At 70.9% G+C, this 42,512-nt stretch carries 42 protein-coding genes and 2 pseudogenes; 17 read left to right on the top strand and 27 right to left on the bottom strand.

Translation table 11 applies throughout. The annotated features are described in order from the left end of the window. The 8 genes from prs to lgt all read right to left on the bottom strand — a co-directional run. Positions 1-426, bottom strand: a 426-nt coding sequence (gene prs, locus VLI41_RS16090; RefSeq protein ID WP_325269101.1) for a ribose-phosphate diphosphokinase, incomplete at its 3' end; no start/stop codon positions are given. Between the two features lie 85 nt (positions 427-511). Then, positions 512-2,770, bottom strand: coding sequence for a xanthine dehydrogenase family protein molybdopterin-binding subunit (locus VLI41_RS16085; protein ID WP_325269100.1), 2,259 nt, complete (start codon positions 2,768-2,770; stop codon positions 512-514). 1 nt (position 2,771) lies between these two features. After that, positions 2,772-3,785, bottom strand: coding sequence for a xanthine dehydrogenase family protein subunit M (locus VLI41_RS16080; RefSeq protein ID WP_325269099.1), 1,014 nt, complete (start codon positions 3,783-3,785; stop codon positions 2,772-2,774). 4 nt (positions 3,786-3,789) lie between these two features. Beyond that, a complete protein-coding gene (locus VLI41_RS16075; RefSeq protein WP_325269098.1) occupies positions 3,790-4,299 on the bottom strand; it encodes a (2Fe-2S)-binding protein in 510 nt (169 codons plus the stop codon). Between the two features lie 182 nt (positions 4,300-4,481). Beyond that, positions 4,482-6,551 (bottom strand): M13 family metallopeptidase, encoded by a 2,070-nt coding sequence (locus tag VLI41_RS16070; protein ID WP_325269097.1) that lies wholly within the window; start codon positions 6,549-6,551, stop codon positions 4,482-4,484. A 56-nt stretch (positions 6,552-6,607) separates the two neighbouring features. Continuing rightward, on the bottom strand, positions 6,608-7,375 hold the full coding sequence (pgeF, locus tag VLI41_RS16065) for a peptidoglycan editing factor PgeF (RefSeq protein ID WP_325269096.1): 768 nt from the start codon (positions 7,373-7,375) through the stop codon (positions 6,608-6,610). Between the two features lie 6 nt (positions 7,376-7,381). Further along, complete coding sequence (locus tag VLI41_RS16060; RefSeq protein ID WP_325269095.1) at positions 7,382-8,437, bottom strand: class I SAM-dependent methyltransferase; 1,056 nt, start codon at positions 8,435-8,437, stop codon at positions 7,382-7,384. Further along, positions 8,424-9,311, bottom strand: a complete 888-nt coding sequence (gene lgt / locus VLI41_RS16055) for a prolipoprotein diacylglyceryl transferase (protein WP_325269094.1) — start codon at positions 9,309-9,311, stop codon at positions 8,424-8,426. The genes VLI41_RS16060 and lgt overlap by 14 nt, the downstream gene beginning before the upstream one ends. A 121-nt stretch (positions 9,312-9,432) precedes the next feature. Between lgt and VLI41_RS16050 the strand changes: the two genes are divergently transcribed. The 3 genes from VLI41_RS16050 (at position 9,433) to proC (ending at position 11,258) form a co-directional block, all read left to right on the top strand. After that, on the top strand, positions 9,433-9,690 hold the full coding sequence (locus VLI41_RS16050; RefSeq protein WP_325269105.1) for an accessory factor UbiK family protein: 258 nt from the start codon (positions 9,433-9,435) through the stop codon (positions 9,688-9,690). A 144-nt stretch (positions 9,691-9,834) separates the two neighbouring features. Then, positions 9,835-10,338, top strand: coding sequence for a YbjN domain-containing protein (locus VLI41_RS16045; RefSeq protein WP_325269093.1), 504 nt, complete (start codon positions 9,835-9,837; stop codon positions 10,336-10,338). Positions 10,339-10,463: 125 nt separating this feature from the next. Beyond that, positions 10,464-11,258: a pyrroline-5-carboxylate reductase gene (gene proC, locus VLI41_RS16040; RefSeq protein WP_325269104.1), complete on the top strand. Its 795-nt coding sequence runs from the start codon at positions 10,464-10,466 to the stop codon at positions 11,256-11,258. Here the strand turns inward: proC and VLI41_RS16035 are convergent. From VLI41_RS16035 to VLI41_RS16025, 3 genes are read right to left on the bottom strand one after another with little or no spacing between them, the layout of a single operon-like run. Continuing rightward, complete coding sequence (locus VLI41_RS16035) at positions 11,255-11,707, bottom strand: DUF2147 domain-containing protein (protein ID WP_325269092.1); 453 nt, start codon at positions 11,705-11,707, stop codon at positions 11,255-11,257. The genes proC and VLI41_RS16035 overlap by 4 nt on opposite strands. 5 nt (positions 11,708-11,712) lie before the next feature. Further along, positions 11,713-13,074 (bottom strand): ATP-binding protein, encoded by a 1,362-nt coding sequence (locus VLI41_RS16030; protein ID WP_325269091.1) that lies wholly within the window; start codon positions 13,072-13,074, stop codon positions 11,713-11,715. After that, on the bottom strand, positions 13,074-13,781 hold the full coding sequence (locus VLI41_RS16025; protein ID WP_325269090.1) for a response regulator transcription factor: 708 nt from the start codon (positions 13,779-13,781) through the stop codon (positions 13,074-13,076). Before VLI41_RS16025 ends, VLI41_RS16030 begins: the two co-directional genes overlap by 1 nt. 83 nt (positions 13,782-13,864) lie before the next feature. Here VLI41_RS16025 and VLI41_RS16020 point away from each other — a divergent pair, with 83 nt between their 5' ends. Then, positions 13,865-14,752 carry a branched-chain amino acid aminotransferase gene (locus VLI41_RS16020; protein ID WP_325269089.1) on the top strand — a complete coding sequence of 296 codons (888 nt, stop codon included), beginning with the start codon at positions 13,865-13,867 and terminating at the stop codon, positions 14,750-14,752. Between the two features lie 4 nt (positions 14,753-14,756). Here the strand turns inward: VLI41_RS16020 and VLI41_RS16015 are convergent, their stop codons facing one another. The 4 genes from VLI41_RS16015 to VLI41_RS16000 all read right to left on the bottom strand — a co-directional run bounded on the left by VLI41_RS16015 (position 14,757) and on the right by VLI41_RS16000 (position 17,035). Further along, on the bottom strand, positions 14,757-15,449 hold the full coding sequence (locus tag VLI41_RS16015; RefSeq protein WP_325269088.1) for an isoprenylcysteine carboxylmethyltransferase family protein: 693 nt from the start codon (positions 15,447-15,449) through the stop codon (positions 14,757-14,759). Positions 15,450-15,457: 8 nt separating this feature from the next. Then, complete coding sequence (locus tag VLI41_RS16010; protein WP_325269087.1) at positions 15,458-15,754, bottom strand: hypothetical protein; 297 nt, start codon at positions 15,752-15,754, stop codon at positions 15,458-15,460. Between the two features lie 176 nt (positions 15,755-15,930). Next, entirely contained in the window at positions 15,931-16,296 is a 366-nt protein-coding gene (gene folB / locus VLI41_RS16005; RefSeq protein ID WP_325269086.1) for a dihydroneopterin aldolase, read from the bottom strand. Positions 16,297-16,300: 4 nt separating this feature from the next. Beyond that, positions 16,301-17,035 (bottom strand): SDR family oxidoreductase, encoded by a 735-nt coding sequence (locus VLI41_RS16000; RefSeq protein ID WP_325269085.1) that lies wholly within the window; start codon positions 17,033-17,035, stop codon positions 16,301-16,303. A 223-nt stretch (positions 17,036-17,258) separates the two neighbouring features. Between VLI41_RS16000 and VLI41_RS15995 the strand changes: the two genes are divergently transcribed. The 3 genes from VLI41_RS15995 (at position 17,259) to VLI41_RS15985 (ending at position 21,191) form a co-directional block, all read left to right on the top strand. Beyond that, a complete protein-coding gene (locus VLI41_RS15995) occupies positions 17,259-18,191 on the top strand; it encodes an SMP-30/gluconolactonase/LRE family protein (RefSeq protein ID WP_325269084.1) in 933 nt (310 codons plus the stop codon). 456 nt (positions 18,192-18,647) lie between these two features. Then, entirely contained in the window at positions 18,648-20,084 is a 1,437-nt protein-coding gene (locus VLI41_RS15990; protein WP_325269083.1) for an aldehyde dehydrogenase family protein, read from the top strand. 165 nt (positions 20,085-20,249) lie between these two features. After that, positions 20,250-21,191, top strand: a complete 942-nt coding sequence (locus tag VLI41_RS15985) for an alpha/beta hydrolase (protein WP_325269082.1) — start codon at positions 20,250-20,252, stop codon at positions 21,189-21,191. Here the strand turns inward: VLI41_RS15985 and VLI41_RS15980 are convergent, their stop codons facing one another. The 4 genes from VLI41_RS15980 to VLI41_RS15965 all read right to left on the bottom strand — a co-directional run bounded on the left by VLI41_RS15980 (position 21,192) and on the right by VLI41_RS15965 (position 25,311). Next, positions 21,192-22,430 (bottom strand): MFS transporter, encoded by a 1,239-nt coding sequence (locus tag VLI41_RS15980; RefSeq protein ID WP_325269081.1) that lies wholly within the window; start codon positions 22,428-22,430, stop codon positions 21,192-21,194. 98 nt (positions 22,431-22,528) lie between these two features. Further along, complete coding sequence (infC, locus tag VLI41_RS15975; protein WP_325269103.1) at positions 22,529-23,050, bottom strand: translation initiation factor IF-3; 522 nt, start codon at positions 23,048-23,050, stop codon at positions 22,529-22,531. Between the two features lie 108 nt (positions 23,051-23,158). Beyond that, positions 23,159-24,148: a glycosyltransferase family 9 protein gene (locus VLI41_RS15970; RefSeq protein ID WP_325269080.1), complete on the bottom strand. Its 990-nt coding sequence runs from the start codon at positions 24,146-24,148 to the stop codon at positions 23,159-23,161. Beyond that, positions 24,148-25,311 carry a glycosyltransferase family 4 protein gene (locus tag VLI41_RS15965; protein ID WP_325269079.1) on the bottom strand — a complete coding sequence of 388 codons (1,164 nt, stop codon included), beginning with the start codon at positions 25,309-25,311 and terminating at the stop codon, positions 24,148-24,150. Before VLI41_RS15965 ends, VLI41_RS15970 begins: the two co-directional genes overlap by 1 nt. 80 nt (positions 25,312-25,391) lie before the next feature. Here VLI41_RS15965 and VLI41_RS15960 point away from each other — a divergent pair, with 80 nt between their 5' ends. Next, positions 25,392-26,135: an alpha/beta hydrolase gene (locus VLI41_RS15960; RefSeq protein ID WP_325269078.1), complete on the top strand. Its 744-nt coding sequence runs from the start codon at positions 25,392-25,394 to the stop codon at positions 26,133-26,135. Between the two features lie 7 nt (positions 26,136-26,142). Here VLI41_RS15960 and VLI41_RS15955 read toward each other — a convergent pair whose 3' ends face one another. From VLI41_RS15955 to VLI41_RS15945, 3 genes are all read right to left on the bottom strand, one after another. Further along, a complete protein-coding gene (locus VLI41_RS15955) occupies positions 26,143-26,997 on the bottom strand; it encodes an NAD-dependent epimerase/dehydratase family protein (protein ID WP_325269102.1) in 855 nt (284 codons plus the stop codon). Positions 26,998-27,007: 10 nt separating this feature from the next. Continuing rightward, a complete protein-coding gene (locus tag VLI41_RS15950) occupies positions 27,008-28,222 on the bottom strand; it encodes an NAD-dependent epimerase/dehydratase family protein (RefSeq protein ID WP_325269077.1) in 1,215 nt (404 codons plus the stop codon). Positions 28,223-28,309: 87 nt separating this feature from the next. Then, positions 28,310-29,179 (bottom strand): UTP--glucose-1-phosphate uridylyltransferase, encoded by an 870-nt coding sequence (locus VLI41_RS15945; RefSeq protein ID WP_325269076.1) that lies wholly within the window; start codon positions 29,177-29,179, stop codon positions 28,310-28,312. Between the two features lie 228 nt (positions 29,180-29,407). Between VLI41_RS15945 and VLI41_RS15940 the strand changes: the two genes are divergently transcribed. Next, positions 29,408-29,686 (top strand): hypothetical protein, encoded by a 279-nt coding sequence (locus VLI41_RS15940; protein WP_325269075.1) that lies wholly within the window; start codon positions 29,408-29,410, stop codon positions 29,684-29,686. Between the two features lie 74 nt (positions 29,687-29,760). Here VLI41_RS15940 and VLI41_RS15935 read toward each other — a convergent pair whose 3' ends face one another. Next, complete coding sequence (locus VLI41_RS15935) at positions 29,761-30,519, bottom strand: retropepsin-like aspartic protease family protein (protein WP_325269074.1); 759 nt, start codon at positions 30,517-30,519, stop codon at positions 29,761-29,763. A 51-nt stretch (positions 30,520-30,570) separates the two neighbouring features. Continuing rightward, entirely contained in the window at positions 30,571-32,385 is a 1,815-nt protein-coding gene (gene glmS, locus VLI41_RS15930; protein ID WP_325269073.1) for a glutamine--fructose-6-phosphate transaminase (isomerizing), read from the bottom strand. A 117-nt stretch (positions 32,386-32,502) separates the two neighbouring features. On the opposite strand from glmS, the gene glmM reads away from it, so the two are divergent. The 6 genes and pseudogenes from glmM (at position 32,503) to VLI41_RS15905 (ending at position 36,519) form a co-directional block, all read left to right on the top strand. Beyond that, on the top strand, positions 32,503-33,855 hold the full coding sequence (gene glmM / locus VLI41_RS15925; RefSeq protein WP_325269072.1) for a phosphoglucosamine mutase: 1,353 nt from the start codon (positions 32,503-32,505) through the stop codon (positions 33,853-33,855). A 71-nt stretch (positions 33,856-33,926) separates the two neighbouring features. Beyond that, positions 33,927-34,424, top strand: a complete 498-nt coding sequence (locus VLI41_RS15920; RefSeq protein ID WP_325269071.1) for a GNAT family N-acetyltransferase — start codon at positions 33,927-33,929, stop codon at positions 34,422-34,424. Positions 34,425-34,568: 144 nt separating this feature from the next. Continuing rightward, positions 34,569-34,733, top strand: a complete 165-nt coding sequence (locus tag VLI41_RS15915; protein WP_325269070.1) for a hypothetical protein — start codon at positions 34,569-34,571, stop codon at positions 34,731-34,733. A 171-nt stretch (positions 34,734-34,904) separates the two neighbouring features. Beyond that, positions 34,905-36,056: an MFS transporter gene (locus VLI41_RS15910; RefSeq protein WP_325269069.1), complete on the top strand. Its 1,152-nt coding sequence runs from the start codon at positions 34,905-34,907 to the stop codon at positions 36,054-36,056. 119 nt (positions 36,057-36,175) lie between these two features. Beyond that, positions 36,176-36,322: pseudogene (locus tag VLI41_RS16845) on the top strand (phosphotransferase); the annotation flags it as partial. Positions 36,323-36,348: 26 nt separating this feature from the next. Next, positions 36,349-36,519 carry a hypothetical protein gene (locus VLI41_RS15905; protein WP_325269068.1) on the top strand — a complete coding sequence of 57 codons (171 nt, stop codon included), beginning with the start codon at positions 36,349-36,351 and terminating at the stop codon, positions 36,517-36,519. Here VLI41_RS15905 and VLI41_RS15900 read toward each other — a convergent pair. After that, positions 36,516-37,844 carry an aspartate aminotransferase family protein gene (locus tag VLI41_RS15900; protein ID WP_325269067.1) on the bottom strand — a complete coding sequence of 443 codons (1,329 nt, stop codon included), beginning with the start codon at positions 37,842-37,844 and terminating at the stop codon, positions 36,516-36,518. The two genes, VLI41_RS15905 and VLI41_RS15900, sit on opposite strands and share 4 nt — an antisense overlap. Positions 37,845-37,966: 122 nt before the next feature. Here VLI41_RS15900 and VLI41_RS15895 point away from each other — a divergent pair, with 122 nt between their 5' ends. Next, the gene (locus VLI41_RS15895; protein WP_325269066.1) at positions 37,967-39,379 is read left to right on the top strand and encodes an amidase; all 1,413 of its coding nucleotides are present in this window, start codon (positions 37,967-37,969) and stop codon (positions 39,377-39,379) included. A 117-nt stretch (positions 39,380-39,496) separates the two neighbouring features. Beyond that, complete coding sequence (locus VLI41_RS15890; RefSeq protein ID WP_325269065.1) at positions 39,497-40,366, top strand: DUF2189 domain-containing protein; 870 nt, start codon at positions 39,497-39,499, stop codon at positions 40,364-40,366. 4 nt (positions 40,367-40,370) lie between these two features. Here VLI41_RS15890 and VLI41_RS15885 read toward each other — a convergent pair whose 3' ends face one another. Together VLI41_RS15885 and VLI41_RS15880 are read right to left on the bottom strand one after the other, a co-directional pair. Beyond that, entirely contained in the window at positions 40,371-41,684 is a 1,314-nt protein-coding gene (locus VLI41_RS15885) for a UDP-glucose/GDP-mannose dehydrogenase family protein (protein WP_325269064.1), read from the bottom strand. 95 nt (positions 41,685-41,779) lie between these two features. Continuing rightward, positions 41,780-42,512 (bottom strand): annotated as a pseudogene (locus VLI41_RS15880) (phosphomannomutase/phosphoglucomutase); the annotation flags it as partial.

The following is a 42,512-nucleotide window of genomic DNA, read 5'->3' as shown; positions in this document are numbered from 1 at the left end:
CAGGTTGTCGGTGGGGATGTCGAAGAAGCCCTGGATCTGGCCGGAGTGCAGATCCATGGTCAGCACCCGGTCGGCGCCGGCGCGGGTGATCAGGTTGGCGACCAGCTTGGCCGAGATCGGCGTGCGGCCGCCGGTCTTGCGGTCCTGCCGGGCGTAGCCGTAGTAGGGCGTCACCGCGGTGATCCGCTTGGCCGAGGCGCGCTTCAGCGCGTCGATGCAGATCAACAGCTCCATCAGGTTGTCGTTGGCCGGATAGCTCGTCGACTGGATGACGAAGACGTCCTCGCCGCGCACGTTCTCGTCGATCGTGACCCAGACCTCGTTGTCGGCGAAGCGCTTCACCTGCGCGTGGGTCAGCGGCACGGCCAGGTGATCGGAGACGGACTGCGCCAGCGTGCGGTTGGAGTTGCCGGCCAGCAGCTTCATCGGACCCCCATCGCGAATTTGCGCAAGCTTTGCGGGCGCTTGTAGCAGGCGCGGCGGCCGGGGCAAGGCCCGCCCAGGCCGCAGGCTAGAGAAGCTTTTCGATGCGGATCGGCAGGTCGCGGATGCGGCGGCCGGTGGCGTGCCACACGGCGTTGGCGACCGCGGCGTTCATGCCCACGATGCCGATCTCGCCGATGCCCTTCATGCCGAGCGGATTGACCTCGTGGTCCTCCTCGGGAACGAAGATGACGTCGACCTGCTGCACGTCGGCGTTCACCGGGATCAGGTACTCGGCGAAATCCTTGTTGTAGTAGCGGCCGAGCCGGCGATCGATCTCGGTGGCCTCGTGCAGGGCCGAGGAGATGCCCCAGATCATGCCACCCATGTACTGGCTGCGGGCGGTGGTCGGATTGATGATCCGGCCGGCGGCGAAGGCCCCCACGGCGCGCGGCGCGCGCACCTCGCGCGTCCGCTCGTGGACCCGCACCTCGACGAACTGCGCGCCGAAGGCGTAGGCGAGGCCGTCCGGGCGGCCCGAGCCGCGCGACATCGCCATGCCGCCCTTGTGCAAGGTCTCCAGCCCGTTCGGCGGCGCGCCCTTGGGCAGGTTCTCGGCGTGCACCTCGACCACCCCGCCGACCCGGCGCACGGCCTCGGCGAGCGGCTCGGCGCGGCCGTCAGGCCCCTGCAGCCGGCCGGCCGAAAGGGTCAGATGAGCCGGGTCCTGGCCCGAGAAGGGCCCGCGGTTGGCCGCGACCGCGGCCTGGGCGAGGCGGGCGCGCACCTCCTCGCAGGCCTTGGCGAGCACGTTGCAGATGGTCGAGGCGTGGCTCGAGCCGGCGGAGATGCCGGCCGGGGGCAGGGCGCTGTCGCCGATCTCGACGGTGACGTCCTGCGGCCGCAGGCCCAGCCGGTCGGCAGCCACCTGGGTGAGGATGGTGTAGGAGCCGGTGCCGAGCTCGTGGGCCGCGATCTGCACGTGGGCCTTGCCCTCGGGCGTGAGCGAAACGCGACAGGCGCCGGCCCCGATGTTGGCGGAATAGGCCGCCGAGGCGCAGCCCCAGCCGATCAGCCATTCGCCGTCGCGCATGGCGCCGGGCTTCGGATCGCGGCGGCTCCAGCCGAACGCGCGGGCCGCTTCGTCGAAGCAGCGCATCAGCGAGCGGCTTGTGTAGGGCTTGCCGGAGGTGGGGTCCTTCCGCGTGTCGTTGATCCGCCGCAGCTCGATCGGATCGATCGCCAGCTCGGCGGCGAGCTCGTCCATGGCGCACTCGAGCGGGAACAGGAACGGCGTCTCCGGCGGGGCGCGCATGAAACCCGGGGTGTTGCGGTCCGCATGGGTGATCATGCCCTCGGTCAGCACATTCGGGCAGGCATAGAGCCGCCCGCTCGTCGAAAGGCCGTTGGCGTTGTACTTCGACGGCCGCGAGGTGACCGAGTCGCCCTGATGGATCAGCGCCTGCAGATGGCCCTGGCGGTCGGCGGCGAGGCGGATGCGGTGGCGGGTCTCGGCGCGATAGGTGGCGATGGTGAAGCCCTGGTCGCGGGTCGCGGCGAGCTTGACGGGCCGCCGCAACCGCCTTGCGGCGAGCGCGATCCAGGCGGTGCGCGCGGTGAGTCCGCCCTTGCCGCCGAAGCCGCCGCCGACGAACTTGGAGATCACCCGGATCTTTTCGCGCGGGACGCCGAGCTGGCGGGCGAGCCCTGACTGCACGCCGCCCACGAACTGGCTGGGCTCATAGACCACGAGCTCGTCGCCGCGCCACAGGCAGGTGGTGGTGAACAGCTCCATCGCGTTGTGGTGCTGGGTCGGCGTCGAGTAGCGTGCATCCACCTTGACCGGCGCGGCGGCGAAGGCCGCCTCGGCGTCACCGGCCTTGGGCGTCGGACCGCCTTCCATGCTCTCGGCCGGCTCTGTCGTGGTCCCGGCGCTATCGAAGCCGGCTGCGGCGGGCTCGGCCGCATAGCCGATCTTGACGCGGCGGGCGGCGTCGCGGGCTATCTCGTAGCTGTCGGCCACCACCACCGCGACGATCTGGCCGTCGTGCCAGACGCGGTCGGACTCGAGCGTGGTGGTCGTGCCGCCCTGGCCGCCGGGACCGGCCGGCGGCTTCACCTCGCCGCCCGTGTTCTCATGCGTCAGAACCAGGAGGACACCAGGCAAGGCCTCCGCCTCGGCGGCGTCGATCCGCGCCACCCGCCCCCTGGCGACGGCGCTGGTGACCAGGAAGGCGTAGGCCGGCCCGGCGACCGTCTCGTCGGCCGGAAACAGAGCCTGGCCGGTCACCTTGGCGGCGCCGTCGACCCGCGGCATCGGCTCGCCGATGCGGACCTGGGCGGCCATCTCAGACCTCCATCCGGGCGGCCTGCAGCAGCGCGCGGTGCAGCGTGCGGCGGCCAAGCTCGATCTTGTAGGCGTTCTCGCCATGGCTCACCGCCTGAGCGAAGGCGGCGCGGGCGGCCTCGGCGGCGGCGGGCTCGTCCAGGCGGCGGCCGGTCAGCACGGCTTCCGCCTCGCGGCTGCGCCAGGGCTTGGCGGCGACTCCGCCCAGGCCGACGCGGGCCTGGCGCACGACGCCGCCTTCCAGGTCCAGGGCGACCGCGGCGGCCGCGAGGGCGAACTCGTACGACTGCCGGTCGCGGACCTTGAGGTAGAGCGAGCGCCGGGTCCATGGCCCGGCCGGCACGAAGAAGCCGGTGATCAGCTCGCCTGGCCTGAGCGTGGTCTCCACGTCCGGGCTGTCGCCAGGCAGGCGATGCAGCGCCTCGAACGCCATACGTCGCGCACCCGACGGCCCGGCGATCCCGACTTCGGCGCCCAGCGCCGCCAGGACGTTGGCGAAGTCGCCCGGATAATTGGCGATGCAGCGATCGCTGACGCCCAGCACCGCGAGCTTGCGGTTGACGCCGTGCAGGGCCGCGCAGCCGGAGCCCGGGACGCGCTTGTTGCACTCCGCAAAATCGGTGAAGCGGAAGTAGTTGCAGCGGGTGCGCTGCAGGACGTTGCCGCCGAGCGTGGCCATGTTGCGGATCTGCGGACTGGCGGCGAGCTCGAGCGACTGGGCGATCACTGGGTAGTCGCGCAACACCGCAGGGTGCACGGCGGCGTCGGCCATGCGCGCCAGGGCGCCGAGCCTGAGGCCCGCGGCGTCCGCGTGGATCTCGCCGAGCTCGTCAGAGAGGTCATTGATGTCGACCACCTGGCTCGGCCGCATGACGTCGAGCTTCATCAGGTCGATGAGCGTCGTGCCGCCCGCCAGGAACTGGGAGGGCGCCGACGTGGGCGGGCCGCCCGGACCGGAGGCGGCGCGCACGGCTTCCGCGGGATCGTGGGCGCGCAGATAGGCGAACGGCCGCACGACCTCAGGCCTTCATCTGCGGCCGCGCCTGGCGGATCGCGGCCACGATGTGCGGATAGGCGCCGCAGCGGCAGAGATTGCCGCTCATCCACTCGCGGATCGCCTCGTCGCTCCCGGCGTGGCCCTCGTGGACGCAGGCGACCGCCGAGAGGATCTGGCCCGGCGTGCAGTAGCCGCACTGGAAGGCGTCCTGGTCGAGGAAGGCCTGCTGCATCGGGTGGAGCGCACCGCCGTCGCCGGCGAGCCCCTCGATGGTGGTCACCGGCGCGCGCACCGAGACCGCCAGCGTGAGGCAGCTGAGAGTCCGGCGGCCGCCCGCCAGCACCGTGCAGGCGCCGCACTGGCCGTGGTCGCAGCCCTTCTTGGCGCCGGTGAGATGCAGGTGCTCGCGCAGCGCATCGAGCAGGGTGGTGCGAGGGTCGAGCCGCAGCTCGTGGCTCCGGCCATTGACCTCCAGGCGGACGGGGATGGTCCGACCGGCCTCAGCGGGCGGCCGGGAAGCGACTTGGTCCATGCTGGCCAACGGGGCTGCGGCGGCCGACGCGGCGGTCGCGCCGAGCAAGCCGCGACGGCTCACCCCCTCGCGTCCGCGCTCCATGAGGGCGCCTCCGGTGGTGTTGACCGGCGTTCAATCGACGGGCCAGGCGGAAGTTCCGCCTTGGCCGGCGGGCGACCGGGCGGCCCGGCGGGGCCCGCTCACCAGACGTGGACCCGCTTTCCTGGGGGCAGGTACAGCGCCTGGCCGGGCGTCACCTGGAAGGCGGGGTACCAGGCGTCGAGATTGCGGACGGTCTCGACGCGCCACTTGGCGGGCGCGTGCTCGTCGCGTGCGATCAGGGCCCGCAGCGCCCGCTCGCGGGGCTTCGAGCGCCAGCTCTGGGCGAAGGCGAGGAAGAACCGCTGGTCGCCGGTGAGCCCGTCGATCACCGGGGCGGGCCTGCCGTGCAGGGAGGCGCGGTAGGCCTCGTAGGCGGCGGTGAGCCCCGCCTCGTCGGCGATGTTCTCGCCCAGCTCCTGCTCGCCCTTGAGGTGGACGCCGGGCAGCGGCTCGTAAGCGTCGTACTGCTGGGCGAGCGCCTTGCCGGCCTGCTGGAAGCGGGCGAAGTCGGCCTTGGTCCACCAGTTGCGCAACCGCCCGGTGGCGTCGAAGTCGGAGCCCAGGTTGTCGAAGGTGTGGCTGATCTCGTGGCCGATGATGGCGCCCACCGCGCCATAGTTGGCCGCGGCGTCGAAGCGCGGGTCGAAGTACGGGCTCTGCAGCTCGGCGGCCGGGAAATTGAGAGCATTCTGCAGCGGCAGGTTCACGGCGTTGAGCGTCTGCGGCGTCATCCACCACTCGTCGCGGTCCGGAGCGTGGCCGAGCTTGCCGAGATGGTAGCGGTAGATGGCGAGCTCCGAGCGCTCCAGGTTGCCGAGCGGATCGTCGGCCCGCACCGCCCAGGCGGGCCACTTGCGCCAGTGGTCGGGATAGCCGATCCCCACCTTGATCGCGGCGAGCTTCCTTCGCGCCTCGGCGCGGGTCGAGGGGGCCATCCAGTCGAGCCTGGCCAGCCGCGCATCGAACGCCGCGACGATGTTCCTGACCATCTGCTCGATCTGGGCCTTGGACGAGGCCGGGAAGTAGCGCGCCGCGTAGATGCGGCCGACCTCGTCGCCGAGCGCGGCGTTGACGGCGGCGAGGGCGCGCTTGTCGCGGGGACGCTGCTGCTGGGTTCCGTCGAGCTGGCGGCCGAACACCTCGAAGCGGGCGTCGTCGAAGACCTTCGGCAGGACCGCCGCGGCCGCATCGATGCGGTGGAAGACCAGCCAGTCCTTCCAGCTCTCCAGAGGCTCGCTCGCCGCCAGGGCCGAGAGCTTGGCGATCGCCGTCGGCTGCCAGGCGATGAAATCCGGCTGCCGGGGCAGGCCGGCCGCGGTCCAGAAGGCGGTCCAGTCGATGCCGGGCGCCTTGCGCTCGAAGTCGGCCCGCCGCCAGGGGTTGTCGCCCTTGTGGGCGTCCTCGCTGGTGACGATGTCGGCCTGGGCCGCGGCGATCCGGGTCTCCAGCGCAAGCACCCGATCGGCGCGGGTCTCGGGGGCGGAGAAGCCCGCCAGCCGGAACACCTTGGCCACGTAGGCGCGGTAGGCCTTCCGCAGCTCGAGCGTCTCGGGCCTGGTCGAAAGGTAATAGTCGCGGTCCGGCAGACCCAACCCGCCCTGCATCAGATAGGGGATGTTGCGCGTCGGCCGATTGAGGTCCTGCGAGACGAACAGGCCGAAGAGGTCGTGGCTGCTGGAATAGTTGTTGTTGTTGAACGGGTCGGTGTCGGCGCGGAGGCGCGCGCCCAGCATCGCCGAGAGCGCGCGCCGGTCCTTGATGGACGCGATGGCCCGCAGCGCCGGGCGGATCGGGGCGAGCCCGCGCGCCTCGATCGCGGCGGTGTCCAGGTAGGCGCGGTAATAATCGGCGATCTTGCGCTTGTCGCTGCCGGGCGGCGCGTGGGCGGCGAGCGCGCTCCTGATGATCTCGGCGTTGCGCGCCTCGTTGATCTTGGAAAGCTCCACGCTGAGGCCGGCGGAGCTGCGGTCGGAATCGATCCGGGCGGTCTTGCGCCAGGCGCCGTTGGCGTAGCCGTCGAAGTCGTCGCCGGGCCTGACGCCGGGATCGATGTAGGCCTTGGTCACGCCGGAAAGCTTGCCGTCCGCGGGGGGCGGCGGCGCCGCAAGGGCCGCCGGGACGGCGCTCAGGACCAGAAGACCGGCAAGGATCGCAGCACGAGCGGTCATGCCGTTCCTCCTAACGGGCGCGCTGGCGCGTGCAACTCACGAGGGAAGGCTCGAGTTCAGCCGAGCATGATCGCCGAGACCAGCCGGCCGTAGTCGGGCTCGCCGCGCTTGAACGCGCGGCGGTTGGAGAAGAACCAGGCCTCCTCCGCGCAGGTGTCGCGCCCGACCCATTCGCAGCGCTCCACGCCCGCCGCGCGCAAGCGGTCGAGCACGAATCCCGGCAGGTCGAACAGCCGCTTGCCGTCCGTGGCCCCGGTCGCGAAGAAGCGGCCGAACGCCGGGTCGGCCTTGACGAATTCGGCGCGGAACTCGAGGCCGACCTCGTAGGACGCCGGGCCGATGCAGGGACCGACGGCGGCCCGCATCCAGCGGCGGTTCGCGCCCAGGCCCTCCATGCGCCGCACGCTCGCCTCCACGATCCCGGCCAGCGCGCCGCGCCAGCCGGCGTGGGCGGCGGCCACGACCTTGGCCTCCGGATCGGCGATGAGGACGGGGGCGCAGTCGGCGGCGAGCGCGGCGCAGACCACGCCCGAGGTTGCGCTCACCACCGCATCGGCCTGCGGCGGGCCCGCAGGCCAGGGGCCGTCGGCGACCAGGGCGGCGGCGGAATGGACCTGATAGCCGGCGACGAGCTCGGCCGAGCCGAAGTGCGCGGCGACGCGCCGGCGGTTCTCGGCGACGGCGTCGGGATCGTCATGCGAGCCCGCGCCGACGTTCAGGCTCTCGTAGATCCCCGTCGAGACGCCGCCCCGGCGGGTGAAGAAGCCGTGCCGGACGCCTGGCAGGTCCAAGAGCGGCGAGGTGATGACGGGCAGGTCGGCCATGGCGACTCAGGCGTCCTCGAAGGCCGGGGGCGTGAAGTCGGCCGGGTGCAGGCAGCAGGCCTTGAACAGTTCGCCCATCTGGTCGGCGGCGACCAGCCTGTTGAGCTGGCGGCCGATCCGCGGCGAGACGTCCGGACGGCCCCGGACCAGGGCCTCGGCTCGCGCGCCCACGCCCATGCGGGCCAGGAACTCGGCCTGGGTCAGGATCGCGGCCGCCGCGCCCTCGGCCCGCGCCGCGGCCATCACCGCCGGAAAGTCGGCGTGGACGGTGAGGTCCGCCTCGCCGGGCGAGTCCAGCGGACCGAGCTTCCGGTGCGCCTTGAGGGCCTGCAGGGTGTCGCCGAAGCCCGGCTCGGCGCGGCCGTAGTCGATCAGCAGCGCCGCGCCGCCGTCGCGGACCGCCCGCGCGCCGATCTCCGCGCCCAGCGCCCCCTGCGCCGCCGACTGCTCGTAGACGGCGCCTTCCGGCGCGAGGGGCAGCAGGCCAGCCGCGGGCGTGGGGCTGAGCACGAAGATGAGCCGCGCCTGGGCGTCGACGCCCACCAGCCGCTCGGCCCAGCCCACGGCCGTGCGGACGAACTGCCGCGTGGGGAGGCAATCCAGGAGCTCGTTGGCGATCAGCAGCATCGGCGCGCCGGAGGGGACGTCGGCGAGCGAAACGGCCCAGCGGACGCGCTCGCCCAGGCGCTCCGACTGCAAGGCGCGCAACGGCGGGGAGGTCTCCACCAGCCAGACGTCGGCGGCCTGGAGGAAGCCGGGCGCCGCGCGGGCGGCGCGAAGGAGATCCGCCATCAGGGCGCCGTCGCCGGGCCCCAGCTCGACCAGGCGGACCTGCGGCGGCTCGCCCATCAGGCTCCAGGCGGCGGCCATCCAGACGCCGATCAGCTCGCCGAACATCTGGCTGATCATCGGCGCGGTGATGAAGTCGCCGTCCTCGCCGAGCGCCGGGCGGGTGGCGTAGTAGCCGAACTGCGGATCGTGCAGGCAGGCGGTCATGTACTGGGCGACGGTGAGCGGCCCGGTCTCGCGGATCTGGCGCGCCAGCCGCTCACGCAGGCCCATCGGCCCTCGTGGTCTTGGCGGCCTTGGGCGCAGGCGCCGCTTGGGACGGCGCGGCGGCGGACGGCGCCTCCGGCAGCGGCTCCTTCAGGCCCCGCCAGACGATCCAGGCGCCCACCAGGATCATCGGGATCGACAGCAGCATCCCCATGGTCAGGCCGAGCGGGAAGTGCGGCATGTAGGCGTCGGGCTCGCGCACGTTCTCGAGCGCGGTGCGGGCCACGCCGTAGCCGGCGATGAACAGGCCCATGACGACGCCGCGGCGGTTCAGCCACTTGCGCGAATGGGTCGCCCAGCGGAGCACCAGGAACAGCACGATGCCCTCCAGCGCAGCCTCGTAGAGCTGGCTCGGATGGCGGGGCTCGGGACCCGCGCCCGGGAAGATGATCCCCCAGGGCAGGGTCGTCGGACGTCCCCAGAGCTCGCCGTTGATGAAGTTGGCTATGCGCCCGAAGAACAGGCCGATCGGAGCGCTGGCGGCGACCACGTCGCCCAGCCGCCAGAGATCCAGCCCGTTGCGCCAGGCGAAGACCAGGATCGCGATCAGCACGCCCAGCGCGCCGCCATGGAAGCTCATCCCGCCGTGCCAGACCTTCAGGATCTCCAACGGATCGGTCCAGATGAGCTGCGGGGTGTAGAACAGGGTGTGGCCAATCCGCCCACCGGCGATGACGCCGATGGTGATCCACAGGATCAGGTCGTCGATCTGGTCGATCGTCGCCGGCGGGCCGCGCAGCGGCCAAAGCCGGGCGTCCTTGACCAGGCCGACGGTGTAGCGCCAGCCGAGCAGGATGCCTGCGACATAGGCCAGCGCATACCAGCGGATCGCCAGCGGACCCAGGTGCACGAGGACGGGATCGAAGTCCGGAAAGGGCACGGGATCGGGCGCTCCAGCGTTCAGCCAGCGGAGAGGCTTTAGACGAGAAGTCCTTCGCTTTCATCCCCCGCGGGGCCATATATCGCCAGAGGCGCCGATGGCGGCGCCGCAGAGCCGCAGGATGCAGACCCAGAACCCGTTCCTCGACGAGATGGCCAAGCTGACCACCGCCGCCATGGGCATGGCCCAGGCCGCCAGCGAGGAAGCCAAGGCCGCATTCCGCAGCCAGGTCGATCGCATCGCGGCCGAGCTCGACCTCGTCCGGCGCGAGGACGTGGAGGCGCTCAAGGCCGAGATCGCGGCGCTCCGCGCCGAGGTGGCGGCCCTGAAGGGAGAACGCGCCGCCACGTCGGCCCCGCCGCCGGCGGACGCGCCCTGACCATCCACGCAAACACGCGAATGTGGCTCGCCCCTGGGAAGAACCGGGTGACGGGAAAGCCACGAAGCAGACTAATTTCAGTATCGTCGGCGATTCGGGGCCGCTTTCCGCGGTTTCGCTCGCAGCGAAAGGACCTCGGGTCTCATGGACACCACCCAGTCTGACGACAATGTCGTGATCGGCGCCGATCCGTTGGATGTCGTGGAGCACGTGCTGACGGCGGAGAACCTGCCGTTCGACCGCACGGAAGACGGCGACCTCGCCTTCTCCCTGGCCGGCGACTGGAAGGACTACGAGCTGTGGTTCGCGTGGCGGCCGGAGGGCGAGTGCCTGCAGCTGTGCCTGTCCATGGACCTGACCGTCGCGGCCGACCAGCGGGCCGCCGCCTACGAGCTGCTGGCGTCGATGAACCCGAGGGTCTGGCTCGGCCACTTCGAGGTCTGGGATGACGGCGAGATCGTGTTCCGGCACGGCATGGCGCTGATGACCGGCGAACAGCCGAGCCTCGCCCAGGCCGCGGCGATGATCGACGTGGCCGTCGAGTGCGCCGACCGCTTCTATCCCGCCTTCGACTTCCTGGTCCGCGGCTCGAAGTCGCCGCAGGACGCCATCGCCGCCTGCATGTTCGAGACCGTCGGCGAGGCGTAAGCCCACCGCTCATCCCGGCGAAGGCCGGAAGCCAAGCTGAGTTGAGGCTTGATATTTCACCGCCGTGAGGGCTGAGAGGCCGGCTGGAGCCCGGCTTCCGCCGGGACGAGCGGTGGACCCCGATGATCACCCCGATCCTGATGCTGGGCGCCGGGCGGATGGGCGGCGCGATGCTGGCGGGCTGGCGCCGGGCCGGCGCCTTCGCGTTGTCCGATCTGATGCTCTGCGACCCGACCCCCGGCGAGGCGGCGTTGGCGGCGGCGGAGGCGGGGGCGCGGCTCAATCCGCCGGAGGCCGAGCTCGCGCGGGCGCGCACGGTGGTGCTGGCCGTGAAGCCGCAGGTCTGGGCCGAAGCCGCTGCGCAATACGCCGGCTGGCTCGCCGCCGATGCGGTGATCGTCTCGATCGCGGCTGGGGTGCGGGCCTCGGCCGTCGCCAAGGAGTTCGGCGGCCGCGCGGTGGCGCGCGTGATGCCCACCACGGCGGCGGCGATCAATCGGGGCACGGCCAGCCTCTATGCCGACGATCCGGCGGCGCTCGCCCGGGCGCACGCCCTGTTCGAGCCGCTGGGCGCGGTGGTCGACCTCGACGACGAGGCGCAGATGCATGCCGCCACGGCCGTCTCCGGCTCCGGCCCGGCCTACCTCTACGCCCTCGTGGAGGCGCTGGAGGGCGCCGCGATCGCCGCCGGGATGCCTGCGAAGCAGGCCGCCCGGCTCGCCCGCTCGACGATGACAGGCGCGGCCGCGCTGCTGGCCGAAAGCGGCGGCGAGCCGGCCCAGCTTCGCCGTCAGGTCACCTCGCCCGGCGGCACGACCGAGGCGGCGCTGGAGGTGCTGCTCTCGGATCGCGGCCTGGCGCCGCTGCTGCGCGAGGCGGTCGCCGCGGCGGTCAAGCGCTCGAAGGCGCTCGGCGGCTAATCCACCCGCGTCCAGATCTGGGCCTGGCAGAGCACCAGCACGCAGCCCTCCACCTTCAGCCTGCCGCCCGACAGCGCCGTCAGCCGGCCCTTGTAGCTCTTGCCGGTCTCTGGGTCGTAGAGCCGGCCGCCGGTCCAGCGGCCAGGGCCCGCCGGCTTCATGTCACGGATCACCGGAACGCCGATGACGCGCCGGGTGCGGAGCGCCGGGTCCGGATTGTGGATGTCGCGGACCGGCCGCCCGGCGTCGTCATTCGGCGCCTTGAGCCAGACGATCGCGCCGCAGGCCTCGGCCGGCGCGCCGCCGCAGGGCGCGATCAGGACCTTGCCCTCGCCGTCCTGGTTCAGCCACTGGCCCATCACCGGATCGGCGGCGGCGTGGGCGCTCGACCCCGAAATGGCGAGAGCCGCGGCCAGGAGCGGGGCGCGCATCGGGCCATGATAGCGCATCGGCCTCATCCGGGCAGACGCACCACGGCGCGCAAGCCGCCCAGCGGCGAGCGGGCGAGCGTGATGTCGCCGCCGTGGCCGCGCGCCACGTCGCGGGCGATGGCCAGGCCCAGGCCCACGCCCTTGGTGTTCTGGTTGCGGGATTCGTCCAGCCGGCCGAACGCCTTGAACGCCTCCTCGTAGCGATCCTCGGGGATTCCCGGGCCGTCGTCGTCGATCACGATCTCTACCCCGCCCTGACCGACGGACTGGGCGGCGACCTCGACGCGCTCACCATGCGCCGCGGCGTTCATCACCAGGTTGGCGAGAGCCCGCTTCAGGGCGTTGGGCCTGACGGCGGCCATGAGCTCCGGGTCGGCCGCGACGCTGACCTGGGCGCCGGACAGCAGCGCGCCTTCGCTCACCGCCTCGATCAGGTCGCGCAGGCGCACCGGCTCGACCGCCTCGGCGCCCTCGCCGCGGGCGAAGGCCAGGTACTCGTCGATCATGTGCTCCATCTCGGCCAGGTCGCGCTTCATGGCCTCGCTGCGGTTGGAGGGCTCGGCCAGGGCCAGCGAGAGCTTCAGGCGGGTGAGCGGGGTCCGGAGATCGTGGCTCACCGAGGCCAGCAGATGGGTCCGCTGCTCGATGTGGCGCTGGATGCGACCCTTCATGAAGATGAAGGCCTGGGCGGCGCGGCGGACCTCCTTGGCGCCGTGCGGCTTGAACGCGGGCGCGTCGGCGCCGCGGCCGAAAGCCTCGGCGGCGTTGGCCAGGCGCTCGATGGCGCGCACCTGGTTGCGGATGAAAAGGATGGCGATGGCGGTGAGCAGCACGGTCGCCACCGTCATCCACAGCACGAAGATGTGGCCCTGGGTGGCGAAGGCCCGCTCGCGGGGCGCCAGGATGCGCATCACGCCGCCGGGCACCGCCACGCGGATGTCGACGTAGGCCGGGTAGCGGGTGGTGTCGAACCAGAAGGGATCGTCCAGCCGGTCGTCGAGCGCGCGCTGCAGCGACTGGTCGATCGGCGCGTGGAACGGCTCCTCGAGGACCGGGATGTCGCGCCGGTTGGCCGGCAGCTTGCGGCCGGGCTGCAGGGCGATGGAGAGCGACATCGAGTCCTCCGCCCGCTGCGAGATCCTGGCGAAGGCGACCGGGCTCGGGTCCTGCTTGTAGCTCTCCACCGCCCAGGCGATGTCGCCGGCCAACCCCTCGGAGAGGCGGCTCGTCACGGTCTTCCAGTGGGCGTCGAAGAAGACGTAGGTCACCGCGATCTGCATCAATGCGATCGGCAGGACGATGATCAGCAGCGAGCGGCCGAACAGGGTCTTCGGCATCTGCCGCTTGACCCAGCGGCCGAACACGCGTCGCGGCGCCAGACGCATCAGTCGGGCGCCAGCAGATAGCCGACGCCGCGGATGGTCTGCAGGTAGCGCGGCGCCTTATGGTCGGCCTCGATCTTGCGGCGGAGCCGGGTGACCTGGACATCGACGGCGCGGCCGGAGGGATCGACCGAGCCGCGGGCCAGCTCGAGGCGGTCGACCGGCTCGTGCGGGGAGCGGGCGAGCTGGCGCAGGAGGGCGACCTCGGCCTCGGTCAGCCGAACCGGCTCGCCCTTGCAGGTGAGCTCCCCGCGATCGGGATCGAACCGGCAGCGGCCGAGCGAGAGAGCCCCGCCGGCCGGCGCGCGCTCCTGGGTGCGCCTGAGGATCGCCTCGATGCGCAGCAGCAGCTCCTCGGGCTCGAAGGGCTTGGGCAGGTAGTCGTCGGCCCCGAGCTTCAGGCCCTCGATGCGGTCGCCGAACTCGCCGCGCGCGGTGAGCATCAGGACCGGCGTGCGGCCGGTCTGCCCGCGCTGACCGCGCAGCCAGCGGGTCAGCGAGAATCCGTCCTCGCCGGGCATCATCACGTCGAACACGGCGAGATCGAAGGCCAGGCTCTCGATCAGCTTGCGCGCGGGCGCGCCGCCGGCCGCGGCGGTGACCCGGAACCCGGCGCGGGCGAGGAATTCCTTGAGCAGCTCGCGGATGCGGTCGTCATCGTCGACGATCAGCAGATGGCGACCCTGCCGGGGGACGGCTGCGAGGTTCATGGACCGGCTTCCCGCCCATTTTGTTTGACGTCGATCACGCGGGCGGCTTCAACGGGCGGCCTAGGAAAGGAGGTCGCACCCTCATGTCTATCGTTCCCTTCGACGACCGCGACGGATGGATCTGGCTGGACGGCCAGTTCGTGCCCTGGCGCGAGGCGAAGGTCCACGTACTGACCCACGGCCTGCACTATGCCTCGGCCGTGTTCGAGGGCGAGCGGATGTACGGCGGCGAGATCTTCGAGCTGACGGCGCATACCGAGCGTCTGTTCAAGTCCGCCGAGATCCTCGACTTCCAAATCCCCTTCAGCGTGGCCGAGATCGACCAGGCGTGCAAGGACACCTGTGCGAAGAACGGGCTGGCCGACGCCTATGTGCGACCGATCGCCTGGCGCGGCTCGGAGATGATCGGCGTCTCGGCCCAGAACACGTCCATCCACGTGGCGATCGCGGTCTGGGACTGGCCGAGCTACTTCAAGCCCGAGGAGAAGGCCAAGGGCATCCGGCTGACCTGGGCCAAGTACAAGCGCCCGAGCCCGGAGACCGAGCCGGTGCACGCCAAGGCCACCGGCCTCTACATGATCTGCACCCTCTCCAAGCACGCCGCCGAGCGCGAGGGGTTCGCCGACGCCATGATGCTCGACTGGCGCGGCTATGTCGCCGAGGCCACGGGGGCGAACGTCTTCTTCGTCCGCGACGGGGCGATCCATACGCCGGTCGCCGACTGCTTCCTGGACGGCATCACGCGCCAGTCGGTGATCAAGCTGGCGCGCGAAAAGGGCCTCGAGGTGATCGAGCGGCACATCGAGCCCAAGGAGCTCGCGGGATTTTCGGAGTGCTTCATCACCGGCACGGCGGCGGAGGTGACTCCGGTCTCGGAGGTGGGCGAGCACCGCTTCCGGCCGGGCAACATCTCGCTCAGCCTGATGGACGACTACGCCAAGATGGTCCGTCGCCAGCTGGTCACCGCCTGAGGCGCTACCAGACGCCCGGCGCGAAGCGCCAGCGCACGCGGCGGGCGTAATCGGCGTAGCCGCGGAGGCCGGACGCCAGCGCCTGCTCCTCGCGGACCGCCCGCCAGCCGATCCCGATGATCGCGAGCGGGACGGCCATGAGGCCCCACAGCGAGCCTGCGACCAGCGGGGCGCCCAGGAAGATCGGCAGGGCGAAGGCGTACATCGGATGCCGGATGAGGGCGTAGGGGCCGCTGTCGATGACCGTCTGCTCGCGCTCCGCCTGGATGCGCACCACCGGGGCGGCGAAGCTGTTGGTGCGGAACACCCAGCCGATGCCGACGTAGCTGGCGATCAGCAGGAGAGCGCCCAGCCCTTGCGCCCAGCCCGCCGCGCGCGACCAGCCGAAGCGCCCCGCGTCGAGCCCGATGAGGGCGAGCCAGGCGAGGAAGGTCAGGACCGCGGCGCCCATGAACGCCCGGTCCCAGCGGCCCTGGCCGCGCTGCACCGGCGGCTTCAGCCGCTCCTGCAGGAGGGCGGGATCGGCCCAGAGCAGCCACAGGCTGAGCAGCAGGCTGAGCGCGCCGAACAGGGCGATGAACCGCCAGCCAGCCGGCCACCGCCAGCTCCCCGCCGCCACGAACAGCACGGCGCCCATGACCGCGACCATCGCCACGATCTCGACGATCAGCAGCGCAATGAGCTTCGGGCGCGACATGCGTCCGCTCAGGCGATCAGCGCGTAGGGTCTCGGCATCGGCTCGTCGCGGGCGAGGAAGATCACCCCGATCACCGAGCGCACGGCGCAATAGACCCACGCGGCCGCCATCACGAAGCCGCCCAGCGCGACCAGCGGAATGCCCACCAGGATGAGGCTCAAGGGGATTCCGACGGCGAGCACGACCGCGCCCAGCGCAAAGCCCCCCAGCGAAAACCAGAAGGTGCGGATCAGCCAGGTGTAGTGGCTGCGCATGACGGGCCCGGCGCCGTCGCGGTTGGCGTAGGCGATGATCAGGCCGATCACCGTCGTCAGCCCGTGCGACAGGCCGACGAGGTAGAGCGCATAGACGATGGCCGGCAGGGTGCGGTCCTCTGCGGCGCGGTGAGTAGTCGGTGGTCATGGGTTTGCCCTCCCGTGCGGGCGGATGATGCCCCATCCACGTGGGCGCGCCAGTGAAGGATTTGTAGGCTTGCGGCGCGTCAGCGCACGAGGGTGATCTCGACGCCGGCGCCCACCGCGTGGGGCGCGAGCGCCAGCGGCTTCTCCACTCGCACGCGGGCGCGGGTGACGCGGGCGTCGCGCAGGCAGGCGCGAGCCAGCCGCTCGGCGAAGCTCTCTACCAGCGCGATATGGCCCTCGCCGGCGACCGCCTGGGCGGCCTGCAGGATGGTTTCGTAGTTGAGCGTGTCGGCGAGGCGCTCGGCGCCGCCGGTGGGGACGTCCAGCTCCACGTCGACGACCAGCGGCTGCACGCGGCCGATCTCGTGCCGATAGACGCCGATCTGGGCCTGCACCGTCAGTCCGCTGACGAAGACCTTGGTCATGACCACCTGGGGCTCGCTCATCGCCTCACCGCCAGGCCAGGTGCTGGCCGGAATCGACCGCGATCATCTGCCCCGTCACCGCCGTCGCGTCGATCAGGTACCTGAGCGCGCCCGCGATCTGGGCGGGATCGACCGCGCGGCCGAGCAGCGTCGAGGCGACTTCCGCGGCGAAGGCGCCCTGATCCTGGTGGACCGAGGGCAGCGTCGGTCCGGGCCCGATGCCGTTCACCCGGATGCGCGGCGCCAGGTCCTGCGCCAGCATCCGGGTCGCGGCCCACAGCGCGGCCTTGGACAGCGAGTAGGAGAAGAACTCCGGGGTCGGGCGCCAGACCCGCTGGTCGAGCAGGTTGACGATCAGCCCCTCGCGCTCGGCGGGCAGGCGGCGTGCGAAGGCTTGGGCGAGCACCAGCGGCGCGCGCAGGTTGGTCTCCATGTGCGCGTCCCAGGAGGCGCGGTTCATGTCGGCGAAAGCGTCGCGATCGAAGACGCTGGCGCAGTTGACCAGGAGGGTGACGGCGCCGAGCTCGGCCTCGACCTCGCCCACCAGGGCGACGGTGGCGGACTCGCGGCGCAGGTCGCAGGCGAAGATCTGGGCCTTGCGGCCGCGGGCGCGGACGTCGGCGGCGGCCGCCTCGGCGTCGTCGTCCACGGCGCGGACGTGGATCGCCACGTCGAAGCCCGCGTCCGCAGCGGCGGCCACCAGCGCCCGGCCGATCCGCCGCGCGCCGCCGGTGATCAGCGCCGCCCCGCGGCTGGCCATGGGCGGCCTCCCTTCAGGGCCTCAGTCGAGACGGCCGAACTCGTAGAAGTTCAGCGCGCCGACCACGATGAGGAAGACGACGATGGCGCCGATGGCGAGCATTTGGCCTCTCCGAACTGGTGCTGCGGCTTTAGCGAGGGCCGCCGGCCACGGCAAGCCGGCTTGTCGAAGCCTCCCGGACGCGCTCAAGGTTCGGCCGGTCTTTCAGGGAGATCAAAGAGCCATGTCGCTTGCGCCCATCCCGACGGAAGCCTTCGCCAAGCTCGCGCTCGGCATCGACCGGCCCGAGGACGTGGTCGTGGGCAAGGACGGCCGGGTCTTCGCCTCCGACCACCAGAGCGCCGTGGCGGAGATCTTCCCCGACGGGAGCTTCAAGCGGATGGGGCCCAAGGGCGGGGCGCCCAACGGCCTCAACATGGACCGCGAGGGGCGGATCATCATCGCCAATTTCGGCATCTACGACCGCGAGCCGGGGCCGCTCGAGCGGCTCGATCCCCGGACCGGCAAGCACGAGACCCTGCTCGCCGAAGTGGGCGGCAAGCGGCTGACCTCGTCCAACTATCCGATCGTCGATACCGCCGGGAACATCTGGTGCGCCAATTCCACCCACGCCGAGACCTGGCCGCAGGCGCTGGACGGGCGGCCCGACGGCTTCATCTTCGTGCTGCGGCCCGACGGCTCCGCCTCGATCGAGGCGGAGGGGCTGAAGTTCCCGAACGGCCTGGCGATCGCCGCCGACGAGAGCTGGCTCTACTGCGCCCAGACCTCCGGCGCGGACGTGATGCGCTTTCCGATCCGGCCTGGCGGCCGGCTCGGCGCGGGCGAGCGCTATGGCCCGGTGCTCGGCAAGCTGCAGCGCCCCGGCGAACCGCAGCACGACGCGAGCGAGCTCGGCTACACCGACGGCGTCGGCATGGACGCCGAGGGCAATCTCTGGGTGTGCCTGCCGGCCGCCAACAAGGTCGTCGCCATCAAGCCGGACCTGAGCGTCGTCACCGTGTTCCACGATCCGACGGGCGAGACCATAAACCACCCGACCAACGTGACCTGGGGCGGGGCGGACCTGAAAGACCTCTACATCGGCTCGATCCGGGCCGATTATGTGCTCAAGGCGCGGTCCCCGGTTGCGGGCCAGCCGCTTGCGCATCAGGTCTAAGACATGGACCGCCCGAGCTTCTTCACCCACGACGACCTAAAGCGAGCGATGTTCGCGCTCAACGCGGCTCTTTCGCCCGAGGTAGGTGAGGAGGTTTACGGCCGAGAAGTCGACAGGCGCTTCGGTTCTCGGTCGGTGTAGGCCTCGCACGAGCCCTCCTCCTCGATGGAGGAGGATTGGGTGGTGGTGTGTCCGCGGAGGTGACGTCACGTGCGCAGCTTGGCGCGCGCGCCAAACGAGGCCAGCCACTTCGCCGCCCTGCTCACACCACCATCCCTACCCTTCCTCCATCGAGGAGGAAGGGGCGCTCAATGGGGCGAGCGAATGCCGGATATTTGCCCTCTGGACTCTTCCACCCTTACCGCCGATCACTAAAATGCGCGTTTGAAGGTCGGGGCGCGCGGGCTCCGGCTGGCCAAAATCGAGCGAACCAGCGAACGGTCCAGGAGGACGTCCATGCGCGAGTACCTGAAGTTCTACATCGACGGCAAGTGGGTCGACCCGACCGACAACAAGACGCTCGACGTCATCAATCCAGCGACCGAGCAGGTCTGCGGCAAGATCGCGCTCGGCAATGCGACCGACGTGGACAAGGCCGTGAAGGCGGCGAAGAAGGCCTTCCCGGCCTGGTCGCAGACCAGCCGCGAGGAGCGGATCGAGGTGCTGCAGCGCATCCTCGCCGAATACCAGAAGCGGTTCGGCGACCTGGCGACCGCGGTCACCGAAGAGATGGGCGCCCCCGCCTCGCTCGCCCAGCGCGCGCAGGTGCCGGCGGGCATGGGCCACCTCGCCACCGCCGCCCAGATCCTCAAGGACTTCAAGTTCGAGGAAGACCGCGGCGCCACCATGATCGTGAAGGAGCCGATCGGCGTCTGCGGCTTCATCACCCCGTGGAACTGGCCGCTCAACCAGATCGCCTGCAAGGTGGCCCCGGCCATCGCCACCGGCTGCACCATGGTGCTGAAGCCTTCCGAGGTGGCGCCGTTCTCGGGCCATATCTTCGCCGAGATCATGCAGGCCGCCGGCGTGCCCGCGGGCGTGTTCAACCTGGTGCATGGCGACGGGCCGGGCGTGGGCGTGGCGCTCTCCAGCCACCCGGACATCGACATGGTCTCCTTCACCGGCTCGACGCGGGCCGGAATCGAGGTGGCCAAGAACGCCGCGCCCGGGGTCAAGCGGGTGGCTCAGGAACTGGGCGGCAAAAGCCCGAACATCGTCCTGGACGACAGCGTCTTCGCCAAGAGCGTGGCGCGCGGCGTGCAGCACATGATGACCAATTCCGGCCAGTCCTGTAACGCGCCGACCCGCATGCTCGTCCCGACGAAGCGCATGGCCGAGGCCATGGCGGTGGCCAAGGAAGCCGCCGATCAGGTCACGGTCGGCGATCCGAACGGCAACGCCATGCTGGGCCCGGTGGTCTCCGAGGTGCAGTTCAACAAGATCCAGGCGCTCATCAAGAAGGGCGTCGAGGAAGGCGCGACGCTGGTCACCGGCGGTCCGGGCCGGCCCGAGGGTCTCGACAAGGGCTACTATGTGAAGCCGACGGTGTTCGGCAACGTCACCAACGACATGACCATCGCGCGCGAGGAGATCTTCGGGCCGGTGCTGTCCATCCTCGGCTACGAGTCCGTCGATCAGGCGATCGAGATCGGCAACGACACCGAATACGGCCTCGCGGGCTACGTGAACGGCGCCGACCTCGATCAGGCCCGCAAGATCGCCAAGCGGATCCGCGCCGGCCAGGTCTCGATCAACGGCGGCTCGGACATGACCGCCCCCTTCGGCGGCTACAAGAAGAGCGGCAACGGGCGCGAGTGGGGCGACTTCGCCTTCCACGAGTTCCTGGAGACCAAGGCCATCCTCGGCTACGCGCCGAAGGAAGCCGCGGAGTAGCGCAGAGCTGGTCCCAGCCCTCCTCTTCAGGGGAGGGCGGACCGAGCGAAGCTCGGGCCGGGTGGGGCTGAGCGGGCCAAGCTGAGAGCTTGCCGCCAGCCCCGCTCCCCCACCCTGTCCGCTTCGCGGACATCCCTCCCCTGAAGAGGAGGGAAGGAGCACTGCATGTCCGAGATCGATCCCCACTTCCGCAGCCACCTCGAGGCGCAGGCCAAGGCCGCGGCGGAGACCCCGCTGCCGCCCATCGACGAGCTGCCGCCGGAGATGGTGCGGGCCGGCTACCGGGCGCAGCGGCAGAGCCAGGACCAGAACGCGCCCAGGGACGTGGACATCCGCGATTTCGCGCTCCCCGGCCCGCACGGCGAGATCCCGGTGCGGCTCTATGAGCCGCAGGGTCTCGGCAAGCCCTCGGGCCTCCTGGTCTACTTCCACGGCGGCGGCTGGGTGATCGGCGACCTCGAGACGCACGACGGCCACTGCCGCCGGATGGCGCGCTGGGGGAGCTGCCGGGTGATGGCGGTGGACTATCGGCTCGCCCCCGAGCACCCCTTTCCCAAGGGCCACGACGACGCGCTGGCGGCGGCCCGGTGGGCGTTCGACCACGCCGGCGAGATCGGCGTCGACCGCACGCGGATCGCCGTGGGCGGCGATTCCGCCGGCGGCAATCTGGCCGCCACGGTGGCCATCGACCTGAAGGACGATCCTGACCGCCATCTCGCCTTCCAGCTGCTGCTCTATCCGGCGACGAGCTCGGAGTGGACGACGCCGTCGCGCCGGACGCTGGACGGGCCGATCCTCAGCTTCCAGGCGATGCGCTGGTTCGAGAAGATGCTGGCCGCCGCCGGCCATCCCGAGGCGCACCGGCTTTCGCCGATTGACCGCGAGCTGCGCGGCGCCGCGCCGGCGCTGATCGTCACCGCCGGCCACGACTGCCTCAAGGACGAGGGCTACGCCTACGCCGAGCGGCTGAAGCAGGCGGGCGTCGAGGCGCGCCATGTCGAATACCCGCACCTGCCGCACGACTTCTACATCATGGCCGACGTCTCGCCGGCGGTGGTCGAGGCGGCCAAGCAGACCGCGGCGGCGCTGAAAACTGCGATCGGCTGACTATTCGGCCGCCACAGGCTCGGCGTGCGCCCGGCTTTCCGTCACCCGTCGGCCGGCCGACAGCGCCAGCCAGATCGCCGGGGCGACGACCAGCGCGCCCTGGATGTAGGGCCCATCGATGGTCAGCCCGGAGAATGACAGCCCCGCGCAGAACGGCCCCGCCACGCGCGCGGCCGCGCCCATGGCGTTGTTGAGCCCCAGGATCTGGCCCTGGCGGTGCGGCTCGGCGCTCTGCGAGATCATCGCCGAGACGTTCGGCCAGGCGACCGACTGGCCGACCGCCGAGGCGGTCATCAGGGCGATGGTGTAGGCGCCGCCCGGCGACAGCGGCTGCAGGCCGATGCAGACCATGGTGATGGCCATGCCGATGGCCAGCATGGTCCCCTGGCCATAGCGCTCGGACAAGGGGCCGGTCAGGGTCATCTGGGTGATCGCCGAGGCGACGCCGACGAAGGCGAAGGCCACGCCCACGTCGCGTGGGCCCCAGCCGAACTTGGCCTGGGTCCACAGCCCGAAGATCGATTCGATGCCGGTGAAGGCGAAGCCGACCATGAAGGTGAGCAGGAACAGCCGTCCGATGATCGGATCGCGGATCGCCTCGCCGAACGCCGCCCAGCGGTTCGGCCGGTGGGTGTTGGTCTGGTCGCGTTGCCGGCTCTCGCGGATGAACAGCGCGATGCAGACGGCGGAGGTGGCGAACAGGCCCGAGGCGACGAACAGCGGCAGCTGGAAGCCGATCGGCCCGAGGCTCGGCTTGGCGAACACTCCCCCCAGCGTCGGACCGACGATGAGGCCCACGTTCCACGAGGCGCTCATCCAGCTCATCACCCGGGTGCGCTTCTCCGGCGGGGTGACGTCGGCGAGGTAGCCCTGCACGACCGAGCCGTTGCCGCTGGAAAGACCGCCCAGCAGGCGGATGAGGAACGCCGCCCCGGCCGTCGGGGCGAAGGCCAAGGCGAAATAGCAGAGACAGTTGCCGCAGATGGTGGAGATCAGCAGCGGCTTGCGGCCGTACTTGTCCGACAGCCGCCCCCAGAACGGCTCGCCGAAGAAGGTGCCGATCGAGAAGGCCGAGAAGATCATCGCGATCAGCCAGGCCGGGGCGTTGAACGATTTCGCGTAGAAGGGCAGCAGCGGGACCACGATCCCGAAGCCGAGCTGATTCAGGAAGATGAGAGCGATCAGCGACGGCGCCGCCCAGCGAGGCGGCGTCGCCTCCCGCGGCGCAGTATCTGACATGGCGGACGCTGGTAAGGCGAGCCGATCACCGGGGCAAGACCGAAATCCGTTTTCCGCCCGCCCTTGTCGAGGGGCCTCTCGCGGGAGAGGGAGCCGACCTACCTCGGCGCCAGGATCATGATCATCTGGCGGCCTTCCATGCGCGGCTCGTACTCGACCTTGGCCACCGGGTCGAAGTCCGCCTTCACCTTCTGCAACAGCTTCATGCCGAGCTCCGGGTGGGCGAGCTCGCGGCCGCGGAAGCGCAGGGTGACCTTCACCTTGTCGCCTTCCTCGAAGAAACGAGTCATCGAGCGGGCTTTGACATCGTAGTCATGGATGTCGATGTTGGGACGGAGCTTGATCTCCTTGATCTCAACCACCTTCTGCCGCTTGCGCGCCTCGTTCTTCTTCTTCTGTTCCTGGAATTTGAACTTGCCGTAGTCCAGGATCTTGCAAACGGGCGGATCCGCGTTGGGGACGATCTCGACCAGATCGAGGCCCGCTTCCTGCGCCGCTTCGATGGCGGCGGAGGTGGGCATCACCCCCTGTTTCTCGCCATTCTGGTCGATGAGGAGGACGCGGGGGACGCGGATGTCTTCGTTCATGCGCGGGCCGTCTTTGACGGGTGGCGCTTGCATGGGGCGGCGAATAGGCGGTGCTCCGTTCGTTGTTTCAGCCAAAGCGCGCCGGCTCGTCGCGAGACGATGGCGCGCTGCGCCAGTATATGGCGGAGGGTTACTGCACTATCAAGCTGCGCCCGCCGTCTGATTGAGCAGGGCCGAGGCCGCCTGGGCCACCTTGGCCACGGGCAGGTCCGCGAGCCGGTCGGACTGCACGATGCTGACCCGCCCGCGCGGAGCGGTCACCGACGGATCGGAGGCCTTCGAGAACAGCACCACCGTGGGCGCTCCGGCGGCGGCGGCCAGATGCAGCGGCCCGGTGTCGTTGCCGACCGCCAGAGCGGCCTTCGCGCCGAGCACCGCGATCCGGGCGAAATCGGTGCGGCCGGTGAGGTCGCGGGCGCGCGGCGCCACCCGCTGGATGGCGTGGGCGAGCGGCGTCTCCTGCACGCCGCCTATGATGACGATGTCGTAGCCGCGCGCGTAGAGGATGCGCGCCAGTTCGGCGTAGTTCTCGACCGGCCACCACTTCTCCGGTCGATGCGCGGAGCCGCCGGGAACGAACATCACATAGGGCCGCGGCCGTACGCCTCCCGCGACGGGCCGCTCCCCCGCTTCCTTGCGCCAGACCCAGGAGAGGTCCGGCGGCGGCGCGGCGCCGGGCGAGGTGGGCGCGTCCGGCCAGATGCCGGCGTACATCAGCTGGTCGGCCTGGCGCTCGAGCGTGTGCATCGAATTCCGCAAGGGATTCCGGTGCGCCAGCGAGCAGCCGAGCGCGATGCCCGACCAGGCCGGCGGATCGGGCCGCAGCAGGTGGAAGATCCGGTTGGAGTGGTTGGAGGTCTGCAGGTCGTAGACCCGGTCGTAGGCCGCCGCCTTCAGACGTCTTCGAAGCGCCATCCACTGGCCGAACGTCTCGGGGCGCCCGTCGGTGTGGACGGCGTTGAAATAGGGGCTCGCCTTGCCCAGGCCCTCGAAGGGCGGAGTGGTGAGCAGAGAGATGTGCGCCTTGCGATGCGCCTCGCGGATCTTCTTCATCGCCGCCAGCGCCAGGACGAAGTCGCCCAGGGCTGACAGCTTGATCACCAGGATCTTCTCGACGCCGCGGCGGACCATCAGGGGCGGGCCTCCAGCACCCGTTCGTAGGCGGCGAGCGTGGCGGCGCACATGGCGTCCTTGCGGTAGAGCTGGCGCGCCCGGTTCATTCCTGCCTCGCCCATCTTCAGCCTTCGGCCGGGGCCGAGATCCATGGCCCGCATCATGGCGGCCGCCCAGGCCTGCGCATCGCCCGGCGCGACGAGCCAGCCGGTGACGGCGTCGACCACCGTCTCGGTCTGGGCCCCGCAGGCCGAGGCGATCACCGGCCGGCCCATGACCTGGGGCTCCACGGCCGTGCGCCCGAAAGCCTCGGGCGTGGTGCGGGCCGCGAGCGCCACGTCGGCGATGAGGTAGGCGGCCGGCATGTCGTCGCAATGACCGAGCAGGCGCACGCGCTCGGAGAGCCCGCCCTCGGCGATCTGCCTGGCCAGCGCCTCGCGATAGCCGGTGCGGCCCTGGTCGTCGCCGACCACCAGGATCAGGAAGTCGTCGCGGCCGCGGGCGCGCAGGGCTCCGGCCGCTTCGATGATCGTCGCGTGGCCCTTCACCGGGGAGAGGCGGCCGGCGAGCAGGAAAACCGTGCGGCGGCCGTCCTCGGCGAGGCTCCAGGCCCGCCGCAACGCCTCGGTTCGGTCCGGCGTCACCCAGGCCGGATTGAACCGGTCGAGGTCGACGCCGCGCGGGATGGCCACGACCTTGGCGGGGTCGACGTGGTGCTCCGCAAGGATGTGACGGCGCGTGTACTCCGAATTGGCGATCACCAGGTCGCCGCGCGTCATCACCGCATTGAACCAGCGCTTGGGGCTCGACCTCGCCGAATAGATGCCGTGGTAGGTGGTGACGAAGGGCTTGCGCGTCGCCCGCGCCGCCCACAGGGCCGAGAAGGCCGGCATGCGCGAGCGGGCGTGGACCAGGCTCACCGCTTCGCGCTGGATCAGCTCCACCAGCCGGGCGGCGTTGCCGAGCACGGCCAGGGGATTCTTCGCGTGGACAGGCATCTGCGCCAGGCGTCCGCCGTCGGCGATCAGGCGGGCGGCCATGCGCCCGCCGCGGGTGGCGACCAGGGCCTTGCCGCCGGCCTCGATCACCGCGCGCGCGACATCGATGGTGGTCTGCTCGGCGCCGCCGGTCTCCAGCTCCGGCACCACTTGCAGCAAGGTGAAATCGGGCGGCAGCGGCACGTCCTTCGCTTACCTCGAAAAGGGACCGGCCCACGCGGCGGCGCGCTGACGCGGGGGCGACCCCGCGCTATGAGCGAGCCATGGCCGAGCAGGCAGGATATCTGACTCGCGACGATGGCGCGCGGCTCGCCTGGCGCAAGATCGACGGGCGGGGGGCCGCGGTGGTATGGCTGGGCGGCTTCCGGTCCGACATGACCGGGACCAAGGCCCAGGCGCTCGCCGAGTGGGCGCAGGCGGCGGGCCGCAGCTACGTGCGCTTCGACTATTTCGGCCACGGCGCTTCGGACGGCGATTTCCAGCAAGGGACGATCACCCGCTGGCGGGCCGACGCGCTCGCGGTGCTGGAGGCGCTGGTCGAGGGCGAGGCGGTGCTGGTCGGCTCGTCCATGGGCGGCTGGCTCGCCTGTCTGGCGGCCCTGGCCGCGCCGGAGCGCATCAAGGCCATGGTGCTGGTCGCCCCGGCGCCCGATTTCACGGAAGCGCTGATGAAGCCGGGTCTCCCGCCGCAGGGCCGCGCGGCGCTCGAGCGCGAGGGCGTCTGGCTCAGGCCGTCGCTCTACGGAGAGCCCTATCCGATCACCCGAACCCTGCTGGAGGACGGCGCCCGCTGGTCGATCCTGCCCGGTCCCGTGCCGATCGAAGTTCCCGTGCGCATCCTGCAGGGCGGCGAGGATCCGGACGTGCCCTGGACCCACGCGCTCGAGCTGGCCCAGGCGATCAAGGGCGAGGACGTGGTCTTTACGCTGGTCAAGGACGGCGACCACCGCCTCTCCCGCCCGCAGGACATCGCCAGGCTGATCGCCGCGGTGGGCGAGGTGGCTTGAGCCTGCGCTATGCGCCGGCGGCGAGGATTGCGCGCAGGCCTTCCCGATAGCTCGGATAGGCGGGCCGCCAGCCCAGCTCGGCCTTGGCGCGGGCGTTGGAGACGCGCTTGCTCTCGGCATAGAACCGCCGGGAGGCGGCCGGCAGCGCGGCCTCGGCGAGCGGGATCTCCGGGGGCGGCTCGATCCCGAGCAGGCGCGCGGCGTAGGCGATGACCTCGCTGTTGGCCGCCGGCTCGTCGTCGCAGAGGTTGTAGATCCCGCCCGGCCGCGGCCGCGCGATCGAGGCCGCCAGGCCCGCGGCCAGGTCGTCCACGTGGATGCGCGAGAACACCTGCCCGGGCGCGGCGATCCGGCGGGCCTGCCCCGCCCGCAGCCGGTCGAACGCCGAGCGGCCAGGCCCATAGGTTCCGGGCAGGCGGAAGATCGCGACCGTGAGCCCCATGCCGCGGCCCACCTCCAGCCAGTCACGCTCGGCCGCCGCGCGCCGCGCGCCCTCGGCGGAGCCCGCCGCGAGCCGGCTCGCCTCGAACACCCAGCGCCCGCCGCGGTCGCCGTAGACGCCGGTGGTCGAGAGATAGCCGGTCCAGGCCGGGAACGCTCCGGCCCTGGCGAGCGCCGGGACCAGGGCGGCGAGCCCCGGGCAGCCGGTCTCGCCGGGCGGAGCGGTGACCAGCAGGGCGTCGGTCCCGGCGAGCGCCTCGGCGAGCGCGGCCTCATCGTCCAGGCGGACGGGAGCTGCGCCGGCGGCCGCCGCGCGATGCGCCTCCTCGGCGTCCCGGGCGCTGGCGAGGACCGTCCAGCCCTGGCGGCCCAGCCGCGCGGCGAGCGCGCGCCCGGCGTAGCCGAGGCCGAAGACGAACAGCTTGGGCGTCTTATTCCGCGGCCACCGCCGCCTCCGCGCCCACGCCCGCGGTGGCCGCGGCCCGCTCGGCGTTCCAGGCCGAGACGCAGCGGATCTTCGAGTGGTCGGCCCGGTCGGCGAAGCAGCGGGCGATCTCGGTCACTTCCAGGAGCAGGCCCTCCTCGAGGGTGATCGGCTCGAGACCGTAGGAGAGCAGCCGGCGGTTCTCCACCGAAAGCTCGTTCTCGTCGGCTTCCTCGCGCGGGTTCGGCAGATAGGCGATCTCGGCGCCCGTGAGGCGCGAAACCATCTGGGCTAGGTCGCGCACCCGCCAGCATTCGGTCATCTGGTTCATCACCTTGACCCGCTCGCCGCGCGCGGGGGGATGGCCGAGCGCCAGCTCGACGCAGCGCACCGTATCCTGGATGTTGATGAAGGCCCGGGTCTGGCCGCCGACCCCATGCACGGTCAGCGGGTAGCCGACCGCCGCCTGCATCAGGAAGCGGTTGAGCACGGTGCCGTAGTCGCCGTCGTAGTCGAAGCGGTTGATCAGCCGCCGATCCAGTCGCGTCTCGGTGGTCTGGGTGCCCCAGACGATGCCCTGGTGCAGGTCGGTGATCCGGACCTTGTCGTTCCTGGCGTAGAACTGGAACAGCAGGGCGTCCTGGGTCTTGGTCATGTGATAGATCGAACCGGGGCTCGGCGGATAGAGCATCTCCTTCTCCACCCAGCCGGCCGGCGTCTCCACCTTGACGGTCAGATAGCCCTCGGGGATCGCCATCCCCACCGTGCCGTAGCCGTAGACGCCCATGGTCCCCAGGTGCGCGAGGTGGATGTCGAGCCCGGAGTCGACGATCGCGGCCAGGATGTCGTTGGTGGCGTTGAGGTTGTTGTCGACGGTGTAGCGCTTGTGGCGCGCGGACTTCATCGAATAGGGCGCGGCGCGCTGCTCGGCGAAGTGCACCACCGCGTCCGGCCGGAAGGCCTTCAGGAGATCGAGGAGCTCGTCGTAATCCTTGCCGACGGTGATGTCGTGGGCGCGGATCGCGCGTCCGGAGACCTTCCGCCACGCCGCCAGCCGTTCGTCCAGCGACACGATCGGGGTGAGCGAGCCGGCGCCCAGCTCGCCGTCGATCCGCCGGCGCGAGAGGTTGTCGACGATCTGGACATCATGGCCGCGGGCCGACAGATGAAGCGCGGTCGGCCAGCCGCAGAAGCCGTCGCCGCCGAGGATCAATACGCGCATCGCAACTCCACGACGTGGGTCCCCCGGGCAAAGGGCTACCCTACGAAGGGCGCTTTCGCCAAGCCAAACTGCGACAGGCCGCCGCAGTCACAACAGCGCCTGGATCGCCTTGCGGGCGGCCGCGGCGAGCTCGGGGCGGCGCAGCGCGAAGGCCACATTGGCGCGCAAGAGGCCGATCTTGTCCCCGCAGTCGTAGGTGGTCCCGTCGTACTCCAGGGCGTGGAAGGCCTGGCTTTTCAATAGCTTGGCCATGGCGTCGGTGAGCTGGATCTCGCCGCCCGCGCCGCGCTCCTGGGTCTCCAGCACGCCGAAGATGTCCGGCTGCAGGATGTAGCGTCCGGAGATGAACAGGTTGGAGGGCTCGGTCCCGGGCGGCGGCTTTTCGACCATGCCGGTCATGCGGTTGAGCCGGCCGTCCTGCGCCTCCAGGGCGACGATGCCGTACTTGTGGGCCTCCCCCTTGGGCGCGGGTTCGACCACCACGATGTTCCCGCCCACCTTGTCGTAGGCGGCCACGGCTTGGGCGAGCGCCGGGGGCTCCGCTGTCATCAGCATGTCCGGCAGGATGACTGCGAAGGGCTCGTTCCCGACCACGTGGCGGGCGCACCAGACCGCGTGGCCGAGGCCCAGCGGGGCCATCTGGCGCACGAAGCTCATCTCGCCCGGCGGGCCGAGGTCGCCGCGGACGTCGGCCAGGACGTCCGCCTTGGCCTTGGCCTCGAGCGCACCCTCGACCTCGGGATTGGCGTCGAAATAGTCCTCGATGGCGCCCTGGCCGCGGCCGACGACGAACACGAAATGCTCAACGCCCGCCGCGCGCGCCTCCTCCACGATGTACGACAGGATCGGCCGGTCGACGACGTTCAGGAGATTCTTCGGCGTGGCCTTGGCCGCCGGCAGGACCCGGGTCCCCAGGCCCGCCACCGGCAGCACGGCCTTGCGCACGCGACTGGACATTCACTCCTCCGAACAGAGACCCGATACTGCAGCCGAGGCTCGGCCGCGCCTGGGCCCATGCGACCGGCGCGCCGCCGTGATCCCTCTCGCGGACTAGAGGAGGGGCGGGTTGAAATCCACAGGTCCTTGCGACAAAAATCCATGCCGCATGAACGATCACGATTTCGCGAACTCACGAAGCCGTGTATGAGTTGTGCGTCGGGGGATAGTCCTCCAGGGGAGCAATCCATGAAACTGCGTATCCTGACTTCGGTTGCTGCGGCTGCGGTTCTCGCGGTGAGCCTGTCGGCCTGCCAAAAGAAGGCGGACAACACGGCCACGGCTGACACCAACGCCACGACGGCGACCGACACCAACACCACGACCACGACGGCCCCGGCGGAAACCAACGCCACGGCTGGCGCGACCAACTCGACGGCCCCGGCGGACACCAACGCCACGGCCGGCGCGACGAACTCGACCTCGAGCACGAGCTCGATGTCTTCTTCGACTCCGCCGAAGAAGTAAGATCGACTGATCTTTTCTCCGCGAACGGCCGCTCCCAGGAGCGGCCGTTTTGCTTTTGTGGGGGCTGGCGCGGCTCAGCCCGCCGGCTCATGCCATTTCAGAACGAGAGTGCGGCCGCGGATCTCGAACGAATCGAGCTGCTTGAGAAAGCTCAGGCCGAGCAGAGAGCTGCGCATCGGCGCCTGGTTCACGACCATCTCGAAGCCATCGAGGACGATCGGGCCGATCTCGAGGCGGCGCGCGCGGACGCGGGCGCCGTAGCCCTTGCCGTTGGCGGTCTCGGCCGCCTCCACGAACTGCAGCCGGGCGGGATCGATCCCCAGCCGGCGCGCGTCGTCCAGATTGAGCACCGTATCGGTCGCGCCGGTGTCGACCACGAAGCGGACGCGCTGCCCGTTGACCTTGCCGACCACCACGAAGACGCCCTGGTCGTCCTGCGGGATGACCAGCTCATGGTCACCCGTGCGCACGGGATCGCCGGCGCTGAAGGCGAGCCGCAGGTGCTGCGGGATCCCCTTGAGCTCGTCGCGGTAGGCGAATCCCAGCGCCAGCACCGCGGCGATCGCGAGCCACGCCGCCGCATGCTTCAGCCGGTCGGCGAATCGGCTGCGGCTGGCGCGGAACAGGCCGGCGGAGACCAGCACCACCAGGCCGGCGGAATAGGCCGCGTCGGCCCAGGCGCCGCGCGTACGCACCGCTTCGGGAAAGGCCCGCGCGAGCCCCAGCACCAGGGCGCCCAGCCCGAGCCCGAACAGCACCCAGAGCCCCGTCCGCCGCGGGGCCGGCGGCGGCCGCGGCGCCCGATTCGCCCAGGGACCCGTCTCATTGACCATCGCGCGCCCCGCTGATTGCGTGACCAGCCTGCCAGGGCGTGCGGCTCGCCGCTACTCCACGGTGACCGACTTGGCCAGGTTGCGCGGCTGATCGACGTCGGCGCCCTTCTGGACTGCGACATAGTAGGCGAGGAGCTGGATCGGCGGGGCGTAGACCATGGGCGCGAGCATGGGGTCGCAGGTCGGGCCCACGATCACCCGGGCGCCGGCCGGGGCGTTGCGGGCGCCCTCCTCGTCGGTGATCAGGATCACCCTGCCGCCGCGGGCCGCCACCTCGCTCATGTTGGAGATGGTCTTGTCGAACAGCGGGTCGGACGGCGCGATGACGATCACCGGCGTGGTTTCGTCGATCAGCGCGATGGGCCCGTGCTTCAGCTCCCCGGCGGCGTAGCCCTCGGCGTGGATGTAGCTGATCTCCTTGAGTTTCAGCGCCCCTTCGAGGGCCAACGGATACATCGGCCCGCGGCCGAGGTAGAGCACGTCGCGGGCTTTGGCGAGCTCGGGCGCGAGCGTGCGGATCTGGTCCTCGAGCTGGATCGCCTCGGCGATCAGACGCGGCGCTTCCAGCAGCAGGCGCGTGTCGTGCGCCTCCTCGCCGGGCTTCAGCCGCCCGCGGGCCGCCGCGGCGGCGAGCGCCAGCGCGGTGAGCGCCGCCACCTGGCTGGTGAACGCCTTGGTGGAGGCGACCCCGATCTCCGGGCCGGCATGGGTCGGGAACAGCACGTCGGCCTCCCGCGCCATGGTCGATTCGTGGACGTTGACCACCGCCGCGGTGGTCAGCCCCTGGGCCTTGCACCAGCGCAGGGCCGCCAGCGTGTCGGCGGTCTCGCCGGACTGCGAGACGGCGATCGCGAGCGTGGCGGGCGTCACCGCCGGCTGTCGGTAACGGAACTCCGAGGCGACCTCCACGTCGCACGGCAGGCCGGCCAGCTTCTCGAACAGGTAGCGGCCGATCTGGCCGGCGTAGCTGGCGGTGCCGCAGGCCACGATCTGCACCCGGTCGAACCGGGCCAGGTCCACGCCGCCCGGCGCATGCACATGACCGGTGGTCGGGTTGATGTAGGCCGACAGCGTGTGCTGGCAGGCGTCCGGCTGGTCATGGATCTCCTTCTCCATGAAGTGCCGGTAGTTGCCCTTCTCGACGAGCGCCGCCGCGGCGGCGACGGTGCGGACCGGCCGCTGCACCGCCCGGCCGGCCTCGTCGAACACGTGCGCGGCCTTGCGGTCGATGGCCACGTAGTCGCCCTCGTCCAGGTAGGCGATCTGGTTGGTGAACGGCCCGACCGCCAGGGCGTCGCTTCCCAGGAACATCTCGCCGTCGCCATAGCCCACGACCAGCGGCGAGCCCCGGCGGGCGCCCATGATCAGTTCGTCCTCGCCGTCGATCAGCACGGCGATGGCGTAGGCGCCGGTGAGCTGGTCGAGCGTGGCCTTCAGGGCCTCGATCGGCGGCCGGGTCTGGAGCTCGTAGTCGAGCAGCTGTGCGATCACCTCGGTGTCGGTCTCGCTCTCGAAGGTGCGGCCCTTTTCCTTCAGGGCCTCGCGCAGCTCGGCGTAGTTCTCGATGATTCCGTTGTGGACCAGGGTGACGCGCCCAGCGCGCTGCGGGTGGGCGTTGATCTGCGAGGGCGCGCCATGGGTCGCCCAGCGGGTGTGACCGATGCCGACGCTGGCCGGCAGCGGCTCGGCGGCGAGCACGTCCTCCAGCGCGCGGATCTTGCCCTTGGCGCGGCGGCGCTCGACGTGCCCGTCCACCACGCCGGCGACGCCCGCCGAGTCGTAGCCGCGGTATTCCAGGCGCTTGAGACTGTCGATCAGCCGGTCCTGGACGGGCTTTGCGCCGACGATGCCGATGATGCCGCACATAGGCTTTGGCTTCCTTTGTGATAAACGCCAGTGGTCGAGCGCCGGCGCGCCCGGCTTTACCATTCAACAAAGCACCGTCGACTAAATCTGGGTTTCGGATCGTTTCGTGAGCAGCTGATGAGCAAGCGCGCCTACTTCGGGACCGACGGAATCCGCGGCCAGGCCAACCGCTATCCAATGACCGCGGAGGTGGCCCTGCGGGTCGGCATGGCCGCCGGCAAGATCTTCATGTCCAAGGACGACCGGCGCCACCTGGTGGTGATCGGCAAGGACACCCGGCTCTCGGGCTACATGATCGAGCCGGCCCTGGTGGCGGGCTTCACCTCGGTGGGCATGGACGTGCGGCTGTTCGGACCCCTGCCGACCCCGGGCGTGGCGATGATGACCCGATCCTTGCGCGCCGACCTGGGGGTGATGATCTCGGCCTCGCACAACCACTTCGCCGACAACGGGATCAAGCTGTTCGGGCCCGACGGCTACAAGCTCTCCGACGAGCGCGAGTTGGAGATCGAGGCCCTGATGGACCAGGGCCTGGAGGAAGGGCTGGCCTCGCCCCAGGCGCTCGGCCGCGTGCAGCGGATCGACGACTGCCAGGCGCGCTATGTGGAGATCGCCAAGGCGACCTTCCCGCGCCGGCTGAACCTGGCGGGCCTGCGCATCGTCATCGATTGCGCCAACGGCGCAGCCTACAAGGTGGCGCCCGAGGCGCTCTACGAGCTGGGCGCCGAGGTGCTGCCGGTGGGCGTCTCGCCCAATGGCTTCAACGTCAACGAGGAGTGCGGCTCCACGCACCCCGCGGCCATGCAGAAGATGGTCAAGGAATACCGCGCCGACATCGGCATCGCGCTCGACGGCGACGCCGACCGGGTGATCGTCTGCGACGAGAAGGGGCAGATGATCGACGGCGACCAGATCATGGCCCTGATCGCCGACAACTGGGCCAAGCGCGACCGGCTGACCGGCGGCGGGGTGGTGGCGACGCTCTACTCGAACCTCGGGCTGGAGCGGTTCCTGGCCGAGCGCGGTCTCGTGCTGCACCGCACGCCGGTCGGCGACCGCGCGGTGATGATGCGGATGCGCGAGGGCGGCTTCAACCTCGGCGGCGAGCAGTCGGGCCACATCATCCTGCGCGACTTCGCGACCACCGGCGACGGGCTGCTGGCGGCGCTGCAGGTGCTAGCGGTGCTGAAGGAGAGCGACCAGCCGATGAGTTCGCTCGCCCGCCAGTTCGAGCCGGCGCCGCAGAAGCTGGAGAACGTGCGCTTCGCGGCCGGCAAGCCGCTGGAGAGCGAGCAGGTCAAGGCGGTCATCGCCCAGGCCGAGGAGCGGCTCAACGGCTCGGGCCGGCTCGTGGTGCGCGCCTCGGGCACCGAGCCCCTGATCCGCATCATGGCCGAGGGCGACGACGAGAAGCTGGTCAACCAGGTGGTCAAGGAGATCGCCGGGGCCGTGAAGCAGGCGGCGGCTTAGCCTCCTTCTCTCCTGCGGGAGACGATGTCAGCCAGGCGCTGACGGCTGAAGGGTCGCACCGCGGCGCGAAGATGAGCGAAGCTGGCCAGATGACCATCCGCCGAGCGGGACCGCAGGACGGACCGGGCCTGCGCGCCGTCCTGTACGATACGTTCGAGAGCACGTGGCGGCCGAACGTCAGCGAGGCGGCGGCCGCAGCATTCATCCTGGAAGATCGGCCCGCAGCGTATGTGAGCGCGCGCGGTCACCTCTTCTGGGTTGCCGATTCGGCGGGCGAGGTCGCGGGCCTGGTCGATTGGGACGGCGATTTCGTCAACGCCCTGCACGTGGCTTCCCCCCATGCCCGCCAGGGTGTCGGCCGTCGCCTGATGGATCTGGCGGAGGCGGAGATCGCTCGGGCCGGATTCGCCTCGGCGCGTCTCGAGACCGACACCTTCAACCTTCGCAGCCAAGCCTTCTACGCCGCCCGGGGCTATCGCGAGGCCGCGCGGTATCCCGACGAGGCGTGGAACAGCGGGCTCACCACCCTGTTGCTTGTGAAGCCCCTGCCTGAGGAGCCCGCCCGCTAGGCAAGACGCCCGTGCGCCTTCTCCCGCAGGGGGAGCAGGATGCAGGCGGATCGAGAGCAACCCTACCCAAGCCTTAACTGTTGTGTCAGTCTCGACACAACCGCGTCGCTCGACGGCGCGGAATAAAGAGCTTGGGGAGGATAGATGCGGCGCCACCTCGTCTTCGGGGGCGCGGCGCGGCCGGAGGTGAACCGGAGCGTGAGCTCGCTCGCCTGCCTGGCCTTCGTCGCGCTGCTCGCCGTGGCCTTCTGGGCCGGCGCGCTCTGGATCGGCCAGGTCGTGGTCCGGCTGAGCCAGTTCGGCTTCTGATCGGTCGGACCGGGAGTCGGACGCGGCGGCTTGCGGCGAGGCGCCGCGGCGGGCATAGTCCTGGTGCTGAAGAGGGTTCTCCTCATGGGTAGGAACGAGCGCTGAGCGCACCGCGCCGCTGACCGGGCAAAGACGCCCGCGTCATCCCTGACTCCTGCCTCTCGGTTTCCCATGGCCTTTCTCGCCAACCGCGCGGTCAACCGCGTGCACCTGCATTCCGCCTTCGTCACCTTCGCCCAGGGCGCCGGCGGGCTGTTCTTCTTCGTCTTCCTGCTGCACGCGGGCGTGCCGATCCCGGCGGCGCTGCTCACCCAGGCAGCGGTGGTCGTGGGCCGCTTCGTCGTGCGCCCCACGCTCCTGCCGCTCGCCAAGCGCTTCGGCGTCAAGCGGCTGCTGATCGCGGGCTCCGCGGTCATGGCCCTGCAATATCCGCTGCTCGCCTTCGTGCACGGCATAGGGCCCGCGCTCGCGGCGCTGGCGGCCGTCTCCGGCCTGGGCGAGGTGCTCTACTGGATGAGCTACAACGCCTACTACGCCGCGATCGGCGATGCGGAGCACCGCGGGCATCAGGTGGCCGCGCGCGAAGCCCTGATGGCGCTGATCGGCATCGTCTCGCCGCTGGCCGGGGCGAGCCTGCTGCTGACGCTGGGGCCGCTCGCGGCCTTCAGCCTCGTGGCGGTGATCCAGCTCGCGGCGGTCTGGCCGATCCTGCGGACGCCCGAAGTGCCGGTGAAGGCGCAAGCGCCGGGCGCGCTCGCCGCGGCGCGGCCAGCCTTCCTGATGATGGTCGCCGACGGCTGGTTCGACACCTGCTGGCTGTTCGTCTGGCAGATCGCGCTGTTCGTGACCCTGAAGCAGAGCTTCTCGGCCTACGGCGGGGCCATGGCGCTCGCCGGCCTGGTCGGCGCGGGCGGCGCGCTGGTGCTCGGCCCCCACGTCGACGCCGGCCACGGCCGCCGCAGCGCCGCCATCGCCTACAGCGCGGGCGTCGCCATCCTGATCCTGCGGGTCGCGAGCCTCAGCCGTCCGTCGCTGGCGATCGCGGCCAATGCGGCCAGCGCGCTGTTCTTCCCGCTGCTGATCCCGGTGCTGGTCACGGTCACCGCCAACCTGAACAAGGCCTCGCCCTGCAACCTGCGCTTCTCGATGGTGACCGAGGCGGGCTGGGACATCGGCTGCTTCGCCGCGTGCCTCGTCACCGCGACGCTGTTCGCGATCGGCGCGCCCATCGAGCTCGGGGTCTTCCTGGCGCTCCCGGCCATGCTCGGCCAGTGGGCGCTGCTTCGCCGGTTCTACCCGAAGCGCGCGGCGGCCCTGGCGTGAGCGGGCCGCTTCGCATCGAGATCGGCGTCGCGACGGTCGAACGGCTGCTGGAGGCGCAGTTCCCCCACTGGGCGCGCCGCTCGATCGTGCCCGCGCCGGCCTCGGGCACGGACAACGCCATGTTCCGGCTCGGCGCCCATCTCGCGGTGCGACTGCCGCGCGTCGAATGGGCGGCTCCCCAGGTCGAGAAGGAGCAGACCTGGCTGCCGCGCCTGGCGCCGCGCCTGCCCCTGCCGGTTCCGGTCCCCTTGGGCCGCGGCCGACCGACGAAGCCTTTCCCTGGCCCTGGTCGGTGTGCCGGTGGGTTGCCGGGGGGGCCCCGGCGCCCGCCGCCTGGACCCGCGGTCGCGGCTGGGCGCTCTCGACGGCCGCGATCGCGCTGCCCTACTACCGCACGCGCCAGCCGGACATCGCCAGCGCCGCCGCGCGCACGCTCGAGGCGGTGCGGTCGGATGAACTCTAGGCCACGCCCTTCAGCGCCTCGCCGATGCGGCCGACGAGCTCTTCGATCTGCGCCTCGGAGATGATCAGCGGGGGCGAGAGCGCGATGGTGTCGCCGGTCACGCGGATCAGCGCGCCCGCCTCGAACAGCCGCTGGAAGGCCTCGGCGCCGCGCTTGCCGGGCGCGCCCTCGCGGGGCTCGAGCTCGATGCCGGCGACCAGGCCGAGGTTGCGGACGTCCTTCATGTGCCGCGCGCCGTCGAGGCTGTGGACGGCGTCCGCCCACCGAGGCTCGAGGGCCGCCACGCGCTCGAACAGGGCCTCCTCGGCGTACAGGCTGAGCGCCGCGCCGCCCGCCGCCACCGCCAGCGGGTGGGCGGAATAGGTGTAGCCGTGGAACAGCTCGATGCCGGCCGGAGCCTGCTCCACAACGGCGCGGTAGATTTCGGCTTTCACGCCCACCGCGCCCATCGGGACCGAGGCGTTGGTGAGGCCCTTGGCCAGCGTGATCAGGTCCGGCGTCACGCCGAACCGCTCGGCGGCGGTGGCCGCGCCCAGGCGGCCGAAGCCGGTGATCACCTCGTCGAAGATCAGCAGGATGCCGTGCGCGTCGCAGATCGCCCGCAGCCGCTCGAGGTAGCCCTTCGGCGGCACGAGCACGCCGGCCGAGCCGGCCAGCGGCTCGACGATCACCGCGGCGATGGTGTCGGCGCCGTGCAGGGCCACCAACCGCTCCAGGTCCTCGGCGAGCTCGGCGCCCCGCTCCGGCTGGCCGCGGGTGAAGGCCTGCGCGGGATCGAGCGTGTGGCGGATGTGGTCGACGCCGGGCAGCAGGGCATAGGCGCGCCGGTTGTTGGGCAGCCCGCCCACCGAGATGCCGCCGAAGCCCACCCCATGGTAGCCCTTCTCGCGGCCGATCAGCCGCGTGCGCGTCCCCTGGCCGATGGCGCGCTGGTAGGCGAGCGCGATCTTCAGCGCGCTGTCGACCGCTTCCGACCCGGAGTTGCCGAAGAACACGTTGTCGAGACCGGCGGGCAGGATCGCCGCCAGCCGCTGGGCGAACTCGAAGGCCTTGGGATGCGAAAGCTGGAAGGAGGGCGCGTAGTCGAGGACGCCGGCCTCGCGCCGGATCGCCTCGACGATCGGCTCGCGGCAGTGGCCGGCGTTGACGCACCACAGCCCGGCCGTGCCGTCGAGCAGCCTGCGGCCGTCGACGGTCGTGTAGTGCATGTCCTTGGCCGAGGCGAGCAGCCGCGGGCCCGCCTTGAAGGCGCGATTGTCGGTGAACGGCATCCAGAAGGCGGAGAGGTCGTTCGGCAGCACCGGCGCCGCATCGTCCAGGGCCATGGCGGTCTCCCTCTGGCTGGCGGCCGAGCGTCACAGACTTTCCGCGGCCGGACAACACCGCAGCCTTGCGCGCGCCCGCGTCCCGCCGTCGTATGGTGATCGCCGATCAGGAGGGCGCGCGCATGGACTTCCGGACCACGACCATCGAGGCGCTGGTGGGCCAGGTGCGCGAGCGGCGGCTCTCGGCCCGCGAGCTCACCGAGGCGGCGCTGGCCAACATCGAGGCGACCAACCCACGGCTGAACGCGGTCTGCGCGGTCGATCCGAAGCGGGCCCTGGCCGAGGCCGAGGCGGTGGACGCGCGGCTCGCGAAGGGCGATGCCGTGGGCCCGCTCGCCGGCATCCCGCTGCTGGTGAAGGACCTGGAGGACGCGGCCGGCTACAAGACGACCTACGGCTCGGCGCTGCACCAGGACGTCGCCCCCGCCAAAGCCGACTCCGTGCTGGTGGGCCGGCTGAAGGCGGCGGGCTGCGTGGTGGTCGGCAAGGCCAACACCCCGGCCTTCGGCTTCAAGGCGTTGACCGAGAACATCCCGTTCGGGGTAACGCGCAATCCGTGGAACCCGGACTACCATGCCGGCGGCTCCTCCGGCGGCTCGGCCTCGGCGGTGGCGGCAGGCGTCACGCCGCTGGCCACCGGCTCGGACGGCGGCGGCTCGATCCGCATCCCCTCGGCGGTGTGCGGCTTCTCCGGGATCAAGTGCACCCAGGGCCAGGTCCCGAACGGCGGGCCCAATGCGCCGGGCTCGGGCGTGCTGGCGGTCAAGGGGCCCATGGCGCTGCGCGTGCGCGACACGGCCCTGGCGCTGGACGCCGTGCGCGGCCTCGAGCCCACCGATCCCTACAGCCTGCCTTCCGACGGGACCTCCTGGCGGCGCGCGCTCGACGGCGACAACCGCCCGCGCAAGGTGATCTGGTCGCCGACCATGGGCTTTGCGCGGGTCGACGACGAGGTGCTGGCCCGCGCCCAGGCGGTGGTCGACGAGCTCGCCGCGGCCGGCGTCGAGGTGGTGCGCAAGGACAAGGTCTGGGACGAGAGCCCCAACCTCGCCTGGTTCGTGATCTGGGCCGCCCAGCGGGCCCGCGCCCAGGGCCACCTGAAGGGCACGCCCGAGTGGGAGAAGATCGATCCGGACCTGCGCCAGCAGATCGAGGCGGGCCTCGGCTATGGGGCGGCGGCCTACGCCCAGTCGCTCGATCTCGCCCATTCGCTCGCCTGGCGGCTGAACGCGGCGATGGAGGACGCCGAGGTGCTCATCACCCTCACCCTGGCCGGCCATCCGCCGAAGATCGGCGGGCAGGGCCTGATCAACGGCCAGCCGGCCGGGGCGGAGTGGGTGCAGTTCACGCCCGGGCTCAACATGACGCGCAATCCCGCGGGATCGGCGCCCATCGGCGTCTCCTCGCTCGGCCTGCCGCTCGCCCTGCAGGTGATCGGCCGCCAGAAGGACGACGTCGCGGTCCTGAAGACCCTGTGCTTCATCGAAGACCTCACCGACCCGAAGTTCGCCGCGCCGCACGGGGTCTCCGCCTGAGCGGATCATCGTGCTAGGCTGGGCGTTCGTTTCGGGGGTGCGGTCTCGCTCAGACGCCTGCCCGACGGCGGGAGCCTTGCGCGAACCGCGCCCATTGCAGGGTCCGGAGGCCTCGCCATGGCGGTCCACAATCACGTCGAAAACCCGTTCGAGTACGTGCTCGAGAAGCTGAGCTGGTCGTTCTCCGGCGCCGGGCGGCGGGACCGCGCCGCGCGCGCGGCCGCCCGGGTCGAGCCGCGGGTCCGCCGGATCCAGGTCGCCGAGCTGTGGGATTCGCTGCGCAAGGGCCTGGCCGACTTCGCCGCGGCGCGCGACGACGTGGTGTTCATCGCCATCATCTACCCGCTGGCCGGGATCATTCTCGCCGCCTTGGCCATGCACTATGCGCTGCTGCCGATGATCTTCCCCCTGGCGGCGGGCTTCGCTCTGCTTGGACCGCTGGCCGCGCTCGGGCTCTATGAAATCAGCCGCCGCCGCGAGAAGGGGCAGCCGGTGAGCTGGATCGACGCCGGGCGGGTCATCGAATCGCCCGCCATCGTCCCGATCGTCGGCATGGGCCTGATCCTCGTCGCGCTGTTCGGGCTGTGGCTGGCGGCCGCCTACGAGATCAGCCTCCTGGCGTTCGGCAATGGCCCGCCCGGGACCATCCACGGCTTCGTCCACCAGGTGTTCGCGACCGGCGCCGGCTGGGAGATGATCGCCATCGGCATCGGCGTGGGCTTCGTCTTCGCCGTCGTGGCCTTCGCGATCAGCGTCGTCTCCTTCCCGCTGCTGCTCGACCGGCACGTGGACCTGGACGTGGCCATCCGCACCTCGATCGACGCGGTGCGGGCCAATCCGGGACCCCTGGCGCTCTGGGCGATCGTGGTGGCCGTCCTGCTGGTCGCCGGCTCGATCCCGGCGCTGGTCGGGCTGATCGTCGTGGTGCCGGTGCTCGGCCACGCCAGCTGGCATCTCTATCGGAAGCTGGTCGAGCCGCCTGCCTGAGCGCTCAGACGCTGGCCCGGCCGACGCTGGCGTAGGCGAAGCCGCGGGCGCGCATGTCCTCGGGCTTGTAGATGTTGCGCAGGTCGATCATCACCGGCCGCTTCATGATCAGCTTGATGCGGTCGAGGTCGAGGGCGCGGAACTGGTCCCACTCGGTGATGATCACCAGGGCGTCGGCGCCTTCGGCGACGTCGTAGGGGTCGTCCTTGAAGATCACGTCGCGCAGCAGCTGACGGGCCTCGTGCAGCCCCTCGGGATCGAAGGCCTGGATCGTCGCCCCGGCCGCCTGCAGCGCCGGCACGATGTCCAGCGAGGGCGCGTCGCGCATGTCGTCGGTGTTCGGCTTGAAGGTGAGCCCCAGCACGCCGATCACCCGGCCGCTCAGGTCGCCGCCGTCCAGCGCCGCCTTGACCTTTTCCGCCATGGCCTTCTTGCGGGCGTCGTTGACCCGCACGGTGGTCTCGATGAGCTCGACCGGCGCGCCGGCGTCGCGCGCGGTGCGCACCAGCGCCACGGTGTCCTTCGGAAAGCAGGAGCCGCCGTAGCCCGGGCCGGCGTGCAGGAACTTCGCGCCGATGCGGTTGTCCAGCCCGATGCCGCGGGCCACCTGCTGGACGTCGGCCTCCACCGCCTCGCAGAGGTCGGCGATCTCGTTGATGAAGGTGATCTTCATCGCCAGGAAGGCGTTGGCCGCATATTTGGTGAGCTCGGAGGTCCGGCGGCTGGTGAACAGGATCGGCGTCTCGTTGAGATAGAGCGGGCGGTAGAGCTCGCGCATCACCGCCTGGGCGCGTGGATCCTGCGTCCCCACCACGACCCGGTCGGGCCGCTTGAAGTCCTCGATCGCCGCGCCTTCGCGCAGGAACTCGGGGTTGGAGACCACCGCCACGTCCGCGTCGGGGCGCACGCGCCGGACGATGGCCTCGATCTCGTCGCCGGCGCCGACCGGGACGGTGGACTTGGTGACCAGCACGGTGAAGCCGTCGACCAGCCCCGCGATCTCCTCGGCGGCGGCATGGACGTAGCTCAGGTCCGCATGGCCGTCGCCGCGGCGCGACGGCGTGCCGACCGCGATGAACACCGCCTCGGCGCCCTTCACAGCCGCGGCCGCCTCGGTCGCGAAGAACAGCCGCCCGGCCTCGACGTTGCGCGCCACCAGCCTGTCCAGGCCCGGCTCGTAGATCGGCATGCCGCCCGCCTTCAGGCGCTCGATCTTGCCGGCGTCCTTGTCGATGCACGTGACGATGTGGCCGAAGTCGGCGAAACAGGCGCCTGAGACCAGGCCCACATAGCCGGTCCCGATCATCGCCACGTGCATGAGCTGTCCCCGAGCTTGGTGGTAGGCGCTTTCAACATGGGTTCCGCCGGCCTGTCATCCCGGTTTCGCGACGCCGGGATCACACAAGGGGCGCCTCAGATCTCCTGGTTGTAGGCGCCGATCTGCGGGTATCTGGCGAGCCGCGGCTTCACCTCCTGGCGGAACAGGGCGCGCATGTCGTCCTCCGACCTCAGGCTCTCGACCACCACCACCAGCTCGGGCTTGTTGGAGGAGGCCCGCACCAGCACCCAGGAGCCGTCCTCCAGGGCCACGCGCACGCCGTTGACGGTGATCAGCTCGGCGATCCTTCGCCCCAGGATGGTCCCGCCGGCGTCGCGCAGCTGCTGGTATTCGGCCACGATCCGGTCGACCACGGCGTACTTCTCCTCGTCCGCGCAGTGCGGGCTCATGGTGAGCGAGGTCCAGGCCACCGGCAGGGCCCTCTTCAGGTCCGACAGCTTCTTGCCCGGATTGCGGTCGAGCATGGACAGGATCGCCGCGGCGGCGACCAGGCCGTCATCGTAGCCGCGCCCGTTCGGCGGGTTGAAGAAGAAGTGGCCGGACTTCTCGAACCCGGCCAGCGCGCCCAGTTCGGCGGTCTTGCGCTTGATGTAGGAGTGGCCGGTCTTCCAGTAGACGGTCCTGGCGCCGTTCGCCTTCAGCACCTCGTCGGTGGCGAACAGGCCCGTGGACTTCACGTCGACCACGAAGGTGGCGTCCTTGTGCAGGGCCGAGAGGTCGCGCGCCAGCATCAGGCCGATCTTGTCGGCGAAGATCTCCTCGCCCTCGTCGTCGACCACCCCGCAGCGGTCGCCGTCGCCGTCGAAG

This window comes from Phenylobacterium sp. (assembly GCF_035475775.1).
Classification (GTDB): Bacteria; Pseudomonadota; Alphaproteobacteria; order Caulobacterales; family Caulobacteraceae; genus Phenylobacterium.
The sequence above is the reverse complement of the archived record's forward strand: the minus strand, read 5'-3'. Positions and strand labels throughout refer to the sequence as shown.

Bases quoted from the DNA above. Each gene is read 5' to 3' on its own strand.
- folB (WP_325269086.1), bottom strand. From the start codon at position 16,296: ATGAGCGAGCCCCAGGTGGTCATGACCAAGGTCTTCGTCAGCGGACTG.
- VLI41_RS15910 (WP_325269069.1), top strand. From the start codon at position 34,905: ATGGCCTTTCTCGCCAACCGCGCGGTCAACCGCGTGCACCTGCATTCC.
- VLI41_RS15950 (WP_325269077.1), bottom strand. From the start codon at position 28,222: ATGCGCGTATTGATCCTCGGCGGCGACGGCTTCTGCGGCTGGCCGACC.
- glmS (WP_325269073.1), bottom strand. From the start codon at position 32,385: ATGTGCGGCATCATCGGCATCGTCGGCGCAAAGCCCGTCCAGGACCGG.
- glmM (WP_325269072.1), top strand. From the start codon at position 32,503: ATGAGCAAGCGCGCCTACTTCGGGACCGACGGAATCCGCGGCCAGGCC.
- VLI41_RS16035 (WP_325269092.1), bottom strand. From the start codon at position 11,707: ATGCGCTATCATGGCCCGATGCGCGCCCCGCTCCTGGCCGCGGCTCTC.
- VLI41_RS16000 (WP_325269085.1), bottom strand. From the start codon at position 17,035: ATGGCCAGCCGCGGGGCGGCGCTGATCACCGGCGGCGCGCGGCGGATC.
- VLI41_RS16025 (WP_325269090.1), bottom strand. From the start codon at position 13,781: ATGAACCTCGCAGCCGTCCCCCGGCAGGGTCGCCATCTGCTGATCGTC.
- VLI41_RS15935 (WP_325269074.1), bottom strand. From the start codon at position 30,519: ATGGTCAATGAGACGGGTCCCTGGGCGAATCGGGCGCCGCGGCCGCCG.
- VLI41_RS15890 (WP_325269065.1), top strand. From the start codon at position 39,497: ATGGCGGTCCACAATCACGTCGAAAACCCGTTCGAGTACGTGCTCGAG.
- VLI41_RS16015 (WP_325269088.1), bottom strand. From the start codon at position 15,449: ATGTCGCGCCCGAAGCTCATTGCGCTGCTGATCGTCGAGATCGTGGCG.
- VLI41_RS15885 (WP_325269064.1), bottom strand. From the start codon at position 41,684: ATGCACGTGGCGATGATCGGGACCGGCTATGTGGGCCTGGTCTCAGGC.
- VLI41_RS15995 (WP_325269084.1), top strand. From the start codon at position 17,259: ATGTCGCTTGCGCCCATCCCGACGGAAGCCTTCGCCAAGCTCGCGCTC.
- VLI41_RS16075 (WP_325269098.1), bottom strand. From the start codon at position 4,299: ATGGACCAAGTCGCTTCCCGGCCGCCCGCTGAGGCCGGTCGGACCATC.
- VLI41_RS15895 (WP_325269066.1), top strand. From the start codon at position 37,967: ATGGACTTCCGGACCACGACCATCGAGGCGCTGGTGGGCCAGGTGCGC.
- VLI41_RS16045 (WP_325269093.1), top strand. From the start codon at position 9,835: ATGGACACCACCCAGTCTGACGACAATGTCGTGATCGGCGCCGATCCG.
- VLI41_RS15970 (WP_325269080.1), bottom strand. From the start codon at position 24,148: ATGGTCCGCCGCGGCGTCGAGAAGATCCTGGTGATCAAGCTGTCAGCC.
- VLI41_RS15900 (WP_325269067.1), bottom strand. From the start codon at position 37,844: ATGGCCCTGGACGATGCGGCGCCGGTGCTGCCGAACGACCTCTCCGCC.
- VLI41_RS16085 (WP_325269100.1), bottom strand. From the start codon at position 2,770: ATGGCCGCCCAGGTCCGCATCGGCGAGCCGATGCCGCGGGTCGACGGC.
- VLI41_RS15960 (WP_325269078.1), top strand. From the start codon at position 25,392: ATGGCCGAGCAGGCAGGATATCTGACTCGCGACGATGGCGCGCGGCTC.
- pgeF (WP_325269096.1), bottom strand. From the start codon at position 7,375: ATGGCCGACCTGCCCGTCATCACCTCGCCGCTCTTGGACCTGCCAGGC.
- VLI41_RS15945 (WP_325269076.1), bottom strand. From the start codon at position 29,179: ATGTCCAGTCGCGTGCGCAAGGCCGTGCTGCCGGTGGCGGGCCTGGGG.
- VLI41_RS16050 (WP_325269105.1), top strand. From the start codon at position 9,433: ATGCAGACCCAGAACCCGTTCCTCGACGAGATGGCCAAGCTGACCACC.
- VLI41_RS15915 (WP_325269070.1), top strand. From the start codon at position 34,569: ATGCGGCGCCACCTCGTCTTCGGGGGCGCGGCGCGGCCGGAGGTGAAC.
- VLI41_RS16030 (WP_325269091.1), bottom strand. From the start codon at position 13,074: ATGCGTCTGGCGCCGCGACGCGTGTTCGGCCGCTGGGTCAAGCGGCAG.
- VLI41_RS15980 (WP_325269081.1), bottom strand. From the start codon at position 22,430: ATGTCAGATACTGCGCCGCGGGAGGCGACGCCGCCTCGCTGGGCGGCG.
- VLI41_RS15985 (WP_325269082.1), top strand. From the start codon at position 20,250: ATGTCCGAGATCGATCCCCACTTCCGCAGCCACCTCGAGGCGCAGGCC.
- VLI41_RS16060 (WP_325269095.1), bottom strand. From the start codon at position 8,437: ATGGGCCTGCGTGAGCGGCTGGCGCGCCAGATCCGCGAGACCGGGCCG.
- infC (WP_325269103.1), bottom strand. From the start codon at position 23,050: ATGCAAGCGCCACCCGTCAAAGACGGCCCGCGCATGAACGAAGACATC.
- VLI41_RS16020 (WP_325269089.1), top strand. From the start codon at position 13,865: ATGTCTATCGTTCCCTTCGACGACCGCGACGGATGGATCTGGCTGGAC.
- VLI41_RS15920 (WP_325269071.1), top strand. From the start codon at position 33,927: ATGAGCGAAGCTGGCCAGATGACCATCCGCCGAGCGGGACCGCAGGAC.
- VLI41_RS15990 (WP_325269083.1), top strand. From the start codon at position 18,648: ATGCGCGAGTACCTGAAGTTCTACATCGACGGCAAGTGGGTCGACCCG.
- VLI41_RS16070 (WP_325269097.1), bottom strand. From the start codon at position 6,551: ATGACCGCTCGTGCTGCGATCCTTGCCGGTCTTCTGGTCCTGAGCGCC.
- VLI41_RS15940 (WP_325269075.1), top strand. From the start codon at position 29,408: ATGAAACTGCGTATCCTGACTTCGGTTGCTGCGGCTGCGGTTCTCGCG.